The organism is Vibrio cincinnatiensis, from assembly GCF_022113815.1.
In the GTDB taxonomy this organism is placed as follows: Bacteria; Pseudomonadota; Gammaproteobacteria; order Enterobacterales; family Vibrionaceae; genus Vibrio; species Vibrio cincinnatiensis_A.
Genome location: NZ_SGOM01000001.1, coordinates 1 through 57,671, shown reverse-complemented (window position 1 = coordinate 57,671; position 57,671 = coordinate 1). Strand labels below are relative to the sequence as shown.

51 protein-coding genes (1 of these 51 running past the window's edge) are annotated in these 57,671 nt (G+C 43.1%); 36 read left to right on the top strand and 15 right to left on the bottom strand.

Going from position 1 to position 57,671, the window contains the following annotated elements; genetic code table 11:
• Together EXA13_RS00255 and asnB are read left to right on the top strand one after the other, a co-directional pair.
• Nucleotides 1-1,069, top strand: the 3' portion of a protein-coding gene (locus tag EXA13_RS00255) for a cation:proton antiporter family protein (protein WP_238131334.1). The gene continues 512 nt to the left of window position 1, outside the view; only the last 1,069 of its 1,581 coding nucleotides appear in the window; its start codon lies off the left edge, out of view; it ends in the stop codon at nucleotides 1,067-1,069.
• A gap of 215 nt (nucleotides 1,070-1,284) precedes the next feature.
• Nucleotides 1,285-2,949: an asparagine synthase B gene (gene asnB, locus EXA13_RS00250; RefSeq protein WP_238131333.1), complete on the top strand. Its 1,665-nt coding sequence runs from the start codon at nucleotides 1,285-1,287 to the stop codon at nucleotides 2,947-2,949.
• 85 nt (nucleotides 2,950-3,034) lie between these two features.
• On the opposite strand, the gene rfaH is transcribed toward asnB, so the two are convergent.
• Nucleotides 3,035-3,538 (bottom strand): transcription/translation regulatory transformer protein RfaH, encoded by a 504-nt coding sequence (gene rfaH, locus EXA13_RS00245; protein WP_238131332.1) that lies wholly within the window; start codon nucleotides 3,536-3,538, stop codon nucleotides 3,035-3,037.
• 445 nt (nucleotides 3,539-3,983) lie between these two features.
• Between rfaH and dtpA the strand changes: the two genes are divergently transcribed.
• Nucleotides 3,984-5,498 carry a dipeptide/tripeptide permease DtpA gene (gene dtpA, locus EXA13_RS00240; protein WP_269136818.1) on the top strand — a complete coding sequence of 505 codons (1,515 nt, stop codon included), beginning with the start codon at nucleotides 3,984-3,986 and terminating at the stop codon, nucleotides 5,496-5,498.
• 70 nt (nucleotides 5,499-5,568) lie between these two features.
• Here dtpA and hemH read toward each other — a convergent pair whose 3' ends face one another.
• From hemH to htpG, 3 genes are all read right to left on the bottom strand, one after another.
• Nucleotides 5,569-6,534, bottom strand: coding sequence for a ferrochelatase (gene hemH / locus EXA13_RS00235; protein ID WP_238131797.1), 966 nt, complete (start codon nucleotides 6,532-6,534; stop codon nucleotides 5,569-5,571).
• A 98-nt stretch (nucleotides 6,535-6,632) separates the two neighbouring features.
• Nucleotides 6,633-7,277 carry an adenylate kinase gene (gene adk / locus EXA13_RS00230; protein ID WP_238131330.1) on the bottom strand — a complete coding sequence of 215 codons (645 nt, stop codon included), beginning with the start codon at nucleotides 7,275-7,277 and terminating at the stop codon, nucleotides 6,633-6,635.
• 302 nt (nucleotides 7,278-7,579) lie between these two features.
• Nucleotides 7,580-9,487 (bottom strand): molecular chaperone HtpG, encoded by a 1,908-nt coding sequence (htpG, locus tag EXA13_RS00225; RefSeq protein ID WP_238131329.1) that lies wholly within the window; start codon nucleotides 9,485-9,487, stop codon nucleotides 7,580-7,582.
• 399 nt (nucleotides 9,488-9,886) lie between these two features.
• Here htpG and EXA13_RS00220 point away from each other — a divergent pair, with 399 nt between their 5' ends.
• Both EXA13_RS00220 and EXA13_RS00215 read left to right on the top strand, forming a co-directional pair.
• A complete protein-coding gene (locus tag EXA13_RS00220; RefSeq protein ID WP_238131328.1) occupies nucleotides 9,887-10,732 on the top strand; it encodes a winged helix-turn-helix domain-containing protein in 846 nt (281 codons plus the stop codon).
• An 11-nt stretch (nucleotides 10,733-10,743) separates the two neighbouring features.
• On the top strand, nucleotides 10,744-11,265 hold the full coding sequence (locus EXA13_RS00215; RefSeq protein WP_238131327.1) for a regulatory protein ToxS: 522 nt from the start codon (nucleotides 10,744-10,746) through the stop codon (nucleotides 11,263-11,265).
• A gap of 33 nt (nucleotides 11,266-11,298) precedes the next feature.
• Here the strand turns inward: EXA13_RS00215 and yfcE are convergent, their stop codons facing one another.
• Nucleotides 11,299-11,841 carry a phosphodiesterase gene (gene yfcE / locus EXA13_RS00210; protein ID WP_238131326.1) on the bottom strand — a complete coding sequence of 181 codons (543 nt, stop codon included), beginning with the start codon at nucleotides 11,839-11,841 and terminating at the stop codon, nucleotides 11,299-11,301.
• Between the two features lie 176 nt (nucleotides 11,842-12,017).
• Here yfcE and EXA13_RS00205 point away from each other — a divergent pair, with 176 nt between their 5' ends.
• From EXA13_RS00205 to EXA13_RS00185, 5 genes are all read left to right on the top strand, one after another.
• On the top strand, nucleotides 12,018-12,932 hold the full coding sequence (locus EXA13_RS00205; protein WP_238131325.1) for a TIGR01777 family oxidoreductase: 915 nt from the start codon (nucleotides 12,018-12,020) through the stop codon (nucleotides 12,930-12,932).
• Between the two features lie 11 nt (nucleotides 12,933-12,943).
• Nucleotides 12,944-13,771 carry an SDR family oxidoreductase gene (locus EXA13_RS00200; protein ID WP_238131324.1) on the top strand — a complete coding sequence of 276 codons (828 nt, stop codon included), beginning with the start codon at nucleotides 12,944-12,946 and terminating at the stop codon, nucleotides 13,769-13,771.
• Nucleotides 13,772-14,083: 312 nt separating this feature from the next.
• A complete protein-coding gene (locus EXA13_RS00195; RefSeq protein WP_238131323.1) occupies nucleotides 14,084-14,938 on the top strand; it encodes a co-chaperone YbbN in 855 nt (284 codons plus the stop codon).
• 264 nt (nucleotides 14,939-15,202) lie between these two features.
• Nucleotides 15,203-16,132 carry an SPFH domain-containing protein gene (locus EXA13_RS00190; RefSeq protein ID WP_238131322.1) on the top strand — a complete coding sequence of 310 codons (930 nt, stop codon included), beginning with the start codon at nucleotides 15,203-15,205 and terminating at the stop codon, nucleotides 16,130-16,132.
• A complete protein-coding gene (locus EXA13_RS00185) occupies nucleotides 16,129-16,596 on the top strand; it encodes an NfeD family protein (protein WP_238131321.1) in 468 nt (155 codons plus the stop codon). The genes EXA13_RS00190 and EXA13_RS00185 overlap by 4 nt, the downstream gene beginning before the upstream one ends.
• A gap of 175 nt (nucleotides 16,597-16,771) precedes the next feature.
• On the opposite strand, the gene cueR is transcribed toward EXA13_RS00185, so the two are convergent.
• The 5 genes from cueR to zipA form a co-directional block, all read right to left on the bottom strand.
• A complete protein-coding gene (gene cueR / locus EXA13_RS00180) occupies nucleotides 16,772-17,212 on the bottom strand; it encodes a Cu(I)-responsive transcriptional regulator (protein WP_238131320.1) in 441 nt (146 codons plus the stop codon).
• Between the two features lie 10 nt (nucleotides 17,213-17,222).
• Nucleotides 17,223-17,861, bottom strand: coding sequence for a DUF2057 domain-containing protein (locus EXA13_RS00175; RefSeq protein ID WP_238131319.1), 639 nt, complete (start codon nucleotides 17,859-17,861; stop codon nucleotides 17,223-17,225).
• A 69-nt stretch (nucleotides 17,862-17,930) separates the two neighbouring features.
• Nucleotides 17,931-19,013 carry a porin gene (locus EXA13_RS00170; RefSeq protein WP_238131318.1) on the bottom strand — a complete coding sequence of 361 codons (1,083 nt, stop codon included), beginning with the start codon at nucleotides 19,011-19,013 and terminating at the stop codon, nucleotides 17,931-17,933.
• Nucleotides 19,014-19,486: 473 nt separating this feature from the next.
• Entirely contained in the window at nucleotides 19,487-21,496 is a 2,010-nt protein-coding gene (gene ligA, locus EXA13_RS00165; RefSeq protein ID WP_238131317.1) for an NAD-dependent DNA ligase LigA, read from the bottom strand.
• Between the two features lie 62 nt (nucleotides 21,497-21,558).
• Entirely contained in the window at nucleotides 21,559-22,395 is an 837-nt protein-coding gene (gene zipA / locus EXA13_RS00160) for a cell division protein ZipA (protein ID WP_238131316.1), read from the bottom strand.
• 227 nt (nucleotides 22,396-22,622) lie between these two features.
• Here zipA and cysZ point away from each other — a divergent pair, with 227 nt between their 5' ends.
• The 5 genes from cysZ (at nucleotide 22,623) to crr (ending at nucleotide 27,543) form a co-directional block, all read left to right on the top strand.
• Entirely contained in the window at nucleotides 22,623-23,369 is a 747-nt protein-coding gene (cysZ, locus tag EXA13_RS00155; RefSeq protein WP_238131315.1) for a sulfate transporter CysZ, read from the top strand.
• Between the two features lie 141 nt (nucleotides 23,370-23,510).
• The gene (cysK, locus tag EXA13_RS00150) at nucleotides 23,511-24,479 is read left to right on the top strand and encodes a cysteine synthase A (protein ID WP_238131314.1); all 969 of its coding nucleotides are present in this window, start codon (nucleotides 23,511-23,513) and stop codon (nucleotides 24,477-24,479) included.
• A 297-nt stretch (nucleotides 24,480-24,776) separates the two neighbouring features.
• Nucleotides 24,777-25,034, top strand: coding sequence for an HPr family phosphocarrier protein (locus EXA13_RS00145; RefSeq protein WP_004395710.1), 258 nt, complete (start codon nucleotides 24,777-24,779; stop codon nucleotides 25,032-25,034).
• Between the two features lie 147 nt (nucleotides 25,035-25,181).
• The gene (ptsI, locus tag EXA13_RS00140; protein WP_238131313.1) at nucleotides 25,182-26,906 is read left to right on the top strand and encodes a phosphoenolpyruvate-protein phosphotransferase PtsI; all 1,725 of its coding nucleotides are present in this window, start codon (nucleotides 25,182-25,184) and stop codon (nucleotides 26,904-26,906) included.
• A gap of 127 nt (nucleotides 26,907-27,033) precedes the next feature.
• Nucleotides 27,034-27,543 (top strand): PTS glucose transporter subunit IIA, encoded by a 510-nt coding sequence (gene crr / locus EXA13_RS00135; protein ID WP_078926176.1) that lies wholly within the window; start codon nucleotides 27,034-27,036, stop codon nucleotides 27,541-27,543.
• Between the two features lie 64 nt (nucleotides 27,544-27,607).
• Here crr and EXA13_RS00130 read toward each other — a convergent pair whose 3' ends face one another.
• The gene (locus EXA13_RS00130) at nucleotides 27,608-28,765 is read right to left on the bottom strand and encodes a 2-octaprenyl-3-methyl-6-methoxy-1,4-benzoquinol hydroxylase (protein ID WP_238131312.1); all 1,158 of its coding nucleotides are present in this window, start codon (nucleotides 28,763-28,765) and stop codon (nucleotides 27,608-27,610) included.
• Between the two features lie 236 nt (nucleotides 28,766-29,001).
• On the opposite strand from EXA13_RS00130, the gene miaB reads away from it, so the two are divergent.
• From miaB to lnt, 5 genes are all read left to right on the top strand, one after another.
• A complete protein-coding gene (gene miaB / locus EXA13_RS00125; protein ID WP_238131311.1) occupies nucleotides 29,002-30,426 on the top strand; it encodes a tRNA (N6-isopentenyl adenosine(37)-C2)-methylthiotransferase MiaB in 1,425 nt (474 codons plus the stop codon).
• A gap of 152 nt (nucleotides 30,427-30,578) precedes the next feature.
• Nucleotides 30,579-31,679, top strand: a complete 1,101-nt coding sequence (locus EXA13_RS00120) for a PhoH family protein (protein ID WP_238131310.1) — start codon at nucleotides 30,579-30,581, stop codon at nucleotides 31,677-31,679.
• Nucleotides 31,676-32,140 (top strand): rRNA maturation RNase YbeY, encoded by a 465-nt coding sequence (gene ybeY, locus EXA13_RS00115; protein WP_238131309.1) that lies wholly within the window; start codon nucleotides 31,676-31,678, stop codon nucleotides 32,138-32,140. The genes EXA13_RS00120 and ybeY overlap by 4 nt, the downstream gene beginning before the upstream one ends.
• Nucleotides 32,141-32,222: 82 nt before the next feature.
• A complete protein-coding gene (gene corC, locus EXA13_RS00110) occupies nucleotides 32,223-33,122 on the top strand; it encodes a CNNM family magnesium/cobalt transport protein CorC (RefSeq protein WP_238131308.1) in 900 nt (299 codons plus the stop codon).
• A 64-nt stretch (nucleotides 33,123-33,186) separates the two neighbouring features.
• On the top strand, nucleotides 33,187-34,698 hold the full coding sequence (gene lnt / locus EXA13_RS00105) for an apolipoprotein N-acyltransferase (RefSeq protein ID WP_238131307.1): 1,512 nt from the start codon (nucleotides 33,187-33,189) through the stop codon (nucleotides 34,696-34,698).
• Nucleotides 34,699-34,739: 41 nt separating this feature from the next.
• On the opposite strand, the gene EXA13_RS00100 is transcribed toward lnt, so the two are convergent.
• Nucleotides 34,740-35,210: a zinc ribbon-containing protein gene (locus EXA13_RS00100; RefSeq protein ID WP_238131306.1), complete on the bottom strand. Its 471-nt coding sequence runs from the start codon at nucleotides 35,208-35,210 to the stop codon at nucleotides 34,740-34,742.
• 122 nt (nucleotides 35,211-35,332) lie between these two features.
• On the opposite strand from EXA13_RS00100, the gene leuS reads away from it, so the two are divergent.
• The 15 genes from leuS (at nucleotide 35,333) to EXA13_RS00025 (ending at nucleotide 50,620) form a co-directional block, all read left to right on the top strand.
• Nucleotides 35,333-37,909 carry a leucine--tRNA ligase gene (gene leuS / locus EXA13_RS00095; protein ID WP_238131796.1) on the top strand — a complete coding sequence of 859 codons (2,577 nt, stop codon included), beginning with the start codon at nucleotides 35,333-35,335 and terminating at the stop codon, nucleotides 37,907-37,909.
• A gap of 111 nt (nucleotides 37,910-38,020) precedes the next feature.
• Nucleotides 38,021-38,623, top strand: coding sequence for an LPS assembly lipoprotein LptE (gene lptE / locus EXA13_RS00090; RefSeq protein WP_238131305.1), 603 nt, complete (start codon nucleotides 38,021-38,023; stop codon nucleotides 38,621-38,623).
• A 12-nt stretch (nucleotides 38,624-38,635) separates the two neighbouring features.
• On the top strand, nucleotides 38,636-39,661 hold the full coding sequence (gene holA / locus EXA13_RS00085; protein WP_238131304.1) for a DNA polymerase III subunit delta: 1,026 nt from the start codon (nucleotides 38,636-38,638) through the stop codon (nucleotides 39,659-39,661).
• A gap of 61 nt (nucleotides 39,662-39,722) precedes the next feature.
• Entirely contained in the window at nucleotides 39,723-40,040 is a 318-nt protein-coding gene (rsfS, locus tag EXA13_RS00080; RefSeq protein WP_238131303.1) for a ribosome silencing factor, read from the top strand.
• A gap of 2 nt (nucleotides 40,041-40,042) precedes the next feature.
• Nucleotides 40,043-40,513 carry a 23S rRNA (pseudouridine(1915)-N(3))-methyltransferase RlmH gene (gene rlmH / locus EXA13_RS00075; protein ID WP_154115939.1) on the top strand — a complete coding sequence of 157 codons (471 nt, stop codon included), beginning with the start codon at nucleotides 40,043-40,045 and terminating at the stop codon, nucleotides 40,511-40,513.
• Between the two features lie 6 nt (nucleotides 40,514-40,519).
• Nucleotides 40,520-42,406 carry a penicillin-binding protein 2 gene (mrdA, locus tag EXA13_RS00070; RefSeq protein WP_238131302.1) on the top strand — a complete coding sequence of 629 codons (1,887 nt, stop codon included), beginning with the start codon at nucleotides 40,520-40,522 and terminating at the stop codon, nucleotides 42,404-42,406.
• Complete coding sequence (gene rodA / locus EXA13_RS00065; RefSeq protein WP_238131301.1) at nucleotides 42,403-43,524, top strand: rod shape-determining protein RodA; 1,122 nt, start codon at nucleotides 42,403-42,405, stop codon at nucleotides 43,522-43,524. Before mrdA ends, rodA begins: the two co-directional genes overlap by 4 nt.
• 5 nt (nucleotides 43,525-43,529) lie before the next feature.
• Complete coding sequence (locus EXA13_RS00060; RefSeq protein WP_238131300.1) at nucleotides 43,530-44,321, top strand: septal ring lytic transglycosylase RlpA family protein; 792 nt, start codon at nucleotides 43,530-43,532, stop codon at nucleotides 44,319-44,321.
• A gap of 98 nt (nucleotides 44,322-44,419) precedes the next feature.
• Complete coding sequence (locus tag EXA13_RS00055; RefSeq protein WP_238131299.1) at nucleotides 44,420-45,586, top strand: serine hydrolase; 1,167 nt, start codon at nucleotides 44,420-44,422, stop codon at nucleotides 45,584-45,586.
• Between the two features lie 137 nt (nucleotides 45,587-45,723).
• The gene (gene ybeD, locus EXA13_RS00050; protein WP_238131298.1) at nucleotides 45,724-46,002 is read left to right on the top strand and encodes a DUF493 family protein YbeD; all 279 of its coding nucleotides are present in this window, start codon (nucleotides 45,724-45,726) and stop codon (nucleotides 46,000-46,002) included.
• Between the two features lie 195 nt (nucleotides 46,003-46,197).
• The gene (lipB, locus tag EXA13_RS00045) at nucleotides 46,198-46,860 is read left to right on the top strand and encodes a lipoyl(octanoyl) transferase LipB (RefSeq protein WP_238131297.1); all 663 of its coding nucleotides are present in this window, start codon (nucleotides 46,198-46,200) and stop codon (nucleotides 46,858-46,860) included.
• Nucleotides 46,857-47,822, top strand: coding sequence for a lipoyl synthase (lipA, locus tag EXA13_RS00040; RefSeq protein ID WP_238096822.1), 966 nt, complete (start codon nucleotides 46,857-46,859; stop codon nucleotides 47,820-47,822). The genes lipB and lipA overlap by 4 nt, the downstream gene beginning before the upstream one ends.
• 380 nt (nucleotides 47,823-48,202) lie before the next feature.
• A complete protein-coding gene (locus tag EXA13_RS00035) occupies nucleotides 48,203-48,853 on the top strand; it encodes a DUF4198 domain-containing protein (RefSeq protein WP_238131296.1) in 651 nt (216 codons plus the stop codon).
• A 15-nt stretch (nucleotides 48,854-48,868) separates the two neighbouring features.
• Nucleotides 48,869-50,035: a lipase family protein gene (locus tag EXA13_RS00030; RefSeq protein WP_238131295.1), complete on the top strand. Its 1,167-nt coding sequence runs from the start codon at nucleotides 48,869-48,871 to the stop codon at nucleotides 50,033-50,035.
• A 258-nt stretch (nucleotides 50,036-50,293) separates the two neighbouring features.
• On the top strand, nucleotides 50,294-50,620 hold the full coding sequence (locus EXA13_RS00025) for a hypothetical protein (protein ID WP_238131294.1): 327 nt from the start codon (nucleotides 50,294-50,296) through the stop codon (nucleotides 50,618-50,620).
• A gap of 76 nt (nucleotides 50,621-50,696) precedes the next feature.
• Here the strand turns inward: EXA13_RS00025 and glyA are convergent, their stop codons facing one another.
• Nucleotides 50,697-51,947 carry a serine hydroxymethyltransferase gene (glyA, locus tag EXA13_RS00020; protein ID WP_238131293.1) on the bottom strand — a complete coding sequence of 417 codons (1,251 nt, stop codon included), beginning with the start codon at nucleotides 51,945-51,947 and terminating at the stop codon, nucleotides 50,697-50,699.
• A gap of 517 nt (nucleotides 51,948-52,464) precedes the next feature.
• Here glyA and EXA13_RS00015 point away from each other — a divergent pair.
• Complete coding sequence (locus EXA13_RS00015; protein ID WP_238131292.1) at nucleotides 52,465-53,067, top strand: YitT family protein; 603 nt, start codon at nucleotides 52,465-52,467, stop codon at nucleotides 53,065-53,067.
• Nucleotides 53,068-53,140: 73 nt separating this feature from the next.
• Here EXA13_RS00015 and vexH read toward each other — a convergent pair whose 3' ends face one another.
• A complete protein-coding gene (vexH, locus tag EXA13_RS00010) occupies nucleotides 53,141-56,251 on the bottom strand; it encodes a vibriobactin export RND transporter permease subunit VexH (protein WP_238131291.1) in 3,111 nt (1,036 codons plus the stop codon).
• Nucleotides 56,251-57,306 (bottom strand): efflux RND transporter periplasmic adaptor subunit, encoded by a 1,056-nt coding sequence (locus EXA13_RS00005; protein WP_238131290.1) that lies wholly within the window; start codon nucleotides 57,304-57,306, stop codon nucleotides 56,251-56,253. Before EXA13_RS00005 ends, vexH begins: the two co-directional genes overlap by 1 nt.
• Nucleotides 57,307-57,671: the final 365 nt, after the last annotated feature.

Sequence of the window (57,671 nt, the reverse complement as noted above, 5' to 3'; positions counted from 1 at the left end):
CGCGATTGGATTGTTTTCGCTGCCCTTATTACGCCCTCTACTCTTTCGTCTACTAGAAAAAGCCGGCCATGGTGAGTTATTAGTCTTATTAGGAATTTTCCTTGCCCTTGTTGTCGGAGCTGGAGGTTTTCAATTAGTCGGTATGAAACCCGATCTTGGCGCGCTGATCTTAGGTATGCTACTTGCTCAGCACAGTAAAGCTTCCGAACTTTCTAAAGCTCTTTTTAACCTCAAAGAATTATTCTTAGTCTGTTTTTTCTTAAATATTGGGCTGGCAGAAAAACCGACCTTGACAGGCTTCTTACTGGCGATGGTGTTGATGATTCTGCTTCCACTGAAAGGTGCGCTGTATTTTTGGGTACTCAATCGATTTCATTTTCGAGTACGAACCTCGCTACTCGCCTCACTTTCCCTCTTTAACTTTAGTGAATTTGGCCTGATTGTTGGAGGTTTAGCCTTTAAACTGGGATGGTTGCCTGGCGATATTCTCGTTGCTATCGCTGTCTCACTTTCATTCCTCATTGCCGCCCCCCTCAGCCGTAAAGGAAATGAAATTTATCAGCACACGTCATTATGGTTTAAGGACCCACAGCCAGAAACCCTTAACCAACGTGATTCTGTGATTAATCCAGGCGAAGCTCAGGTCATTATTCTTGGCATGGGAAGAATTGGCACGGGCGCGTATGACGAATTTTACGCTCGCTATGGCAATATCTGCCTAGGTGTTGAACTACGTGAAGACGCGGCGAACCAACACCGCAATGAAGGACGTAATGTGATCAGTGGTGACGCGACAGACCCTGATTTTTGGGCTCGAATTCTACACACGGGCAAAGTTAAAATGGTACTTTTAGCCATGCCGCACCACCAAGCTAATCAAATTGCACTCGCTCAGCTCAATAAACGACGCTTCACTGGACAGATAGCAGCAATAGCAGAATATCCCGACCAAATGGAAAACCTGCTTAACGACGGAGCGCATGCGGCCTTTAATATCTACAGCGAAGCAGGAACAGGCTTTGCTCGTCATGTGTGTGACCACTTACACCCCACATTTACACGATATTAATACTCGTCTTTATGGCTAACGAAAGTACACAGGTTAGCCATATGCTCTTTTTCTCACCGAAATATAGATAACATCTAATAAAATCCCACTTTTGTTAGATATTATCTACCACTTCCCTTTAAATTTAAATCTTTCACCAAAGATAGGTTGCCTTTTTTAACCAAAGTGGCAAATTGTATTCATCTGCTTAAAACTCGTCTCATTAAGGAAGTTGTATGTGTTCAATCTTTGGTATTTTAGATATTAAAAGTGACGCGAGTGCATTACGCTCAGTTGCATTAGAAATGTCTAAGAAACTTCGTCACCGTGGCCCGGATTGGTCAGGGATCTACGCATCAGAACGAGCCATTCTTGCTCATGAACGCCTCGCCATTGTGGGCCTTAATAGCGGTGCTCAGCCCCTTTATAGCCCAGATCGTAATGTTATCTTAGCGGTCAACGGGGAAATCTATAACCACAAAGAAATTCGAGCTCGCTACCAAGATACTTATGATTTTCAAACCGATTCTGACTGCGAAGTCATTCTTGCGCTGTATCAAGACAAAGGCGCTGAACTACTAGAAGAACTCAATGGTATTTTTGCGTTTGCTTTGTATGACCAAGAAAAAGATGTCTTCCTTATTGGCCGGGATCATATCGGGATTATTCCACTCTACCAAGGTCATGATGAACATGGAAACTACTATGTCGCTTCCGAAATGAAAGCCTTAGTACCTGTTTGTAAATCTATCAGTGAATTTCCTCCTGGTAGCTACTTTAGCTCAACCGACTCTGAACCACGCCGTTATTACGTTCGAGATTGGAATGAATACAGTGCAGTTAAAGATAACGTAAGCAGTAAAGAAGAGCTAACTCAAGCTTTAGAAGCGGCGGTTAAACGCCAATTAATGACGGATGTACCTTATGGTGTTCTCCTTTCTGGTGGACTTGATTCTTCCATCACTTCGGCTATAGCTAAACGCTTTGCTGCAATGCGTATTGAAGACGATGAACAGTCTGAAGCTTGGTGGCCACAACTACACTCTTTTGCTATTGGGTTAGAAGGTGCGCCGGATTTGAAAGCCGCACGTGAAGTTGCAGAAAAAATTGGTACTGTTCACCATGAAATGACTTACACCATTCAAGAAGGTCTAGATGCAATTCGTGATGTGATTTACCACATCGAGACATATGATGTGACCACCATCCGAGCCTCTACCCCTATGTTTTTACTTGGTCGTAAAATTAAAGCGATGGGAATTAAAATGGTGCTTTCTGGCGAAGGGGCAGATGAAATATTTGGTGGTTACCTTTACTTCCATAAAGCTCCTAATGCTCAAGAATTTCATGAAGAGACGGTGCGTAAGTTACTTGCATTAAACCTCTTTGACTGTGCGCGAGCCAATAAATCTCTCGCAGCTTGGGGCGTTGAAGGGCGAGTTCCCTTCTTAGATAAAGAGTTTATTGATGTTGCAATGAGACTCAATCCTGCAGACAAAATGTGTGGGAACGGTAAAATGGAAAAGCACATTTTACGTGAATGTTTCCAACATTATCTTCCTGATTCTATTGCTTGGCGTCAGAAAGAGCAGTTCTCTGATGGCGTTGGCTACAACTGGATTGATACATTAAAAGCAACAGCAGAAGCAAAAATCAGCGATCAGCAGATGGCAACAGCAAAATTCCGTTTCCCTTACAATACCCCGACCACGAAAGAAGGATATGTTTATCGAGAGATTTTTGAAGAGCTATTTCCTTTGGAGTCGGCTGCTCACTGTGTGCCAGGTGGCCCTTCCGTTGCCTGTTCATCAGCAAAAGCCGTAGAATGGGATGAGTCATTTAAAAACTGTATTGACCCTTCAGGCCGCGCAGTCAAAACGGTACATAACGAAGCTTACTAAAGTGGTCATCAGTGAGTGAAAAATAAAGGCGCATTGTGCGCCTTTATTCTATAAGTAACACTCTTATTATATTGATATTTAACGATTAGTGAGACTTAAGCTCTAAGTGTTTATTCTCAATACTGATCATCACAGGTTGGTTAATCATTTTTACCAGCATGATTGAACGAGTATCACCATCAGGTTCTTGGTAGATCGCTTTAATGCCACAAAACTGCCCGCTTTTCACTTCAATTTCTTGTCCTGTACGTGGCATCTCTTGCTGACAATACTCTTTCGCTAATCGGTCTAATTGCTTAAGTTCATCCACCAGTTCATTGGGTAACACTTTCGGTTCAGGGCCAAAGCGAATAAAATCCACGACCCCTCTTGTTGAACGTACCGTGGTAAATGTCGGCCCTTGTTCATAATCAAAACGCACAAAAATATAAGAGGGAAACAAAGGCTCTGTCACCATCTTCCTTTTACTACGGATAATTTTTTCCACTTCAATTTGTGGGTAATAGCACTCGACATCTTGATTTTCAAGGTGCCCTTTTGCTCTTGCTTGTTCGCCTCGCTTACAGTAGACCAAGTACCAGCATTTCATTTTCTAGCCAACCTATTTTATTTTTATATACCTAAACCTTTTCATCAAAGCACACACAGTTAGAAAAAGGGCTTGGGTATACAATTAATTAACAAAACACAGCCAGCAAGTATCACACGAATCAATGTATAACGAAATACATCCATATCAAAAATACAATCAAATATGAAATGTTAGTTTTCGCTTTAACCACACAATAGAAATCATCTAAAAAAGTTATTTATTTCATAAAGATAAGCAAGTTAGTATTAAAAACCAGCAAATGTTCACATTGCAGACATATACACTTAGCGGTATACGTATTGCTCCATTGCACACACTGGTGCATGGCTTTTCCTAAATCGTCGAACGACGAATTAGAGTAAAAATAAATAATACATGAATAACGTCTCCCCTTGCAGTCCATTTATTTACTCTCTGCCGTAAGAGAAATACCCGCAAGTTATTGAGCGATCACAACAGGAAACCCCGTATGTCATCTGACTTGAATATATTCAAGCAACCTAAATCTTTCTATCTGATTTTTTCTATTGAATTCTGGGAGCGCTTTGGCTTCTATGGGATGCAAGCCATTTTAACTGTTTATATGGTTAAAATCTTAGGCATGAATGAATCCTCCTCATTTGTTCTATTTGGTGCTTTTTCTGCACTGGTTTTTGGGTTTGTCGCCGCTGGAGGCTGGATTGGCGATAAAATTATCGGGACCAAGCGGGCCATTACTCTTGGTGCCATCATTTTAATGGTCGGCTATCTTCTTTTAGGCCTTTCAACCACCAAAGCACATTTAGGTGGTGAAACGCTCATCTATATTGCTATGGGATTTATTACCGTTGGAAACGGATTATTTAAAGCCAACCCATCAAGCCTATTATCTAAAGCATACGAAGATAATGATCCTCGCCTTGATGGGGCTTTTACCATGTACTATATGGCTATTAACCTTGGTTCATTCTTCTCAATGATTCTAACGCCAATGGTCGCAGAACGAGCGGGGTATGGGATGGCTTTCGGTGTCAGTGCTATCGGGTTAGCCATTACAGTGATTAACTTTATGCTGTGCCAAAATATGCTTAAAAAAGTGGGTTCACCAGCGGACCTCCAACCAGTAAAAAAAGGTCGTTTAAGTTTAGTGGTTATCGGTTCATTGATAGCCAGTTTGGTTTGTAGTTACCTATTGCAGAACTTATTCTTCGCCCACCTCATTTTGGTGATTGCAGGCCTAACGATTGTAACCTTCTATTTTAAAGAAGTATTTTCAATGACAGGCATCGAGCGGCAGAAAATGTTAGTGGCTTTTGTGCTTATGCTACAGGGTATTGTTTTCTTTACCCTTTACTTCCAAATGCCAACATCGCTTAACTTCTTTGCCATCCATAATGTAAATCCAAATTTATTGGGTTTTCGTTTTGAGCCTGAACAATTTCAAGCTCTCAACCCTTTTTGGATTATGATAGCCAGCCCCATATTGGCAATCTTGTATGGCAAACTCGGCGAACGTTTTGCTATGCCTTTTAAATTTGCAATTGGCATGGGCTTATGTGCCCTCTCTTTTCTGGTTTTATCGTGGGGAACAGGATTTGCTAATAACCAAGGAATCATCAGTGCAAACTGGCTCGTTCTAAGTTATGCATTCCAATCTATTGGCGAGTTATTAGTGTCTGGGCTTGGTTTAGCGATGGTTGCCCAATTGGTTCCACAGAGAATGATGGGGTTTGCAATGGGTATGTGGTTTTTAACCTCAGCAACAGCAGCTGTTGTTGCTGGCTGGGTGGCCAGCTTAACTTCCGTTCCTGAGCACGTTACGACAGCGCATGAATCTCTTGCTATTTATGGTGACGTATTTGGAAAGATTGGCTATATCACGGCCGGAATTACGGTTATCACATTCTTAATTGCTCCGATGCTGACAAAAATTTGCCAAGGCAATATCGACGTGAGTCTCGAACCTGCTGAAGCTTAATTTTATTGGCTAGGATCTTCAAAAGCCTCGTTGAGGAGGCTTTTGAACTTTTCACTCATATGCCTCATGTCTAACGGCAATGTGCATTAACTAGCTCGGTCATCATAGCAATATGAGCGTCAGAATCGTTCAAACAAGGCACATAGTGAAACGCCTCACCACCAGCTTCAAGAAAAACCTGCTGATTCTCCCCTGCAATTTCTTCCAATGTTTCCAAACAATCCACTGAGAAAGCCGGGCAAATAATATCGAGTCGTTTTACTCCCTGTTTAGGAAGTTGCGCCATGGTTTGATCAGTATAAGGTTGCAACCACTCTTCTTTTCCAAATTGTGATTGATAGGTCATCATAATTTGGTCGCTGGTTAATCCGAGTTCCTGGGCCAACAAGCGTGTCGTTTGCGTACACTGCACAGGATAAATATCCCCGTTATCCGCATAACGTTTAGGAATGCCATGATAAGAGCAAACCAATTTATCACCTCGCCCATTTCGATCCCACGACTCACGAACTTGATCAGCTAAAGCTCGAATGTAGAGAGGATGATCATGATATTCTTGAATAAATATCAACTCTGGTATAACGGCTTGTTGTTTCATTACCTGAGCTAAGCCATCAAAAACAGCCGCAGTGGTGGTTGCTGAATACTGAGGGTAAAGCGGAAGAACAATAATCGATGTTACGCCTTGCTCATAAAGGGCTTCAATACCTCGTTGTAAGCTAGGCTCACCATAAGTCATCGCCAACTCCACAGGTAACGAAAGTTGCTGTTGTAGCTTTGCTTGCTGCCGTTTTGAATAGACCATTAGTGGCGAACCCTCATCCATCCAAATAGACTGATAAAGTTTAGCCACTTTCGGTGAACGACTGGGAAGAATGATTCCATGCAATAATGGACACCACAACCAACGGGTTAAGTCGACAACGCGTTTATCGTGTAAAAATTGGCTTAAGAATTGTTTGACGGCTTTTGGGGTGGGGGCTTGTGGTGTCCCTAGATTTGCAAGCAAAACCCCCCATTGTTTACGGTTGTGCATCACGTCCATTCATATATACCTTTTTAATCACGATAGAAAGAGTAAAAAAAGGCGACCCTAAAGGTCGCCTAACTCATTTATATTGGAAAGTCTGCCAATCATGCAAGTGCTTTTTCAATATCGGCACTGACTTGAGCAACTTGCTTCGTTCCATCAAATTTCAGATATTGAGTATTGCCTGCTGCCGCTTCTTTACCATAGTATTCGATCAGCGGAGCCGTTTGTTCGTGATAAACACCTAAACGAGCACGTACAGTCTCTTCTTTGTCATCATCGCGCACCACTAAATCTTCACCAGTAACATCATCTTTACCAGCCACTTTTGGTGGGTTGTACACAACATGATAAGTACGACCAGAAGCAAGATGAGCGCGACGCCCAGCCATACGCTCAACAATCACATCGTCGGCAACATCAAACTCGATCACATAATCAACTGCAATCCCCATGGCTTTTAAGCCATCAGCTTGAGGAATAGTACGAGGGAAACCGTCAAGCAAAAAACCTTTCTCACAATCTGACTGAGCAATTCGCTCTTTGATCAGGCCTAAAATGATTTCATCAGACACTAGTTGACCAGCATCAATCACAGACTTCGCTTGTTGACCAAGTTCAGTCCCCGCTTTGATAGCAGCACGTAACATATCACCAGTGGAGATTTGTGGAATACCATATTTCTCCATGATGAATTGAGCCTGTGTGCCTTTACCAGCGCCTGGAGCACCTAGAAGAATGATGCGCATGTTTAATCCTCTTTAAGAAAATAATTTTATACCGAAGCTCACAATACTTTCACTGAAAAACGATAAGTTTCGGTATAAGGAGATAAAATTGAATTTGCTTAAGCAAATGGGAGTGAGAAACCTATTTGGCAAACTCACCTATTCAAGCGGATAATTCTACCATAAAAAATGGCTAACAACGGAACCTAAGACTAAAGAATACTTATTGAACCCATTCTTTTGGCTCAAAACTTTGCAAGAAGCTAAGTTCCAAATATAAATAGTGCGCAAGCCCACCTAGCATAGGCTTGCGCTTAAACTGACTATTCTACCTTAGTCAATAACTGATTGATGGCTGTCACAAATTGGGTCGGATCTTCCATAGAACCACGCTCAGCCAACATCGCTTGCCCAAGTAAAACTTCCACCCATCGACCGAAAGCCTGCTCATCCGCTTCGTCCGCCATCTGTTTTACCATCGCATGTTCTGGGTTAATTTCGAAGATATACTTCACTTCAGGCACAGCTTGCCCTGCAGCCGCAAGCAACTTCGCCATTTGTGTCCCCATTTCACCATCATCCGTCACCACTACCGCGGGCGTTGATGCTAATTTAAAGGTAGTGCGAACCTCTTTAACTCTCGCCCCCAAATACGTTTTCACTCGCTCAACGACTGACTGAAACTCTTGCTCAGTCTCTTTGTGCTTCTCTTTTTCTGTCTCATCATCAAATTGGCTTAAGTCTAAACCCGCTTTGGTGATCGATTGGAAGGACTTACCATCAAAATCGGTCAAATAATTCATCAACCATTCATCAATGCGATCAGACATCAATAAGACTTCGATCCCTTTCGACTTAAATTGCTCCAAGTGTGGGCTATTTTTCGCCGCAAGATAGCTATCAGCCGTTAGATAGTAGATAACCTCTTGCCCTTCTTTCATCCGTTCCACATAAGAAGCAAGGCTGATCGTTTGTTCTGAACTATCAACATGAGTCGAAGCGAAACGTAACAACCCCGCAACCTTTTCACGATTAGCAAAATCTTCTGCCGGGCCTTCTTTCATCACTAAACCAAACTCTTTCCAGAAGGTTTGGTATTTATCGCTATCATTGTTTGCCAAACGCTCTAACATCGTCAGCACGCGCTTAGTACATGCATTACGCAAAGACTGAGTAACTTTATTATCTTGCAAAATCTCACGAGAGACATTGAGCGGCAAATCATTTGAGTCGATTAAACCACGTACAAAACGTAAGTATGAAGGCATAAATTGTTCTGCATCATCCATAATAAAGACACGCTGAACATACAGTTTCAAGCCATGTTTATGATCTCGGTTGTACATATCCCAAGGAGCTTTCGCTGGAATATATAACAAGCTGGTATAATCATTTTTCCCTTCCACCTTGTTATGGCTCCAAGCCAGTGGATCAGCAAAATCATGAGAAACATGCTTGTAAAACTCTTTATATTCTTCGTCACTGACATCGGATTTAGCACGCGTCCATAATGCTTGTGCTTTGTTAATCTGTTCCCACTTAGACGCACCCGTTTCTTTCCCTTCATCATCACGCTCAGGTGTTTGAATATATACAGGAATACCAATGTGGTCTGAGTATTTTGAGATAACCTCACGCAAACGCCACTCCGACAAGAACTCTTTGCCCTCATCACGTAAGTGCAGCACGATATCCGTCCCTCGGGTCGCTTTATCTACCGTCTCGACGGTATACTCCCCTTCACCTTGTGAATGCCACTGAACCGCTTGATCTGCTGATAATCCAGCAGATCGGCTGCGTACTGTTACAGCATCGGCCACAATAAATGCAGAATAAAAACCAACCCCAAATTGGCCAATGAGCTGGGAGTCTTTAGACTGGTCTTGAGAAAGTTTTGAGAAAAATTCAGCCGTACCTGATTTTGCGATCGTACCGAGGTGTTCTATCACTTCATCTCGACTCATTCCGATACCATTATCAGAAACCGTCAAGGTGTTCGCCTCTTTATCAAAAGAGAGCTTAACACCTAAATCTGCATCACCTTGATACAAATCTGGATTTGATAAAGCTTGAAAGCGCAGCTTATCCGCCGCATCAGAAGCATTAGAAATCAGCTCTCGCAGAAAGATCTCTTTATTTGAATACAAAGAGTGAATCATTAGATGAAGTAGTTGTTTTACTTCAGATTGAAAGCCACGAGTTTCTTTGTTGTGGGTTGCAGTATCGCTCATTTTCGCTCCGTAACATCATATCAAACCCTATCAATAAAACTGAAAAGGGTAGGAAGAACATCGATTTGCTATTAACATGTGGTTCATGAATGTAAATTCAAGGTCAAAAACCATAAAAACACTGTTTTTTGTGTTTTTTTTGATTATGCTCTTCTAGGTTTCTCAATCTAAAGACCGTACAATCTGTGCTGCTACGTGATCCACGTACATCAAACAGAACCAAAAACATCAAAAATTAGAGTGATTCTAAACTGTTTTTCAGTCGTGAATTCGCTATAGGGATATTACTGATTCGCTGTTCGACCTCCATTTACAGTTCCAAGAGACCCTAATACTAAGTAGGTAAAACCAAACAAGAATCCTTGTTGTCTGGGAATACCCATTAAAAAAGAAGATCTCATGAGTAAATTCGACACAAAATTCATTCTTGCCAATCGGTTTACTTTCGACCCGATGAGCAACTTATTAATTGATACGGACGCGGGAGATGAAGAGATCCGCCTCGGTAGTAATGAAAGTCGTATCCTATTTATGCTTGTTCAACGTCCAAATGACGTTATCACTCGTAATGAACTGCATAATTATGTATGGCGGGAACAAGGCTTTGAAGTCGATGATTCGAGCTTAACTCAGGCGATTTCAACTCTGAGAAAAATGTTAAAAGATTCAACGAAAGCCCCTCAATTTATTAAGACGGTCCCTAAACGTGGTTATCAGTTAATCGCCAATGTTGAATCTATCGAGTCAGAAGACAGCAAAGAAACTTCTGGAGAGGTGGCCCCATTAGACGAGCCAACCACAACATCCATTTTCGTCTCAGAACCTGAGCCAGTTCATGAAAACAGCGATGTTGAATCCAAAACAGACACAACGAAGTACCACTTTGATATCGCAGCAAAAATTCTACTCGTTTGTGCACTTATTTTACCTTTAATGGCTTTTTTATTGACAGTGCCTCCTGCATCAAAATTTCGCCGTTTAGCCGTTATGGATCAAGTTGCCATCAGTACACCGATTAATCATCCGGATCTTTCGTCTTGGCTGCCTTTAATTGAAACATGTGTAAAAAAATACCGCGCGGTTCGCGGTGAAGAAATCTTTCTCAACCTAAAAGAAGTTATCGCAACGGGAGGAGAGAGTAATCAACTGATGTTAAATTACATCCATACGCCACGCTTTTCAGGTGAGAACATCACGTTAAGAATTTTTGCCAATGCGAATAACACTGAAAAAGTGTGCCAGTGAGGAATAAATTTATGATGAAGAAAATCGCTGCACTGCTCCTTTTAATTTCCGCTATCGGCAGCCTATGGCTCTACCAACAGAGCGAAATTAAACTTGAGAAAATTCTCTGTTCTCGTGAATGGCAGTCGAAAATGGTGACCTTAATCGAACGTAAGTTGGCCAATGACTCCGTAGGCCCGTTACACCGAGTAGATGTCCTTTCGAATGTGAAATATTTACCCAATGGTAGCTACTTACGAGTATCCATGGTTAAACTCTATTCTACAGAACAAACCGTCGCAGAAAATATCATCAACATTTCCGAATCGGGTGAATGGAGCATCAGCGGCAATTATCTGCTTATCTCCCCCATTGAGTTTAAAGATGCCTCCTCTGCTTACACTAAAGACTTTACCCCTGAGCAATTACAACTTATTACTCAATTATTTAAGGTGGATGCACAGCAAAGCCGACGGATTGATGTTGTTAATGATAAAACTTTGCTATTAACCAGCCTAAATCACGGCTCAACCGTCTTGTTTGGTAATGGATAATTATGAAGGGCACTCGTCACGTGCCCTTCGTTTTTAGAGCAAACGCGTTTGTGCTAATACCTTTTTATCAAAACTATAAACCGTTAACCAATCGCCTTCTAACATGCCATAGCTTGCCACGCCATCATTACGAGGAAAAGTTACCGAACCGGGGTTGAAATGGTAAATTCCCGCTTGTAACTCGGCGATAGCAATATGCGTATGGCCTTGAATACAAACGTCGCCGCTTTTTAGTACTGAACTCTGAAATTTAAGGTGCCCATGGGTTAGCAATAACCGACGTCCAGATTCTAATAACACCCAAGCACAATCACTCATCATAGGAAAAGTGAACAGCATTTGATCAACTTCACTGTCACAATTTCCTCTTACCGCAATAATTTGTTGCGCATATTGATTCAAACATTCAGCCACTGCGGGTGGGTTATATCCAGTTGGGATCGGATTTCTCGGCCCGTGGTTAAGTAAATCTCCCAGTAGAATAAGCGTCTCTGCGCCTGACTCGTGAAACGCTTGAATGGTTTTCTCCGTTGCAGGTAATGAACCATGAAGATCTGATGCAATAAATAATTTCATCTGCTACCTCTAATCTATAACCCAACCATTGTACGAGCTTAAGCCGTGAGCGTCATCACCATGACTCACATCATCAACATCATGAAACAAGGATAAAACTTGAACCCCTTAAGGGATACACATAAGCTGAGTATCCCTTAGTGCAAATAGCGCGAACAACCATGCAAGGAGGCTTTATGAAAATACTCATAACCGGTGCCACAGGGCTTATTGGACGGGAGTTAACCAAGCAGTTAATGACGCACGATTTGGTCATCTTAAGCCGAGATATTCATCGAGCAAAACAGCAGTTGGCTCATGTCCATGATCAAAGACTCTCTTTTATAGAGACGCTTGACTCACTAAGTAACTTGGATGGTTATCATGCAGTCATCAATTTAGCAGGTGAACCCATTGCAGATAAACGCTGGACTCAATCACAAAAGCAATCTATCTGCCAAAGCCGTTGGTCTATTACTGAGAAATTGGTCGCGCTGATTCATGCTAGCACGTCTCCGCCCTCCGTTTTTATTAGTGGATCTGCTGTGGGTTACTACGGTAACCAACAAGATCATCCTTTTGATGAAAGTCGCCAAGTACACTCAACACAATTTCCGCATTATGTCTGCGCAAAGTGGGAACAGATAGCACGAAGAGCTGAATCTGAAAGAACGCGGGTTTGTCTGCTAAGAACAGGTATTGTCCTCTCTACAGAGGGTGGCGCATTGACAAAAATGCTTCCCCCCTACCGTTACGGGTTAGGAGGACCGATAGGTCAAGGTGAACAATATATGCCATGGATCCATATGTGTGACATGGTTAGGGCGATCACTTATTTGCTAGAAACGGAGCATGCTCAAGGCCCTTTTAACCTGTGCGCCCCTCATCCGGTCAAAAATCGAGAATTTAGTCGCTGTTTAGCCTCAACACTCAAGCGTCCACACCTCTTATTCACCCCGAAATGGGCGATTCGACTACTAATGGGAGAAGCCAGTATTTTGCTGTTTGACAGCATCCGAGCTAAACCCAAAAAACTAACTGAATTAGGTTTTCAGTTCACTTATTCACGAATTGAACCTGCATTAAAGCAACTTCTTCAACACCACCACTAGTTGGATAAATCATGACCCGTTCCATTCTTATTACTGGCTGTTCATCCGGTATTGGCTACATGGCTGCACTCGAACTCCACCAACGAGGCTATCATGTTATTGCTTCTTGCCGCGATAGCAGCGATGTCCAGCGTTTACAACAACTTGGACTCACCTGTATTCAATTAGATTTAGCGGATACAAACAGCATAAAATCAGCCGTCAAGATGGCGTTAAGCCTCTCTAACCATCAACTGTATGCCTTATTCAATAACGGAGCTTATGGCCAGCCCGGCGCGCTGGAAGACTTACCCACCGAAGCATTAAGAGCACAATTTGAAAGTAACTTTTTTGGGTGGCACACATTAACAACATTGTTATTACCTCATTTTCGTCAACAAGGTTATGGACGAATTATTCAAAATAGTTCCATCTTAGGTTTTGCGGCAATGAAATATCGAGGGGCTTATAATGCATCAAAATTTGCCATTGAAGGTTGGACAGATACATTGCGTTTAGAACTAGCCGATTCCAATATTCATATCAGTTTGCTTGAACCCGGCCCGATTAACACTCAATTTAGAGCCAATGCCTTACATGCGTTCACCCATTGGATAGACATCGATGCCTCGTTTCATCATCTCGCTTATCAAAAACAGCTATCTCGTCTTGCCCAGGAAGAATCGAACCATCCATTTGCTCTTCCAGCTCAAGCCTGCCTGCCACCTTTGCTTCATGCTTTAGAATCGAAACGGCCAAAACTGCGCTATCGAATCACATTCCCAACCAAACTCTTTTCCGTTCTCAAGCGAATCATGCCCGGGAGAGTACTGGATAAATTGCTCAATAAATCAGCGTAAATGGCGTTTTGTCATTAATCCGTCATATTTTTTCGCCATAGTAGTCGCCACATTCACTACGGCATTGAGTATAGACCAATGACATTAAATCAATGGAATTGGCTCGGTGTCACTTTAGTTTTGACACTGCTAATTCTTTTTTAATCCTTCGCTTATGAGCGACTGAGAACACACAAAAACACGATTGATGCGTTTTTGTGTGTTCCATAACCGCAAATTGAAAACGATAAACAACTATCTTAAACAACACCTTGAGATTTATCGTTATCTCCCCCATTCTTTGTCTATATTCATAGATAATAAGGAATAACCATGCACTCACCTCATAGTATCGATGTTAATCAACACAACTTTCGTGACGTATTAGCAGACTCGGTGAACCAGCCTATTTTATTTTATTTCTGGGCTCCAATGAGCGATGAAAGTGCCCAACTTATCCCTCAATTACAGCAACTGGCCCTGCAATATGACGGCGCATTCCAGCTAGCCACCTTAAACTGTCAAGAAGAGCAGCAAATTGCTGCCCAATTCGGTATTCAAGCGCTCCCTACCATCGCTTTATTTATCAACGGGCAACCCGTTGATGGATTGGGTGGGCCACAACCGATTGAGGCAATCAAAGAGATGTTAACCCGCCACTTACCGAGCCAAGAAGAACGTACGGTACAACAAGCACTACAAATGGTCAGTGAGCAACAATATGCTCAAGCTTTACCGCTACTGATGGGGCTCGATGAGCAATGGAGAAACAAGGGAGACGTTAAACTGGCTTTAGCAGACTGTTTACTGGCGAGTCGACGATTTGATGAAGCAAAAGAGATGTTATCCGCCATCCCTCTGGAATATCAAGATGGTTATTACAAACGCTTAATTGCCCAAATAGAATTGTATGAGCAAGCCGCCGATAGCCCAGAAATCCAAGCACTTGAAAGCGCTCTAATAGAAAACCCATCTGATGCCCAAATGGCAAATGAACTGGCCAGCCAATATCACCAAGTTCAGCGAGATGAAGAAGCCCTTGCGCTATTATGGCGTTTTCTACAAAGTGACCTCAACACACTAGAGGGTGACATGAAAAAAACGTTTATGGATATTTTAAATGCTCTGGGTCAAGGTAACCCTATTGCTAGCCGCTACCGTCGTCAGTTGTATTCTTTACTTTATTAATAGCCATTTAATTTATCGTGCCACCCCATGAGCATCAGTACGAATGTGAATGGGGTAAATCGGCGTTATCCATGCCACCATAGATTGAAGCCAAAAGAAATGGCGCCAAGTTAATAGATAAAATCATTAACGAGATAGCCTAATTTCATACCACAGCCTCCACTTTTAAATAAGTTACCTTGCCTGCCTCCCTACTCTACTGCACAATCGTGCCATTCATACCTCATTATTCTGATTATTCATATCAATCCACAAGGATACGTCATGGCTATTGACTCTCTTATTACAATTGGCGTGTTTGTCGCCGTTGCTATCAGTTTTATTATGTCGGCGGTTAAAACCGTCCCTCAAGGCAAACATTGGACAGTAGAACGCTTTGGTCGTTATACCCACACATTAAAACCCGGATTAAATATCATCATTCCATTTGTTGACCGAATCGGACAAAAAATCAATATGATGGAAAGAGTCCTCGACATCCCCGCCCAAGAGGTGATCAGTAAAGATAACGCAAGTGTTGTTATTGATGCGGTCTGTTTTGTGCAAGTCATTGATGCTGCCCGTGCCGCGTATGAAGTCACTGATTTAGAGCATGCTATCCGCAACTTGACCCTGACCAATATGCGAACGGTACTTGGCTCAATGGAACTGGATGAAATGCTAAGTCAGCGAGATATGATTAATACCAAATTATTATCCATCATTGACCAAGCAACAAACCCATGGGGAATAAAGATCACTCGTATTGAGATAAAAGATGTTCAACCACCAGCGGACCTCACTGCTGCAATGAATGCACAAATGAAAGCAGAACGAAATAAACGTGCAGAAGTATTAGAAGCTGAAGGCGTTCGTCAAGCACAAATCTTACGTGCAGAAGGACAAAAACAGTCTGAAATTTTAAAGGCTGAGGGTGAAAAACAAGCGGCAATTCTACAAGCTGAAGCCCGTGAACGAGCAGCAGAAGCGGAGGCTAAAGCAACCGCTATGGTATCGGAAGCCATCGCACAGGGAGATATGCAAGCCGTCAACTACTTTATTGCCCAAGGGTATACCGAAGCATTAAAATCGATTGGTCAGGCAGAAAACGGGAAAATCATCATGTTGCCACTGGAGGCCACGGGATTAATGGGTTCTATCGCTGGTATTGCAGAGATGTTTCAACATTCAACAGATAAAGGAAATCAAGCTTGATTGATTGGTTAACACAATTCAACCATTGGCACTGGTTGGCCTTAGGTTTGGCATTACTCGCTGTGGAGCTACTGGGCACTGCAGGCTACTTTCTTTGGTTAGGTCTATCCGGCTTATTGGTAGGCATATTGATGTTATTTATCCCCATCGGTTGGCAGCTGCAGTGGATGACGTTTGCGAGTTTCACGTTACTCACCACTTGGTTATGGTGGCGTCGTCAGTTTAAAACAGACCAAATTGGCGACAGTCAGCGATCTTTAAATCAAAAAGAGAAACAGCTTATTGGTCAACGAATAAAAATAACCGATGATGTAAAAGCCAATGTCGTCACACGAATACATCTTGCAGATAGTACATGGTCAGCAATAAGTGAAGAAGATATTCGGGCTGGTAGTATCGTCGAAGTTATTGATCTTGATGGCATTACTCTTAAAATTAAGCACTACCAACCTGTAGAGAAATAGCCTCGATCCCTCTACATAACCTGAAGTGCTCAATCAGAACATTAGCTTAACCTTTACCGCCATGGGCCAGTCTAGATCTCAGCCTCATTGAGCGACAACCAATACGGTGATAGCTTCACAAGTAAGCAATAAGTAAGAAGAACCGGCCCCCCTTGTTCTTCTTACTTATCCATTGTTAATTTGAATCTACATCCACTTTTTTCATACAACATGATTTTTGAGAGGAAGGATAATGGTACAGATTATCTAAAATAGGGCATTCGGAGCCACTGTCACCAGGACACTCTCGAATCCACGATTGTAATTGTGATTTTATCTGTTCAAGTTGCTCAATTTTGCTTTCAATATCTTGTACTTTACGCTGAGTTTTTTGCTTAATTTCTGCACTGGTTCGGTCTTCTTTTTGTGCAAGTTGTAATAAAGAGGCGCACTCTTCTAAGCTAAATCCAACCTGCCTAGCGCTAGCAATTAAACGCAATGGTGCCAAATGATGTTCCGAATAATATCGGTAACCATTACTGCCTCGTTCAGGAGCAGCAATCAACCCTTTGGATTCATAAAATCGGATCGATTTGGCACTTAATCCTGTTACTTTTGCAACATCACGAATTTGCATATTATTCCTATTACTGGCTTATCGCCCAAGATAGAAAAGCTTTACGCTGTGCTTCATCCAGTTCAAGATAAACCTGTTGGATCATCTCAAGTTTATCTATCTCAAGGCTAGCCCCTGTAGCGCCCTTTTCAACACGAGAAGCGGCCACAGGACGAGTCAATGCGGATCGATGAATAGCCGCTTTACTTTCTGTGCGGTTAAATTGAGTCAGTTCTTTACGATAGTCCCCCATTAAACCAAAGGAGCGGCCAGGAATAAAGTCTTGTTCTATCTCCAATGCCCCTTGTCTTAATTCGATGTCTAAAGCCGGATGGCGGTCAAACTCTAGTGCATTGCCTTCATTGCGGATAATCATGGTGGGAGCAAGGTTTAACTTACCCTCATGACCAGAAATTTTCACAACCATCAAAGGTGATTTGTATTTGTTTTTTTTCCCTGACATAGGTATCACTCGCTCCGCTCGAACCAATAGCTGATGCTCTCCCGGCTCTAATGTCAGCTCTGAACGGTGCCCAAAAGTAAATCCTTCCGATTCACCATTGACAGCCAACAATTGAATATCACGATCAAAGGTCACGTCAATATTGGCATAACTGCCTACCGAAATAGACAGTAACGATGCCAGCAAGCTAATAGGTAATAATTTCATAGTCTATCCTTCAAAATAAAATGGCGAGCCTAAGCTCGCCATACTCTATAACAAAAATTCACGCTTTGCTTAGAAGTAATACTCTACACCCACTGAGTACTCATCAAAATCCGCTGATTTCCAGCGTGCGCCTTCATAATCCGAACCAAAATCTAAAGTACGTGCACGAGCATACAGCACCGCTGATGGGTCAACAAAGTATAGCGCTTGTACAGATAACACATCGTCATCCGAACCTTTTAGCTTATCGCCACCCACTTTAAGTTCTTCATTCTTCGCATAACCGACTTTGAACTGCCAATCACCCGTTGTATAAGCAACACCCGCAGAGTAAGCATTTTGCTTCTCTTTATCGCCAGCAGAAGGTTTCGCTTCCATCATCTTATACTGAGCGTAGAAAGAAAGGCCATTATCAAACCAACCTTGCACGCCAAATAGGTAAGCATCGTTATCCCACTCAGTCTCTTCTTTGGCTACGTCACGGTTGCCTTCATAGGCTAAATCAAATTGGAAAACTGAAAGTTTGTAGTGTGCCGCTGCGCCCATCCAGTAATCTTTACCGTCACCTTTTTGTGCGCCATCTTTACCAGCTACGCCATAAGCTAAGTTCAGAGATAGTTTGTCAGCAAAAGCTGGCGTATCCCAGCGAATAGTGTTGGAAGCACGGTCTTGGTGTTTAGTACCACCGATCGCACCACCCCAGTCAAACACGTCACCCAAGCCTGGGTTAGAAGCCGGCCAGTCAACCAATTCATAGAGTGGTGACAGAACGCGACCTAGACGAACCATACCGTAGCTGTCATGCTTAAAGCCAACGAAGGTATCACGAGCCCCCCATTCAGAACCTGGGTCAGAGAAAGATGGGTCAACATAACCCGCTTCGATTTGCCAAATAAAAGTAGATTCAATATTTTTGAAATCTTTCTCGCCACGGAAACCAATGCGAGATTCGTTGTTAAACTGAGTACCACCTAAATCATCATCTTTTGCTTTATCACCTGAATCATAATCACGATAAGCCGCTTGCAGTGCGATTACTCCATAAACTTCATAGTTTGCGGATTCTGCTGCCGAAACGCTAAATGCTGCACCAGAAGAAAGCAGAGTAGCAACGGTCGCACCCAATAAAGTACGTTTAAACATTTTGTCCATGGAAAACTCCTAAAAATAGAGATAGCTGTTTTGTTTTTCTCCCCAAAGTTGGCCGCCGAAGGGAGAAAACTTTTCCTTGTATGAGAACCCCATTAAGAGCCTCATCGCTGTCTGTCTACACGCTTGTGTATCCATGCCTTAAGACTAACTATCACGGATAAAACATCAATCAGAACTTAATTTTTAACTAAAAAAATATGACCCAAGGCAAACTTTAGGCCAGTAAGTGATCAAGATCTAATTATTCAAATGAGCACTTAACAAACAAATAAAGTACTTTAAAATCAAATAATTATAAGTTATTAAAATCATTTAATTGAAGTCACTCGCATTGATATACAAAATAAGGTGACAAAAAAATCCGAGCATTTCTTTTTATTGAAGATAAATCGCCTATAACCAATCAAGTTATTTTCAACAAATAAAAAACCTCAGCCTATAGACTGAGGTTTTTTATAACGATGAAATACTCTTTATCGGATCAAATTAATTAAATCTTGTTCTCCTAAGATCTCAATCCCTAACTCTTGAGCTTTGGCCAATTTTGAACCTGCAGCTTCACCAGCAAACAAAATATCCGTATTTTTAGAAACGCTTCCAGTCACTTTGGCCCCCAACGACTGTAGTGCCGTTTTCGCTTCACTTCGTGAAAGTTGTGATAACGATCCTGTCAGTACTACTATTTTTCCAGCCAATGGCTGTGGTTCTTCATCACTTTTTGGCTCGATGACTGGCCAACTAATTCCTAAAGCCAATAACTCTTTAACCACCTGTTGGTTACTCTCTTGACTAAAAAACGCTTGAATGTGACTAGCGACCACCATTCCAACATCTTGCACCTCAATGAGTTGCTCGGTAGATGCCTCCATGACAGCATCTAAAGTACAAAAATGCTGAGCGAGATTCATTGCTGTAGCTTCCCCCACTTCACGAATGCCGAGCGAATATAAAAAGCGGGGCAATGTGGTTTGTTTCGATTTTTCTAAAGCTTGAGTAATATTCTGCGCTGATTTAGGCCCCATTCTTTCCAGAACGGTCAACTCGCCTGCTCTGAGTTTAAACAGATCAGCTGGAGTCAATACCATTTCACGATCAACCAATTGTTCTATTACTTTATCTCCGAGCCCATCAACATCCATGGCTTTACGCGAGACAAAGTGCTTGAGCGATTCTTTGCGCTGAGCTTGGCACACCAACCCACCAGTACAACGAGCAACGGCTTCACCAATCACACGTTCAATATCGGAGTGACAAACCGGACACTGCGAGGGAAAAGATATTGATCTCGCTTCATCACTTCTTAGCTCGGGCACAACCGCGACGATTTGTGGAATTACGTCCCCTGCACGGCGAATAATCACCGTATCGCCGATCATGACGCCTAATCGCTCAATTTCATCGGCATTATGCAAAGTGGCATTACTCACAGTAACCCCTCCGACAAATATCGGTTCAAGTTTAGCGACTGGAGTAATGGCCCCTGTTCGCCCAACTTGAAACTCAACATCATTGAGCCGAGTCATTTCCTCTTGAGCAGGAAATTTATAGGCAATCGCCCAACGAGGAGCTCGAGCCACAAAACCCAACCGTTCTTGCAAATGAACATCATCGATTTTGATCACCACCCCATCAATTTCATAAGGTAATGCACCACGTCGCTCAACGATATTTTGGTAGTATTCTTTTACTTGCGCTAAATTTTCAACCCGTTTTGCCTCAGGACTAATGGGTAATCCCCACTGTTTTAATTGTAAAAAACGCTCATAATGGCTATCCGCTAACGTTCCACCCTCTACCACCCCGACACTATATGCATAAAAGGCTAATGGTCTCTTAGCGGTAATGCGAGAATCCAACTGTCGTAAGCTTCCTGCCGCCGCATTACGTGGGTTAACAAAAACTTTTTCCCCTTTCTTCAGCGCTTGTGCATTCATTTGCTCAAAACCGGCCTTCGGCATAAAAACTTCTCCACGCACCTCAATCCGTGTCGGCCAACCAGTGCCGCGCAATTTCAAAGGGATAGATTTAATGGTCCGAACATTTTCCGTTATGTTTTCGCCTGTTGCACCATCGCCACGAGTTGCGGCTTGTACAAGCACACCATCAACATAGAGCAAACTGACCGCCAACCCATCTAATTTCGGTTCACAGCAAAATTGTGCTTGCTTTGCTGCAGCAACACGTTCGCTCATACGACGGTAAAAACTGTCTAGCTCATCCTCTTCAAATGCGTTGTCGAGTGATAGCATAGGCAACTCATGAACCACCGGCTCAAAACCTGATAGTGGCGCACCACCCACACGTTGGCTAGGCGAATCGGCTGTGATCCATTGGGGGTTCAGTGCTTCAAGCTCTAATAGCTCTCGCATGAGCCTATCGTACTCAGCATCCGGAATGGTCGGGGCATCTTCTACGTAATAACGTATGGCATGCTCATGCAGGGTTTGACGTAATTCTTGTAATCTTTGCTCTACGTGTTGCATCGTTATTCTCTCGAATCATGAAAAAAGGCTCCGAGCTGGAGCCTTTATTAACTATCAATCAGTTAAGCTTGTTTGGCTTTAAACTCTTGGATCTGTTTACGGTATGCAGACAGGCGATCAGGTGTCATTAAGTTTCTTGCATCATCCAAGACATTCGCCCCAAGATCGTCTGCTATTTGCTGAGCCGTTTTTAGCATTAACTTAAAGTTTTGCTCTGGATCACCAAAGCAAGGAAGTGTCATAAAAAAGGAAATGCCTTTTGTCGTAAACAGTGCAGGATCATCATGTTTTAGTGTTCCTGGCTGCATCATATTGGCGACACTAAATAACACTTTCCCCGTTCCGGATAAATCCGAATGACGATGATAAATATCCATTTCTCCGTACAACAGCCCATTTTGTTGCAGGCTATCAAAAAGCTTAGTCCCAATAAATGGCTCTGTGCCAGCACAATGCACGTTCAATACCATCACTTGCAAAGCTTCTTCTGTTGACTCAGGTTCAGATACAGCACCTACCGATGGCGTATCATTTGAAGAGTTCACCTCTGACGGCTCAGACACCGTATTCATCGACATCACTGAGGAAGGCTGAACATCAACGTCATCAGAAAGGTGAACGGGGGTAACCGAAACGTCGGGTTCATAATCAGCAATCAAAGGATCGATCTCATGGTTTGATAGCCCAAAATCGGGTTCTTTACGCTCTTTACGAACCACCTCATCCAACGAAGCCTCTGATGACGACGCATCGTCATGGCGCTCAACCGCTATACGACCAAGAGGCTTATCACCAAACTTAGACTTTCCTTCCTTTTTACTGGTCCAAAGACCATGAAATAGTAAAGCGGCTATCGCTAGCGCGCCGACAATAATGAGTACGAATCGCAATTCCTGCATTTTAAACTCTCAGTTTCTCGGTGTTGATGTTCTGAGCTCTAACGCCTATGACGCACGTTTACCAAGGTAGATTATCGGTTTATTCGGCTACTTTACCAAAACTTACCCCTGTTTTAGAACAACTTAATGTTAGAAGTTACGTCTATGAGCAAATTTTTATTCGCATCACACTCCGTTACAATGGAGAGATGAGTTAATATCATCTTTCGCTTATTTGGGGATCTACTATGCCTATCACATCACAACATTCGGGTTTTGGCTATTTTATTGAAGGCATCAAACTCGCATTTTCACCGGGTATTCGACGCTTTGTTCTATTGCCACTATTTGCCAACTTACTGCTTGTTGGTGGGGCTATGTATTACTTATTTACCCACTTAGACAGCTGGATAAATCAATGGATCGACGCGCTTCCTGATTTTTTATCTTGGCTAAGTTATCTACTTTGGCCACTACTAACGTTGACTATTTTAGGCACGTTTTCCTATTTTTTTAGCACATTAGCCAATTTTATTGCCGCCCCTTTAAATGGATTACTCGCCGAAAAAGTTGAACAAAAAATCACGGGGCAAACGGTCAGTGAACAGAGTATTTGGGGCCTAATCAAAGATACCCCACGTATTTTACTTAGAGAATGCCGAAAAATGGCCTACATTATTCCAAAAGCCATTGGGTTATTTCTGTTACTGCTGATCCCAGCATTAGGGCAAACCGTGGGGCCCATATTATGGTTTATATTTACGGCATGGATGTTGTCTATCCAATATTGTGACTACCCCTTTGACAACCACAAAGTTGACTTCAATGCGATGCGACACAGTTTGAAACAAAAACAAAGCAAAGCGTATGGATTTGGAATGATCATCTCAATTCTTACCGCTATTCCTGTGCTGAATCTCTTCATTATGCCTGTTGCCGTCTGTGGTGCGACCTCAATGTGGGTAAATGAATTTAAAAATGAATATAGACCGTAATCACTCGGTAAATTTAAATCCTTAATAAGTTATAACTTTTTAGTCCTTTTACCTTCTTTAGCCACACCCTATTCTTGAACGGTATCGACTAATTATCTCCACGCATCCAATGCTAAATCTGCGTAATGAAGGAATATCACCATGAGCAAAATTTACGAAGACAACTCCCTAACTATTGGTAACACACCGCTTGTTCGTTTAAATAAAGTAAGCAAAGGCAAGGTATTAGCAAAAATTGAAGCCCGTAACCCAAGCTTTAGTGTGAAATGCCGAATTGGTGCAAACATGATTTGGGAAGCAGAAAAACAAGGTAAACTAAAAGCAGGGATAGAACTGGTTGAACCAACCAGTGGTAATACAGGGATTGCCCTCGCCTTTGTTGCCGCTGCTCGTGGTTATAAATTGACATTAACCATGCCTGAATCCATGAGCCTTGAACGCCGCAAACTACTCAAAGCATTGGGAGCAAAACTTGAGCTGACAGAAGCCGCTAAAGGAATGAAAGGAGCCATTGCTAAAGCCGAAGAAATTGTGGCCAGTAATCCAGAAAAATATCTGCTACTTCAACAGTTCGATAACCCAGCGAACCCAGAGATTCATGAAAAAACCACTGGGCCTGAAATCTGGGATGCTACAGATGGCCAAATCGATGTATTTATTGCCGGAGTCGGTACTGGCGGCACTCTCACCGGCACTAGCCGCTATATTAAAGGTGAAAAAGGCAAAGCTATTGTCTCCGTTGCTGTCGAGCCAGCGGAATCTCCCGTCATCACCCAAGCTTTAGCCGGAGAAGAAATCAAACCGGCACCACACAAAATTCAAGGTATCGGAGCCGGTTTTATTCCTGGCAACCTCGATTTAGATCTCATTGACCGAGTCGAAACGGTAACATCCGATGAAGCAATTGAAATGGCTCGTCGCCTGATGGAAGAAGAAGGCATCCTCGCGGGCATTTCTTCGGGGGCTGCGGTAGTTGCCGCCAATCGACTTGCAGAACTTCCTGAATTTGAAGGGAAAACCATTGTTACTGTGCTACCTAGTTCAGGTGAGCGTTATCTCAGCACCGCTCTATTTTCAGGCATTTTTACTGAAAAAGAAAACCAACAGTAATATGTGGTGAAATCAAATTTTCGTTTAAAAAAGCCCCGTTCAGGGGCTTTTTTGTTGATCCTTGCCCCACCTTTGGTAATATCGGGGTGTTTTATTTCTAGCTTCAAAATAAAGAAGCCAACTAGATTAAAGTCAATGGTTTTTGTCTGCTTTGAGCAACAAAAGCGATTGATTGTTTTAGACGAGGATAAGCTCTGACACGAAAATGCCGTTACTGCGCTAGCAGAAATTGGCGGTAAAGGTTAAGCTTATGCAAGTTAACAACTTACAAAAACTAAATTAATTGGGGTATAAAACATGTACGAGAAGCAAGTAGAAATCACTGCAGAAAACGGTCTTCACACTCGTCCAGCAGCACAATTTGTAAAAGAAGCAAAAGCTTTTGATGCAGACATCACCGTAACTTCAAACGGTAAAAGCGCGAGTGCAAAAAGCCTATTTAAACTTCAAACACTAGGCCTAGTAAAAGGCACTGTTGTTTCTATTTCTGCAGAAGGTCCTCAAGCTAAAGAAGCCGTTGACCACCTAGTTGCGCTAATGGACCAACTTCACTAATAGGCCTTTCCTATTTAAAAAATCAAAGCCATTTTGTTTCTAACAAAATGGCTTTATTGGAAATATGTCCGAGAATAGGCTACATATTATCGTTAGCACTAACGTCCATTTTCTCCCGTTTACAGTTGACCAATTTAAGGTAAGGCTATGATTTCAGGCATCCTAGCATCTCCTGGTATTGCTATAGGTAAAGCATTACTACTTCAAGAAGATGAAATAGTCCTAAACACAAACACCATTTCAGACGCTCAAGTTGATTCAGAGATTCAACGTTTCTATGACGCTCGCAAAAAATCTGCGGCTCAGCTTGAAGTCATCAAACAGAAAGCGCTGGAAACTTTTGGTGAAGAAAAAGAAGCCATCTTTGAAGGCCACATCATGTTGCTTGAAGATGAAGAACTAGAAGAAGAAATTTTAGCGCTCATCAAAAACGACAAACTTTCTGCTGATAATGCAATTTATACCGTCATTGAAGAACAAGCGACTGCGCTTGAATCTCTTGATGACGAATACCTAAAAGAACGCGCAACAGATATCCGCGATATCGGTTCTCGCTTTGTAAAAAATGCGCTTGGCATTCATATCGTTTCTATCAGTGATATTAATGAAGAAGTCATTCTGGTTGCTTACGACCTAACACCATCTGAAACAGCACAAATTAACCTTGACTATGTACTGGGTTTTGCCTGTGATATCGGCGGTCGTACTTCTCATACTTCTATCATGGCTCGTTCTTTAGAATTACCTGCCGTTGTGGGTACCAACAATATTACCAAACAAGTCAAGAACGGCGACATGTTGGTTTTGGATGCGATCAACAACCAAATTTTTGTTAACCCAACGGAAGCCGAGCTTGAGCAAGCAAAACAAGTTCAACAAGCTTTCTTAGCAGAAAAAGAAGAACTGGCGAAACTTAAAGATTTGCCAGCTGAAACCCTTGATGGCCATCGTGTTGAAGTATGCGGTAACATTGGCACAGTGAAAGACTGTGACGGTATTATCCGTAACGGTGGTGAAGGTGTCGGCCTTTACCGTACCGAATTCCTATTTATGGACCGTGATGCTCTGCCTACGGAAGAAGAACAGTACCAAGCTTATAAAGAAGTTGCAGAAGCGATGGATGGGCAGTCTGTTATTATCCGTACTATGGACATTGGCGGTGATAAAGACCTCCCCTACATGGACCTGCCAAAAGAAATGAACCCATTCTTAGGCTGGCGTGCAGTACGTATCAGTTTAGATCGTCGTGAAATCTTACGTGACCAATTACGCGGTGTTTTACGCGCATCTGCACATGGTAAACTGCGTATCATGTTCCCAATGATCATTTCTGTTGAAGAAATTCGTGCCCTAAAAGAAGCGATTGAAGAATACAAAGCAGAACTTCGTAGCGAAGGACTCGCCTTTGATGAAAATATCGAAATTGGCGTAATGGTAGAAACCCCAGCCGCTGCTGCGATTGCTCATCACTTAGCAAAAGAAGTCTCTTTCTTCTCTATCGGTACGAACGATCTCACCCAGTACACCCTTGCGGTTGACCGTGGTAATGAAATGATTTCTCACCTGTACAATCCACTGTCACCAGCGGTATTGACGGTTATCAAACAAGTAATTGATGCCTCTCATGCTGAAGGTAAATGGACCGGTATGTGCGGTGAGCTTGCTGGTGATGAACGAGCAACACTGTTATTGTTAGGTATGGGCTTAGACGAGTTCTCTATGAGTGGTATTTCTATTCCTAAAGTGAAGAAAGTCATTCGTAACTCAAACTTTGCTGAAGTGAAAGCAATGGCACAAGAAGCGTTATCTCTACCAACAGCGGCAGAAATTGAAGCTTGCGTTGAAAAATTCATCGCCGAGAAGTGCCAATAAGAATAATACCCCTACAATAGGTGACTATGAGCAAACTCCTTGAAGGATATAAAAATAGTCGTCTATTGTTTGGGATTGGTATACTATACTTCAACAAAATAAATCTAAACGTTAGGAGCATGACACAATGGGTCTGTTTGACAAACTTAAAAAGCTAGTCTCTGACGACAGCGCTGACGCGGGTGCAATTGATATTATCGCACCTCTCTCTGGTGAAATTGTAAACATTGAAGATGTGCCAGATGTCGTGTTTGCCGAGAAAATCGTTGGTGATGGTATTGCAATTAAACCAGCGGGTAACAAAATGGTTGCCCCTGTTAATGGTACTATCGGTAAAATCTTCGAAACTAACCACGCATTTTCTATCGAATCTGATGATGGCGTTGAGCTGTTTGTTCACTTCGGTATTGATACTGTTGAACTAAAAGGCGAAGGTTTCAAACGTATCGCTGAAGAAGGTCAATCAGTAAAAGTGGGTGACACGATTATTGAATTTGATCTTGCTCTACTTGAAGAAAAAGCAAAATCTACATTGACTCCAGTTGTTATTTCTAACATGGATGAAATTAAAGAGCTAAGCAAGTTATCTGGTTCTGTAACCGTAGGTGAAACGCCTGTTCTTCGTGTAACGAAGTAATTCAGACTATTTTACGCATTAAAACGCTGCCCACTCGGCAGCGTTTTTTATTGTCCTGTACACACTAAAGCCCAAGCGCATAACGTAAAACCTGCGCTTTAATTGGCCCCGCATGTTCCGCCCCTTTTAATAACATATTACGCATCCACTTTAAGGGAACCAAATCATTGCTGAAGGCTTTATAAAAAACATCCATCCCGGTTTGCATTAGTAAATTATCAGGACGACGTTTTCGTTCATAATGCTGAAACTGTTTCAACGTTAATTCATTGCTCTCTTTCGTCACCGCTAATAACATCGCTACGTCTTTAAAGCCTAAATTCACGCCCTGCCCAGCTAATGGATTAATGGTATGTGCCGCATCTCCGATAAGCACACAACCATTTTGAACATAACTCTGCGCATGACGGCGGGTCAAAGGGAATGATCCTCGCTGAATCACATCAATATCCCCCAGTTCTGGAGGAAAGTGGTTCAGTATCTCTTCACGTAACTGTTCAGGGCTCAAGTTCATTAACTGCTTAATTCGCCTCGGTGAATCATACCAAACCAATGACGCTTGCTGACCTTGCAGTGGTAAAAACGAACGAGGGCCAGAGGGGAAAAACTGCTGCCACGTGATATCTTGCTGCGGTTTTGCCGTCTGAACATTAATCAACATACAGTGTTGGCGATAATCCCAAGCAGTAATACCAATGTGAGCAAGTGAACGCACCTGAGAATTCGCACCATCAGCACCAAGAATCCATTCCCCAGCCAATGTCGTGCCAGACTGTAGTGTGACTTGGTGAGCTCCCGTTGATTGAAATTGGATCGTACTCAGTTTATCTGGGCAAAAAAGGACTAACTCTGGGTATTGGCTAAACTGCTCCCAAATGGCCAATTGGATCAGCCGATTTTCAACCATAAAGCCCAACTGTGCTAAACCTAAACTTTCACTAGTAAAGCGGGTACGGCATTCAGGATGCTCCCACGTTTCTAATCGGCGATAAGGACAAACGCGTTTCTGCTTCACCCCTTCCCATGCCCCAAGTTCTTCGAGTAGTGTCACCGAAGTCTGTGAAATGGCAGAAATTCGAACATCCATAACCTGATCTGGTGAAAAAACCGCTGGGGCCTCCCCTTCAACAAGAGCCACCCTCCGCCCCTGTTTGGCAAGGCCTAATGCCGCGGCTGCTCCGACCATTCCTCCACCAATGACAATCACATCAAACTGGTTCATCTTCGTCACTTTAGGTTAATTTCACTTGCAAACTATTGTACGTATTGAGGCTTTTTTTGCGAATATATTTCACCAAAAAAACCTTGTTCTCTGTAAGGAAAAACCAAGCAATAACAATGGTTGGCAGAGATTTTTGTCTATCACTAGTCAGTCACAAACGAAAGCAGTACAATACGCCGCTACCGCCGAGATGGCGGATTCCTATTTCAACGAATTATTGAACGAGCGAAAGTGAGATGAGTAAGAAACTGCTAATAAAAACCTGGGGCTGCCAGATGAACGAATACGATTCATCCAAAATGGCCGATCTGCTTAATGCAGCAAATGGCTATGAGCTGACGGAAGAGCCAGAGGAAGCAGACGTCCTACTATTGAATACCTGTTCAATCCGTGAAAAAGCTCAAGAAAAAGTCTTTCATCAACTGGGACGCTGGAAAACATTAAAAGATAAAAAACCTGGTGTAGTGATCGGCGTTGGTGGTTGTGTGGCTACCCAAGAAGGGGATCACATCCGTGAACGTGCACCATTCGTGGATGTTATTTTTGGCCCACAAACCCTGCACCGTTTGCCTGAAATGATCAGACAATCTCAATCTACCGACGCTCCGGTAATGGACATTTCTTTCCCTGAGATTGAAAAATTTGACAGCCTACCAGAACCTCGCGCAGAAGGACCAACGGCCTTTGTTTCTATCATGGAAGGGTGTTCTAAATACTGTACTTACTGCGTTGTACCTTATACTCGTGGTGAAGAAGTCAGCCGCCCAATGGACGACGTCCTGTACGAAATTGCTCAGTTAGCAGAACAAGGTGTTCGTGAAGTTAACCTGCTCGGGCAAAATGTGAATGCCTATCGTGGCCCAATGCACGATGGAACCATTTGTTCATTTGCCGAGCTACTTCGTTTAGTTGCCTCTATTGATGGTATTGACCGTATTCGTTTCACGACTAGCCACCCACTAGAGTTTACTGACGACATCATTGCCGTGTATGAAGACACCCCTGAACTGGTAAGCTTCCTGCATCTTCCCGTACAAAGTGGTAGTGATCGCATCTTAACCATGATGAAACGCCCACATACTGCGATTGAATATAAATCGATCATTCGCAAATTACGTAAAGCACGCCCTGAGATTCAAATCAGCTCAGACTTTATTGTGGGCTTCCCCGGAGAATCCGATAAAGATTTCCAAGACACCATGAAGCTGATTCGTGACGTTGATTTTGATATGAGCTTTAGCTTTATTTTTTCTCCACGACCTGGGACTCCGGCCGCTGACTATCCGTGCGACCTTTCTGAAGAGACCAAAAAAGCGCGCCTTTACGAATTACAGCAACAGATCAACAGCCAAGCCATGCGCTACTCTCGCCTAATGATGGGAACGGAGCAACGTATTTTGGTGGAAGGCCCATCGAAGAAAAACCTGATGGAACTACGTGGCCGTACTGAGAATAACCGAGTGGTTAACTTCGAAGGCCCCGCCGAACTTATCGGTCAGTTTGTTGATGTGAATATTGTCGATGTTTTCCCGAACTCATTACGTGGAGAACTCGTACGCACTGAACAAGAAATGAACCTTCGCGTCCTAATTTCGCCCTCACAAATGATGGCGAAAACTCGCCGCGAAGATGAGCTAGGCGTGGCGACTTTCACCCCATAAACGTTTATGTACTGCATAGCGCTCGGAGAAAGGAATACTCACGCTTGGTTATAGAATTCAGCACCGCTGATTCTTCCACCAAACAAGGACATAGTGTCATTGGGGGCCCGGTCATAATCGGGGCCCCACAAGTGACTGATTGAGAGGCCAATTTGAGCAATAAAGTCGTAACCTTAGAAATTAATCTTGAACCTTCTGATAACCGTCGTCTCGCCAGTTTATGCGGGCCATTCGACGATAACATCAAACATTTAGAGCGTCGATTAGGGGTGGAAATTAACCACCGCAACCACCTATTTACTATTGTCGGCAAAGCGCATACCGCCTCAGCGGCCTTAGATATTCTCAAAACCCTTTATGTGGATACCGCACCGGTTCGTGGCCAAATCCCTGATATTGAGCCAGAACAGTTGCACCTTGCTATCAAAGAAGCAGGCGTTTTAGAGCAAACGCAAGAATCGGCCATGCCCCATGGTAAAGAAGTCTTTATCAAAACGAAAAAGGGGGTGATCAAGCCACGCACGCCGAATCAAGCACAATATTTGGTCAATATGGTAACCCACGATATCAGCTTTGGTATCGGCCCAGCCGGAACCGGTAAAACGTATTTAGCCGTTGCCGCGGCAGTAGATGCACTGGAGCGACAAGAAATCCGCCGCATTCTACTCACCCGTCCTGCCGTTGAAGCGGGGGAAAAATTAGGTTTCTTACCAGGGGATCTCAGCCAAAAGGTTGATCCTTACTTACGTCCGCTGTATGACGCTCTGTTTGAAATGTTAGGGTTTGAACGAGTCGAAAAACTCATTGAGAGAAATGTAATTGAAGTAGCGCCCTTAGCTTACATGCGCGGACGGACACTCAATGATGCCTTTATCATCCTTGATGAAAGCCAGAATACGACTGTGGAACAGATGAAGATGTTCCTCACTCGGATCGGTTTTAACTCTCGCGCAGTCATCACTGGCGATGTGACCCAAATTGACTTACCTCGAGGTGCTCGTTCTGGCCTACGTCATGCCATTGAAGTACTCAGCGAGGTGGATGAAATTAGCTTTAACTTTTTCCAGTCAGACGATGTGGTTCGCCATCCGGTTGTTGCCCGCATTGTTAATGCCTATGAAAAATGGGAAGCGCAAGATCAAAAAGACCGTAAAGCTTATGAACAACGCCGACGTGAAGAACGAGAAGCTAAGGTAGAAGAGCCTAATCCTGCGGCTCCGCCATCAACCCCTGAGGAATCAAATCAATCATGAGTATTGAACTGGATTTACAAATTGCCGTTACAAACGAGCAAGGTTTGCCAAGTTTTGATGATTTTTCACACTGGCTCACCACGGCCATTACCCCATTTCAAAGCCAAGCGGAAGTCACGATTCGCGTGGTTGATCAAGGTGAAAGTCATCAGCTAAATTTAGACTATCGCGGTAAAGATAAGCCAACCAATGTACTCTCTTTCCCTTTTGAAGCTCCGCCTGAAGTGGAGCTGGATCTATTAGGTGATCTGGTCATTTGCCAACAAGTGGTCGAACAAGAAGCTCTTGAGCAAGAAAAACCGTTAATGGCTCACTGGGCGCATATGGTTGTACATGGCAGCCTTCATCTGCTAGGTTATGACCATATCGATGATCAAGAGGCTGACGAAATGGAAGCGCTTGAAACCGAAATCATGCAAAAAATGGGGTTTGATGACCCTTATTTAGCGGAGAAAAACTAAGTGTTCGGTGAAATAAATACCTTTACCGATTCACTTTATGTGAGCTATCACACATCTGATAGCATAATGAATAAGAGACACAATGAACGACGATAATTCGCCCCATTCTACTGAAGGAAAAAAAGAAAAATCTGAAGGTCCGAGTAGAAAGTCCTTCTTTGAACGCCTAGGTCAACTCTTTCAGGGTGAGCCCAAAGATCGCCAAGAGTTAGTGGATGTGATCCGAGACTCTGAAGTGAATGACCTTATCGACCATGACACCCGAGATATGCTTGAAGGGGTAATGGAGATAGCAGAGATGCGAGTGCGGGATATTATGATCCCTCGTTCACAAATGGTCACCGTTGAACGTAACGATAACCTCGACTCTCTGGTCGCTTTAATCACGGATGCACAGCACTCTCGCTATCCTGTGATTAGCGAAGACAAAGACCATGTCGAAGGCATTCTACTGGCAAAGGACTTACTCAAATACTTAGGCTCAAACAGTGCCCCGTTTGATATCGAAGAAGTCATTCGACCTGCGGTGGTGGTTCCGGAAAGTAAACGCGTTGATCGCTTACTCAAAGAGTTCCGCGAAGAACGTTACCATATGGCGATTGTCGTCGATGAATTTGGAGGCGTCTCAGGCCTCGTCACCATTGAAGATATTTTGGAAGAAATCGTCGGTGATATTGAAGACGAATTTGATGATGAAGAGCAACTCGACATTCGTAAGTTGAGCAAACACACTTATGCGGTAAAAGCGCTCACCACCATTGAATCGTTTAATGATACCTTTGGTACTGAATTTAGCGATGAAGAAGTCGATACTGTCGGGGGGTTAGTCATGACCGCATTCGGCCACTTGCCTTCTCGTGGTGAAGTAATTGAAATTGGCCATTACAGCTTTAAGGTAACCGCGGCAGATAGCCGACGAGTGGTTCAGTTACAAGTGACGATTCCTGATTTTGAAACACTTCCAGAAACTCAGGAAGAGTAAATCAATGCCTACCTTGCTCAGCCAAACCTCTGGCTGAGCACATTATTTTAGAAAGTTACCGTTGATGAAAAACTTTATTCCTCGCCTAATACGGCCACTTCTGGCCTTATGTGTAGGCGCAGCCACCACCCTAGCTTTTGCCCCTTATCAACTATGGCCATTGGCCATTCTCAGCCCATTTTTATTGTTACTGTTGATTAATCACCGCTCAACTAAACAGGCAGCGCTGATCGGTTATTGCTGGGGAGTGGGGCAATTTGGCTTTGGAATCAGTTGGGTACATGTCAGTATCGATACCTTTGGCGGATTGCCGAAAATCGCCAGTTTCTCACTCATGCTGCTTTTGGTGGGATATTTATCTTTCTATAGCGCCCTCTTCACTTGGGCACTCAATCGCTTCTTCCCTCGCTCTCATTGGCCCAAGTTTTTGCTCGCAGCTCCCGTACTTTGGTTATTCTGTGATTGGCTCCGAGGCTGGGTGATGACGGGTTTTCCTTGGTTATGGTTAGGCTATAGCCAAATAGATAGCCCATTGGCTTCTTTTGCTCCTATCGGCGGTGTCGAACTTATCACGTTGATAGTGCTTATGTGTGCAAGCGCACTCAGCTATGTATGCCTGACGCGCGCATGGCGTTTTTTGCTGATCCCTATCGCTCTCTTTTCCAGTGCGCTTACCCTCAAAGAACAAACTTGGGTCACTCCTGAACCAGAAAGAACCACTACGGTTGCCATTATTCAAGGCAATATTCAGCAGTCTCTCAAATGGCACCCCAACCAACGTTGGCCAACCATTATGAAATACACCGACCTTAGCCGAGAAAATTGGGATGCAGATATTATCATCTGGCCAGAAGCTGCGGTTCCCGCTTTTGAGTTAGAACTAGGTTCATATCTCAGCAATTTAGATTCAGCGGCTCGAATGAATAATAGCGCGGTTATTACGGGGATTTTGAACTACAACGAGCAAGGACAATACTTTAATAGTGTTTTGGCGCTAGGCAATACCCCATATGGTGACTACCGCTACGATGTAGAGCACCGTTACCATAAGCACCACTTATTGCCATTTGGTGAGTTTGTACCATTAGAAAAGTGGCTCAGACCCTTAGCCCCATTATTTAACTTACCCATGTCATCTTTTAGCCGCGGAGGATATGTTCAGCCAAATATCTTCGCAGCCGGTCATGCCTTTGCACCAGCGCTATGCTATGAAATTATTTTTAATGAACAGCTGAGAGCAAACGTGACTGAACAAACGGATTTCTTACTCACGTTATCCAATGATGCTTGGTTTGGACGTTCAAATGGGCCTCTGCAGCATATGGAAATTGCTCGAATGCGAGCCTTAGAACTGGGTAAACCATTGATTCGTTCAACCAACAATGGCATCACAGCGATTACTGATCAATACGGCAACATCACTCATCAACTTCCGCAGTTTGAAACGGGTGTTCTCAGAGCAGAAATCACCCCAACTCAAGGACAAACACCGTATCATCAGTGGGGAAGCTGGCCACTCTATGTATGGTGTGGACTAAGCTTAGTAATAAGTTTAGTCGCAACTCGTCGACACTAGACTAAATTCTCCCCCTCGAACCATTTGCTCGAGGGGTTGACTTATGGCTGCAAAGGTTGGCGACTAAATAGGGTATTCCCGCAATGTGTACAAGGTACAATTTCTGTTGGATGGTTATATTCCACCTTATGAGCACAGTTTTCACAAACTAAAACACCTAAGCCAATCATGTCTCCTGCACGGTATAAGCCTTGATGTTCTAAATCCTGAAATAATTCCACCCACTCTACCTTGGTTTTATCAGTGATTTCCAATAACCCTTGCCACAGCGTATTGGCAATCATCAAATAAAACGGCCCTTTCTTACTTTGTTCGTACTCTTCTGAAAATGCTTTTAAGTCGGCTTTAACATACGCTGAAATTAATGCTAACTCATCTTTGGTTAAATCATTGGCGGCGGCCACAACCTTACCCGATGTTTCTATAATATGGTCTACTTCCTCTGGACTTTGTTTGAGGGTTTCTATCACTTCTTCCAATAACGCCTCATAGCCTGCTTTCTCTTTTCGCATAAGTCACCTCTATCAAAACCGATTGGCTATTGTTGTGCTGTGCTGCTTTAGGTATTCTATGTCGATCTATTAGTACCTGTTCGAACAGAACTCACAAATTCCAAGATAACCGGATGTCATCGATGCAAGAGCAATATAACCCGCAAGATATTGAACAGAAAGTTCAACAGCACTGGGACAACAATAAAACCTTTGTTGTAAGTGAAGACCCAAATAAAGAAAAATTCTACTGTCTTTCTATGTTTCCTTATCCCAGTGGTCGACTGCACATGGGACATGTGCGTAACTACACTATCGGTGATGTGATCTCCCGCTTCCAACGTCTACAAGGTAAAAACGTCATGCAGCCGATCGGTTGGGATGCGTTTGGCCTACCAGCAGAAAATGCGGCCGTTAAAAATAAAACCGCACCAGCACCTTGGACGTATGAAAATATCCAGTACATGAAAAACCAACTCAAATTACTGGGTTTTGGTTACGACTGGAGCCGCGAATTTGCGACCTGCCGACCTGAATATTACCGCTGGGAACAAGAGTTTTTCACAAAGCTGTATGAAAAAGGCTTAGTGTATAAGAAAACCTCCTCCGTTAACTGGTGTCCTAATGATCAGACCGTTCTTGCTAACGAACAAGTAGAAGACGGATGCTGCTGGCGCTGTGATACACCGGTTGAGCAAAAAGAAATTCCACAATGGTTTATTAAGATTACTGCGTATGCGCAAGAGCTATTGGATGACCTCGATAACTTAGATGGTTGGCCAGATATGGTAAAAACCATGCAGCGTAACTGGATCGGCCGCTCAGAAGGGGTTGAACTTAAATTCCAAGTGAAAGATCACGAGCAGGACTTAGAAGTGTATACCACTCGTCCTGATACTTTAATGGGTGTTACTTATGTGGGCATCGCAGCTGGCCACCCTCTAGCGGTCCAAGCTGCGGCAAACAACCCACAACTGGCTGCATTTATCGACGAATGTAAAAATACCAAAGTTGCAGAAGCTGAATTGGCAACAATGGAGAAAAAAGGCATGGCCACGGGTTTAACCGCGATCCATCCTTTAAATGGCCGTGAAGTGCCTATCTATGTGGCTAACTTCGTATTAATGCATTACGGCACCGGAGCCGTCATGGCGGTTCCTGCCCATGACCAACGCGATTATGAATTTGCAACTAAATATGATTTAGACATTGTTCCTGTTATTAAACCTGCCGATGGTAGCAAGCTCGATATTAGCCAAGAAGCCTATACCGAAAAAGGCATTTTATTTGATTCCGGTGAATTTGATGGTCTGGACTTTCAAGCTGCATTTGATGCCATTTCAGCTAAATTAGCCGCTGAAGGTAAAGGAACAAAAACCGTAAATTTCCGTCTACGTGACTGGGGCGTTTCTCGCCAACGTTATTGGGGGGCACCTATCCCAATGGTAACAACCGAAGACGGTCACGTTCACCCAGTTCCAGCCGATCAACTACCAGTGATTCTGCCTGAAGATGTCACGATGGATGGTGTGACTAGCCCAATTAAAGCTGATAAAACCTGGGCTGAAACCACCTTTAACGGTGAACCTGCTCTGCGTGAAACAGATACCTTTGATACCTTTATGGAATCATCTTGGTACTATGCGCGTTACTGTTCACCACAAGCTGATGATATTCTTGATCCAGAAAAAGCCAACTATTGGTTACCAGTTGATCAATACATCGGTGGGATTGAACATGCTTGTATGCATCTCCTATACTCTCGCTTCTTCCACAAACTGCTACGTGATGCAGGTTATGTCACTTCTGATGAACCATTCAAACAGCTACTGTGCCAAGGTATGGTACTGGCTGATGCCTTCTACTACACCAATGAGAAAGGCACCAAAGAATGGGTTGCCCCTACCGAAGTGAAAGTGGAACGTGATGGGAAAGGGCGCATTGTTTCAGCGATAGATACCCAAGGCCACCAAGTTGAGCACTCTGGTATGATCAAAATGTCGAAGTCAAAAAACAACGGCATCGACCCACAAGAAATGGTGGATAAATATGGCGCAGATACAGTACGTCTATTTATGATGTTCGCCTCACCTGCTGATATGACACTAGAGTGGCAAGAATCTGGCGTTGAAGGGGCGAACCGCTTCCTAAGACGTGTTTGGAAACTAGTTGCTGAGCATACCGCTAAAGGGACCGCGGTTGCTGTAAACCCTACTGCTTTAAATACTGACCAAAAAGCGCTACGTCGTGATGTTCATAAAACCATCGCCAAAGTAACGGATGATATTGCTCGACGTCAAACCTTCAACACAGCCATCGCCGCTGTGATGGAGTTGATGAACAAACTGACAAAAGCCCCACAAGAGTCAGAACAAGATCGTGCGATTCTAGATGAAGCAACTAAAGCGATCACAGTAATGCTTTACCCTATCGCCCCACACATCTGCTTTGAAATGTGGCAAGCATTGGGTGAAACAGACATTGACCATGCCGCTTGGCCAACCTACGATGAAGCCGCATTGGTTGAAGATGAAAAGCTGATTGTTTTACAAGTTAACGGTAAGCTCCGTGGAAAACTGACCGTAGCCGCCGATGCCAGCAAAGATCAAGTGGAAGCCTTAGGCTTACAAGATGAGAACGTTAAGAAGTTTACTGACGGCTTAACTATCCGCAAAGTCATCTATGTACCAGGCAAACTACTGAACATTGTTGCGAACTAACTGACTTAATTATGGTCTGTAAACAGGGCATACTTGCCCTGTTTACTTATCTCAGCCTATCCCTAAGGGTAAGTTAAGATAAGTAAACTCACTCATGAGAACCATCGACCCATGCGTTTTAAATTTTCGTCAATATCAACCTTACCATTGCTTCTTTTAATCACCGTACTCCTGTCAGGCTGTGGCTTTCAGTTACGTGGGGATTATGATGTTCCAGACACACTCAACACCATGTCTTTAACCAGTTATGATCAATACAGCACCTTTACTCGCATTGTTAAAGGCCAACTGCGTATGAATGAAATTGAACTGGTTACACCTTCGGCCGATATCCCTAATTTACATTTGCTTAATGAAGGCACCAGTGAACGGACCTTGTCGCTTTACCAAAACACCCGTGCAGCGGAAAAAGAGCTCACCTTTCGAGCTTCGTATCAAGTCACAATTCCTGAGCTAGGCGTCAAAACATTTTCAACGAGCGTAACACGCAGTTATTTAGACAACCCACTGACTGCATTGGCTAAATCGGTCGAAAGAGAAATGATTGTTGATGAAATGCGCAAATTGGCCGCCAGTCAAATTATCCGCCAAATGGCTCGACTTAAAATTGCCATTCAAAGCGGCAACCTTGACGATACTGACATTCACCCCTCTTCCGAAGTCCCTGAAACGGTAAGAGAATTGGATAATTCAAGTGCGATTACGACCCAATAATCGAGTGTTAGCATGAGAGTGTTCGCAGATAAACTCCCCGAAACCTTAAGCCGTAACCTAGCCCCACTCTACTTGGTGCTCGGTAATGAGCCCTTGCTTCTTCAAGAATCACGGATAGCGATTGAACAGAAAGCTAAGGAACAAGGGTTTGAAGAAAAACACCAATTTACTGCAGACAGTAGCCTTGATTGGAATGAAGTCTACGATCGCTGCCAATCGATGAGCCTTTTCTCCAGCCGACAATTGATTGAAATTGATATTCCTGACAGTGGTATCAATGCTGCAATGGGAAAAACACTCAGCACATTGGCACAAAGCCTCAATCAAGATGTGCTATTAGTGATTGTCGGCAATAAACTGACTAAAGCTCAAGAAAGTAGCAGTTGGTTTAAAACCCTTAGTAGCCAAGGTTGTTGGGTCAACTGCCTAACACCTGACTTATCTCGCTTACCTCAGTTTGTGATGGCTCGCTGTAAAACTTTGGGATTACAGCCGGATGCAGAAGCGATACAGATGCTGGCACAGTGGCATGAAGGAAACCTATTTGCCTTAGCACAAAGTTTAGAAAAGCTGACGCTACTCTACCCTGATGGTCGCTTAACCTTAGTTCGCTTAGAGGAATCGCTCAGTCGACATAATCATTTTACCGCCTTCCACTGGGTTGATGCCTTATTAGAAGGGAAGGCAAATCGAGCTCAGCGAATTCTTCGCCAATTAGCATCCGAAGATGTTGAAGCCATTATTTTAATTCGAACCATTCAAAAAGAATTATTTCAATTGCTGCATATGCGTCAAACAATGAACACACAGCCTATGAATCGAGTTTTTGAACAATATCGAGTATGGCAAAATAAACGCCCCCTCTATTCTGCAGCGTTACAACGTTTGTCCATTCATCACTTACGGCATATGCTGCAATTACTGGCACAAACAGAGCAACGAGCAAAAACTCAGTACAGCCAACCTATTTGGCCATTATTGCAACAACTCAGTTTAGTATTCTGTTTACCCGAAGCAAACTTACCTTTACCGAACTAAAACCGTGGTATACTGCTGCGCTTTTTAATCACCCAATGATCAAGATTCAGAGGATACTCCCTTGTTACGCGAAGAATTAACCCATTTTCTTGCTGATAAAGCTGACGATATGAAGGCTGTTGATATTATTACTCTCGATGTACAAGGTAAATCGAGCATTACCGATTACATGATTATTTGTACTGGAACCTCAAAACGTCACGTCGCCTCAATTGCTGATCACGTGGCTAGTGAAGTCAAAAAAATCGGCGTAGAACCACTGGGTATGGACGGAGAAAATGAAGGTGAATGGGTCGTCCTTGACATGGGTTCAACCATGTTACATGTTATGCAAGAAGAACCTCGTGCTTTATACCAACTAGAAAAACTTTGGGGTTAATAGTGAAACTTCAATTAATTGCGGTCGGTACAAAAATGCCCAAATGGGTTGAGGAAGGATTTCAAGAATATCGCCGTCGTTTTCCTCATGATATGCCGCTAGAATTAATAGAAATTTCCGCGGGTAAACGAGGAAAAAATGCTGATATTGCTCGTATCTTACAAAAAGAAGGAGAAGCAATGTTAGCCGCCGTTCCTAAAGGTAACCGAATTATCACCCTAGATATTCCCGGTAAACGTTGGGATACCGAACAGTTAGCCGAACAACTCGAAAGCTGGAAATTAGATGGGCGCGATGTTTCCATTCTTATTGGCGGGCCCGAAGGTTTAGCCCCCGCCTGTAAAGCGGCAGCGGATCAAAGCTGGTCACTTTCCCCATTAACCTTACCTCATCCGCTAGTTCGGGTTGTGATGGCCGAAAGCCTTTATCGGGCATGGAGTATCACCGCGAATCATCCTTACCACCGAGAGTAAAGATTGATGAGACGTAAGCGCAGCCCCATTAGAGATTATCAAGCTGAAGCTCGATTATTCCGTCATCGAGCGATCGTCGCTTTTATCGGCATTATGATCGCCATCGGGATCTTGATCACCAACCTGTACAACATTCAGGTTAAGCAATATCAAGACTATAAAACACGCTCTAATGATAACCGTATTAAAGTGGTACCCATTGCCCCAAACCGCGGTTTGATTTATGACCGCAATGGTAACTTACTCGCAGAAAACCGCCCTGTTTTTAACTTGGAAATAATTCCAGAACAAGTCAAAGACATGGAGGATACACTGGCTCGCTTACAAGACATTCTTACCATCCCGGAAGATCGGATCGCCGCTTTTGAAAAAGATCGCAAACGCACACGCCGATTTAATGCCATTCCTCTTCTAACCCAATTAACGCAAGAAGAAGTGGCTAAGTTTTCCGTTCAACAGCATAAGTTTCCCGGAGTATCCGTAAGCGCTAACCTCAAGCGCTTCTACCCATACGGAGATGTACTCACTCATGTCATTGGTTATGTATCACGCATCAATGACCGAGACTTAGAAAGGTTGGAACGGGAAGATAAAGCGGCCAATTATCAGGCGACCCGAGACATTGGTAAGCTTGGTATTGAACGTTATTACGAAGATTTACTGCATGGAATGGCTGGCTATCAAGAAGTTGAGGTGAATAGCCGTGGTCGAGTAATCCGAACACTAAAATATGTCCCCCCCACGCCGGGCAAAGACATTGTTCTTAACCTTGATATCAAATTACAGCTATTCGTACATAAACTGTTAGATGGGCGACGAGGCTCAGCTATCGTGCTTGATCCTAAAGATAACGGTGTCTTAGCAATGGTCTCTAGCCCAAGTTATGATCCCAATGCTTTTGTACACGGTATCTCCTCTCAAGATTACAGCCGCTTGCTAAATGACATTAATCGCCCACTCGTCAACCGAGCAACCATCGGTATTTATCCCCCGGGTTCAACGGTCAAACCCTTTATTGCTGTCGCTGCTTTACACGATAAAATTATTACACCAAACACCACGCGTAATGATCCAGGATACTGGCGCATCCCCAACTCCAATACACGGCCATTTCGAGACTGGTTACGTTGGGGCCATGGCCGAGTGGATATCATCAAAGCCTTGGAAGAGTCTGTCGATACCTTTTTCTATCAAATTGCCTACGATATGGGGATTGATAGTTTATCGCACTGGATGATGCGCTTTGGTTTTGGCGATTACACAGGAATTGATATTTACGAAGAAAGCAAAGCCAACATGCCAACTCGTGAGTGGAAAATGGCTCGCCATAGAACGCCTTGGTATCAAGGTGATACCATTCCTGTCGGTATTGGACAAGGTTATTGGACTGCAACCCCGATGCAACTCGCTAAAGCAACTTCCGTATTGGCCAATAAAGGTAAAGTGATTGCGCCTCATCTGCTGCGGTCCACCATCAATAACGGTGATCCATTTTCTACTCAACAAGAATCGGAGTATGTCACTTACCCACCGATTAATGAAGTCTCTGAAAAATACTGGAACATGGCGATCGAAGGGATGTATTTAGTTAACCATGGAAAACGCGGAACCGCCCGTCGAGCCTTCCAAGGGTTAAAATACAAAAGTGCCGGAAAATCAGGGACAGCTCAAGTCTTTGGTTTAGCAGAGGGACAAGAATACAATGCAGAGGAGTTGTCGGAACATCTGCGCGACCATGCATTATTTACAGGCTTCGCTCCAACCGATAACCCAGAATTGGTGGTTACTATTGTGCTGGAAAATGCGGGAGGTGGATCAACCAATGGTGCACCACCTGTTAGACGAATTTTTGACCATGTCATATTAGCCGAACACGAGGGTAACGCAAAATGAAGATGGATCCTGCCACAGGACGAAATCGTGCTTTTTTTGAACGTTTGCATATCGATCTCCCGCTCTTGCTTGGCTTATTAGTTTTGATGTTATTTGGCCTTGTCGTCATGTACAGCGCTAGTGGCCAAAGCCTAGAGATGATGGATCGCCAAGCCATGCGTATGGTGATGGCACTATTGGTAATGTTTGGCCTTGCCCAGCTCTCTCCTCGTAGCTATGAACGGCTGGCTCCGTTTCTTTTTTTCTGCGGAGCTCTCTTGCTACTCGGTGTGCTATTTTTTGGTGAAACCTCCAAAGGGGCACAACGTTGGCTAAACTTTGGTTTTGTACGCTTTCAGCCTTCTGAACTGCTTAAATTAGCCGTTCCACTGATGGTAGCTCGCTATATAGGTAACCGTCCGATTCCTGCAGATTTGAGGACCTTAACTACCTCCTTATTCATGGTATTTTTCCCCACCATTTTAATTGCTAAACAACCCGACTTAGGTACCTCCATTTTAATTGCCGCCTCTGGCATTTTTGTCATTTTCTTAGCCGGAATCAGTTGGAAAATCATTGCCGCTGCCGCCGTTGGGGTTGGCGCATTTGTTCCGGTATTGTGGTTTTTCTTTATGCATGAATACCAAAAAACCCGAGTCCGAACGTTATTTGACCCTGAATCCGATCCACTGGGTGCTGGCTATCATATTATCCAAAGTAAAATTGCAATTGGCTCTGGGGGGATTTCGGGCAAAGGTTGGCTACATGGTACTCAATCAAACCTTGAATTCTTACCTGAACGTCATACCGACTTTATTTTCGCCGTAATTGCTGAAGAGTGGGGAATGATCGGAATTTTGGCACTGCTCTCTGTCTATTTATTTATCATTGGCCGAGGCTTGTACCTTGCCAGTAACGCACAAACCGCTTTTGGGCGAATGATGGCAGGAAGTATCGTTCTGAGCTTCTTTGTTTATGTATTTGTCAATATTGGCATGGTCAGCGGGATCTTACCTGTGGTTGGCGTTCCTCTCCCTTTAATCAGTTATGGCGGTACATCAATGGTGACACTGATGGCCGGATTCGGTATTTTGATGTCTATCCATACCCACCGAAAAGCATTTTCGAAGGCAAATTAATTCTAATGAAGTCACTCACTCTTTTTTTAACTATAGGCACACTCGCCTTCCTTGCCGGTTGTAGTAATAATCAACCAAGCGGGCGTTATTCCATCAATGATGATATCGCCCCGAATACGCCACTTTCGGTAGAACATATTGAAGATGCAACACCACAATATGAACCTTACAGTTTAGGTGGGAATCGTGATTACACATTACGAGGTAACAATTATCAAATTATTCATGACACTCAAGGGTTTACCGAAAAAGGACAAGCTTCTTGGTATGGTAAAAAATTTCATGGACATTTAACCTCCAACGGTGAAATTTATGACATGTACTCCATGAGTGCTGCGCATAAAACACTCCCACTGCCTTCTTATGTCAAAGTCACGAACTTAGATAATGGCAAAAGTACCATCGTTCGAGTCAATGACCGCGGCCCCTTCCATGAAGGGCGTATCATTGATTTAAGCTACGCAGCAGCCTATAAATTAGGAGTGTTACAAACCGGAACCGCTAATGTAGAAATTGCCGTTGTCAATACGCAAAAACCCACTTTAGCACCACTAAAGTCTCAGCAAACTCAGTACATTATTCAAGTTGCCGCTTCTCAACATGAGCAAAGAGTGCGAACTTTAGCGGAAGAAATAGGTCAAAGCTTGACGGTGCCAAGTTTTGTGGAGAGTGAAAATCAACACTACCGAATATTTTTAGGCCCGTTTACTGACTATGCCTTGACGCAAGAAACCTTAGAACGAGTAAAATCGCTCGGTTATCAAACCGCCTTTATTCGAAAAAATCTCGCTAAATAGTCACCGTAAAACACGCAGATCATGGCCACTCAGGCCTGATTTGCATGGCGGTTTCTGTTAGGATACTGAACAACTAACCAATCAGTTTTGCATTCACTATGAAAAAAAATACTTTACACATTATTTTAGCGTCTTCCATTGCGCTTTCTGCAACCTCCGTTTTTGCCTCACCGGTCGTTATTCCTGATGCTCCACAAATTGCAGCTAAAGGCTATGTTCTGATGGATTACCATTCAGGAAAAGTACTGGCAGAAAAAGAGATGAATACTAAGTTATCTCCCGCAAGCTTAACCAAAATGATGACCAGTTATGTTATTGGACAAGAGCTGAAGCGAGGCAATATTTCACTGAATGATGATGTTGTGATTAGCCGTAATGCTTGGGCAAAAAACTATCCAGATTCATCCAAAATGTTCATTGAAGTTGGCACAACGGTTAAGGTTAGTGATCTGAACAAAGGGATTATTATCCAATCGGGTAATGATGCTTGTGTCGCTATGGCCGAACACATTGCTGGTTCAGAAGATGCCTTTGTTGATTTAATGAATGCTTGGGCTACCTCACTGAGCATGGGTAACACTCATTTTGCTAATGTTCATGGATTAGATAACGATAACCTCTATTCAACACCTTATGATATGGCGTTATTAGGCCAAGCCCTAATTCGAGACGTGCCTGATGAGTACGCGCTCTATTCCGAGCAGAAATTTACCTACAATGGCATAACTCAGTACAACCGCAACGGTTTGTTGTGGGATAAAAGCATGAATGTTGATGGCATTAAAACGGGTCATACTTCAAATGCAGGATACAGCTTAGTGAGCTCAGCAACGGAAGGAAAAATGCGTTTAATTGCTGTTGTTATGGGCACTAAAGACATCAACGCTCGTAAATCAGAAAGTAAGAAGTTACTGAGTTATGGTTTCCGTTTCTTTGAAACCGTTGCTCCACATAAAGCAGGTGAAACTTTTGTTAACGAAACCATCTGGATGGGTGACAAATCCACGGTATCACTGGGTGTAAACGAAGATACGTATGTCACCCTTCCTCGTGGACAAGCAAAAGATTTAACCGCTAGCTTTGTCCTTGAAAAAGAGCTAAAAGCCCCCATTAATAAAGGTGATGTCGTAGGTACGCTTTACTACCAATTACAAGGTAATGATGTCGCTCAATACCCATTAATGGCATTAGAAGATGTCAAAGAAGGAGGCTTGTTTAGCCGTCTTTGGGACTACATCGTATTATTGTTCAAAGGACTCTTTTAGTTTCGACATGAATGAGGAATGGACGGCGCTTGAGTTAGCTGGCGTCCATTCGTCTTGTTTGGGCAACTTGAGTTCTTTTTTGATTAACGCTACTATTCGCCACCGCTTAATTTGATGCCAAACTTGGAGTCTCCACTATGATGACAATAAACTCTGATGCAAAACTGAAAGATCTGCTAGAGTTCCCTTGCTCCTTTACATATAAAGTAATGGGTCATGCGAAACCTGAGCTACCAGAGCTTGTCTTGGAAGTGATTCAACGCCATGCTCCAGGTGATTACAGCCCTCGAATCAAACCCAGTGGCAAAGGAAATTATCATTCGGTTTCTATCACCATTACCGCCACCTCTATCGAGCAGGTCGAGACACTCTATCAAGAGTTAGGCGATATTGAGATCGTGCGTATGGTACTGTAAAAGATCGCCATCAATTATTTTTAGATAAAATCAATTATTTTTTAAAGCAGCCGTAGGCTGCTTTTTATTTATTTATCAGAAAGTTAAAATAAATGTATAAAAATTGTGGTTAAAAAAGCCCAGCGCATGAGTAGTTCAAATAGCCTAAGACGTTTATAATCGAAAAACTTTATATATCACGAATGGGCAATGACTATGGACACTCAGCTTGTTATCAGACAATTAGGTCGACAAGATTACTTACCTGTTTGGCAAGCGATGCACCATTTCACCAATCAACGAGACGAAACGACCAGTGATGAAATTTGGTTCGTTGAACATAACCCCGTGTTTACTCAAGGCCAAGCAGGAAAACCTGAGCACCTTCTCAATCCTGGTGATATTCCTATTGTACAAAGTGATCGCGGAGGCCAAGTCACCTATCATGGGCCCGGCCAACTCGTGGCATATATCCTTATCAATCTAAGACGCAAAAATCTAGGCGTGCGAGATCTGGTCAGCCATATTGAACAGTTAATCATCGATACACTAAAGGCCTATCATATTCACTCCACTGCTCGACCAGATGCACCTGGAGTTTATGTAGCAGAGAAAAAAATCTGTTCTCTCGGTTTACGTATTCGTCGAGGCTGTTCATTTCATGGTTTGGCCCTTAATGTCAATATGGACCTCTCCCCTTTCCTCCGCATTAATCCTTGTGGTTATCAAGGGATGGAAATGACTCAAGTTTCCGACTTAGGAGGCCCTCATCGCCTTGAAGATGTTGAACAAAAGATGATCCAAGAGCTTGTCCGTTTATTCGGTTATCAACAAGTCGAATTCAGCACAGAAGCACCTTTAACAGGTAAAACAGCATGAGCAAACCAATTCAAATGGAAAAAGGCGTTAAATATCGTGACGCCGATAAAATGGCCTTAATTCCGGTTAAGACAATGCCAACAGAACAGCAAGAAGTCTTACGTAAACCCGCGTGGATGAAGATAAAATTACCCGCTGACAGTCAGCGTATTCAAGATATAAAGGCTGCAATGCGTAAAAATAATCTCCACTCAGTGTGTGAAGAAGCTTCTTGCCCAAACCTCGCAGAATGCTTCAATCACGGCACAGCCACCTTTATGATTCTTGGCGCGATTTGTACTCGTCGTTGCCCCTTCTGCGATGTTGCCCATGGCCGCCCTATCGCACCCGATAGCGAAGAACCCCAAAAACTGGCCCAAACCATCCATGATATGAAACTCAAATATGTGGTAATCACCTCGGTTGATCGTGATGATTTACGTGATGGAGGAGCCCAACATTTTGCCGATTGTAACCGGGAGATCAGAGCACTCAACCCCGGCATTCGAATAGAAACATTAGTGCCCGATTTTCGGGGTCGCATGGATATCGCTTTGGATAAACTCAATGATAACCCACCCGATGTTTTTAACCATAACCTTGAAACCGCACCTCGTTTGTATCGTAAAGCTCGCCCCGGAGCAAACTACAAGTGGTCACTTGAACTGTTGAAACAATTTAAAGAAAGGCACCCTGAAGTCCCCACAAAATCAGGCTTAATGATGGGGCTTGGGGAAACCAAAGAAGAGATCATTGAAGTACTCAAAGACTTGCGCGCACACGGTGTCACCATGTTAACGCTAGGCCAATATCTAGCACCCAGTCGCCACCATTTACCCGTTGAACGCTACGTACCGCCCGAAGAGTTTGATGAGTTAAAAGAAATCGCCCTTGAGCTTGGCTTTACCCATGCTGCTTGCGGGCCATTTGTACGCTCTTCCTACCATGCTGATTTGCAAGCTAAAGGCATGGAAGTTAAATAAATCACCTAATCAGTCAATAGATAAAGTCGCTTCAAAGAAGGAGCGACTTTATTACTCAAACGAACGCTCAGTTTCACTCTTTTTTATTTTTATTAACACTAATCTTTTATTCAAAAATCGTTTATAGCATCATGCTGCTTTACTGGACATGATGCTATAAACGATATATTTCAACAGGTTCATACTCGGCAAAGCCTCGATTCTATCATTGAGTTATTGAGTAAATTTCAGTGATCTCTGTTCAAAGATTCTCTTTTTCTTTCTTATTGAGATTTTACACACCAAATTATTGTGTGGAGAATACCTCCGTTTCTACCTTTCATCGGTTTGGAATACTTAGCGGATGAATGCTCAAAGCTAAACAGCAGATGGACAAGTTTATGACAATCTCTTCTATTTTTAAGCTGAAATACGTACTGCCCATCCTGTTATTGATTTTTTTTGTTCAGGAGAGCGATGCCAGTATGTTTGGATTTTTTAAAAAACTTAATAAGGAAAATAAGGGAACTGTAGAAGTATTCCCAGCCGTATCTGGTCAACTGACTTATAATAATCAGCCCCTCAAAAACGTTAGGGTAAAACGTTCATATAATTATATCGATGTTATGAAAAAAGACAAAGATGATTATACTACCACGGATGAAGATGGTTATTTTTCCTTTCCTGAAATAATAATGAACAATGCGCCCACATACAATTTGGCCGGTGTTATTATAATCTGGCAAGCGATTGTAATTGATGACAGTGACTATCCGGAATTTAGTGATTCTTATTTATGGTATACAAATTCAAGGGGTATAAAACATGTTTATTACTTCAAAGAAATGCTATCACAACTTAATTGTGAGTTAACCAATTCAGAAAGCATGCTTCAAGTTATTCATGCCGGATTTCCAAGTGGCGTTGTATCTTTCAATGTTTATAGCGTTTGCCGTTGGCCAGAGAGAGAAAAAATAGAAAAACAAAAACAGAAAGATCTTGAATTGTATGATGAACTCAAACCAGCCGAACACTATGGTGATTATCTATAAATAAGGAATGTTATAATGGCAACATTAAGCCCTAAACTTGCTTCTGAATTAGCTTTTGGCGTATATGCTATTAGGGAGAGCGGAAATATAAAAAGAGCCGAGTATGGTAGTGTTTCTAAACATATATCGCTTCAAGAACGATTAGTTGGTAAAACGGGAGGCTATATTTTTAATAAGCAAACAGGATTTGCCATATTAGGCCTTGGTAAGGGTGTTTACTCCGGAGACGCTGTGATTGCTATCCGTGGAACAAACACAACATCTGGGCATGATTGGTCTACCAATGCTCAAATCGGCCTTCGTGGAACGGTAAACGGTCAAACAGCCCATGCAGGGTTTATTCGTACTTTTCATTCCCTGCGCCCTCAGTTAGAGAAATTTCTTAACGATTGGCATAAAAGTGTAAAAGGACGCGGAACCGTTCATTGTGTTGGTCATAGTCTAGGTGGCGCATTAGCAACGTTAACCGCCGATTGGATAGCAGGAGGCAAGCTTGCTAGTCAAGTTAACCTTTATACCTTCGGTGCTCCTCGAGTTGGGCTGCAGGGTTTTGCTTTAGCCAATACCCATAGAGTTAACCATATTTACCGCTGCACTCATGGCGCAGATCCAGTGCCAAAAATTCCTTTATGGCCTTTTATGCACTCCCCCTATAAAGGGATTGAATATCGGTTAGACAGTAGTCAAGGAATGAATCAATACGCTCATGGTATGGATCCATTTGCTGGGGCTATCCCCGGTTATTTAGCAAGCGCAAAAAAAGGCCAATGGGGCGATTTGCGCCAAGCCGCCAGCGAATACCTACACCCTGTTCGCTTAGATTACGATAAACGCAATCAAGCCAGCTACAGCGATTACTGGATGCAAAAATTAAGTGCGGCCTTGATTACCCTACTAAAAGATACGAAATATTACTCTGCCATTGCATTACAAGGGGCAATATGTGCGGGAGCAACCTTTTATGACCTTATCGCTCAAACCCTTGAAAAAATTGCAGCAGCGGGAGAGAAGGCAGCGGCGCAAGTCAAAGGATTATTAGGGCATATGCTGGTTTTTGCTGGTTCGGCCGTCACCATAGTGAAAGACCTCACTTATGCTACGATTCGAGCTATTTTCACCAAAATGCTTAACCGATTATACCGAGATGTAAGAGAAGCGCTTAAGTCGACGTTTCGTGACTAGTGGTATAGCAAGAACGACTCGGCAATATCATGTATTTGTGGGGAATCCCGTAAGAGAGATTGTAAAAATTCCCTATAATTTATCACATAGATACGAGATATTACGGCAGCATAACGATATCAAGCGGTCAATGATGCACAAACCGAAAACAGTCAGCATTTTTTCGGCTTTTTTTATTAAACAAGGTTAATAGATCGGTAAAAATGCTTATACTTGGATAGACAGAACATCGCTATCAAGAAAATAAGGATCATTCTAATGAATAAAGTCGGCTTTCTTGCTTTATTAGCCGTAGCAGTGACTGCTGGATGTAGTTCGAATACCCAGCAAGATAATTTTCGTGAAGCCTCTTTTGAGCTATGCAATACCGAAGTCAACATCTATTCAGTCAGTGACGATGGTCGAGTACGCATTGTCTGCGCCGATGGCTCCAAGTTTGCTCTACAAAGTGAACAAACATTAAACACCATGCGAGATATCAACATTGATTATTGTGATGGTGAAGGGTTGGGTAAATTTAGTGAAAGCAACAAATACTATCTTTTCCAATGTAAGTCAGGAACCTTGCTGAGCATTTCGAAATAACACCCGTAAGCTGTCAATCAGATAAGCAAATAAGGCCCGCAAAATGCGGGCCTTATCCTTATTATCCAATCAATGGTTATGCGTAAACAGGTAGGCGTTTACAAATTGCCAATACTTTCTGTTTCGTCGCTTCAATGACGGCTTGATCGTTGATGTTATCTAATACATCACACATCCAGTTAGCCAAATCTTTCGCATCTTGCTCCGTAAAGCCACGACGAGTAATCGCTGGGCTACCAACACGGATACCAGACGTAACAAATGGGCTACGAGGATCGTTGGGTACCGAGTTTTTATTGACGGTAATATTCGCAGCACCTAGCGCAGCATCAGCATCTTTACCGGTAATATCTTTATCGATAAGATCGACCAAAAATAGGTGGTTTTCAGTACCATTGGATACAATTTTATAACCACGAGCTTGGAACTGGCTCACCATTGCTTTTGCATTCTGCACGACTCGTGCTTGATAAGCTTTAAATTCAGGTTCCATGGCTTCTTTGAATGCCACCGCTTTGCCCGCGATAACATGCATCAGAGGGCCACCTTGACCACCAGGGAACACGGCTGAATTCAGTTTTTTATACAACTCTTCACCTGCGTTTGACAAAATCAAACCACCGCGAGGGCCGGCCAAAGTTTTGTGCGTCGTAGTTGTCACTACATGTGCATGGGGTACTGGAGTCGGATAAACACCAGCGGCAACCAAACCTGCAACGTGAGCCATATCAACAAATAGATACGCATCGATCTTATCAGCAATTTCACGCATCCGTTTCCAATCAACGATTTGTGAGTATGCAGAAAAACCACCGATGATCATTTTAGGCTTATGCTCAAGCGCAAGAGCTTCCATTTCGTCATAATTAATCTGGCCACTCTCATCAATACCATAAGGAATGATGTTGTAAAGCTTGCCAGAAAAGTTAACCGGAGAACCGTGCGTTAAATGACCACCATGTGCTAGGCTCATCCCCAGAACCGTGTCGCCTGGGTTTAGTAGTGCCATATAAACGGCACTGTTTGCCTGAGATCCAGAGTGCGGTTGTACGTTTGCATATTCACAGCCAAACAACTGACAAGCTCGGTCTATCGCTAATGCTTCTGCTTTATCAACGTATTCACAGCCACCATAATAGCGTTTACCAGGGTAACCTTCTGCATATTTGTTGGTTAATTGAGAACCTTGCGCTTCCATAACCCGTGGGCTAGTGTAGTTTTCTGAAGCAATAAGCTCGATGTGTTCTTCTTGGCGAAGTGTTTCTTCTTGGATTGCTGCGAATAGCTCCGCATCGTAATCAGCGATATTCATATCACGCTTAAGCATCTGTATCTCCTGACTCAGATTTATCTGAAATTAGCTAAAAACCACACAATGACCCAACGCAAACGTTTTCGTCACCCTAATGGCGCGCATTCTACCTAATTTGTTCTTTAGCATAAAGCCCAAATTACACAAAATATCATGCAGTTTTTTCATAATGGTTGGCAAGTTTTTTCATCTTCACAACTTAGAAAAAGAAAAGCGCTTATCGATGTGTCAATTTTACGCTTTACACTCTGTAAAGCGCCAGTGACATAGGTGTACCTTAATTTTGTAAAGCTTGCTACCGAAAATAATGAGTTTTCATTAGTATACCCAATAAGTTGCCTGAATTGATTCATTTAGGCGGTTATCGTATTTTCACCAGTCAGCATTTGTTGATTCATCCTTTTTGGCGTATCGCCACACGACTCAACGTCGCCACAAGCTAGTGCATGAACCCTCACATAAAAAAGGGGGTAGACATAACCAGCAGCGATATTTATATGAAGTCAGTAAGATAAGTAGTGTATTAATAACAATGGAAAAACATACTCATAAAGAAGATATTATCGCCATGCTCACGGGCACCTTTTTAGTTGCTCAGGGCGTTTTTTTTCTTCAAGCTGGCCAACTGATTACGGGGGGAACTACCGGGCTTGCTTTACTTTTGACCCATTTTTTACCTTGGTCATTCGGCTGGCTCTACTTTATTGCTAATAGTCCATTTTATCTGTTGGCTTGGCAGCGTTTTGGACACCGCTTTGCTTTTAATAGCATTATGTCAGGTGCGCTGGTGTCCATTTTTACCGATCACTTATCACTGTTTATCTCACTTAATACCGTCAATTCCTTCTATTGTGCTTTAGCTGGTGGATTATTGATGGGGCTGGGAATGCTGATCCTATTTCGTCATCGTTCAAGTTTGGGAGGGTTTAATGTGCTTTGTCTGTATATTCAAGATCGATTTGCCATTTCGGTTGGTAAAACACAAATGGCGATTGATGGCATCATCTTAGTTGCCTCATTGTTACTGGTTTCTCCTGTCACAATCCTACTGTCCGTTTTTGGCGCATTTATCTTAAATATAGTATTAACTATGAACCATAAACCAACTCGCTATAAAGTAACCTATCAACCTTGAGCTTTAAAATCCTTACAGCTAAACAGAATGAAGCCCACAATGAATTATGGGCTTCATTCTTTTCGTCCATTTGTTAATGGCTGACTCTTCCTTTTACGTCATGGCTCAGTGCTTTATTGAGCTCAGCTTCTACATGACCTGGGGAGCGAGTTGCTTGAGACAATAAGCGATACATTGCCGGCACCACAAATAAGGTGACGAATGAAGCGAACCCCATACCAAAGAAAATGACCGTTCCTACCGACACTCGGCTTTCATAGCCCGCACCGGTAGAAAGAATCAATGGAATAGAACCAGCTAAGGTCGTAAATGCCGTCATTAAAATGGGCCTTAACCGGCGCGCGGACGCATCAACAATCGCCTGTTCAAACTCATAGCCACGATCCCGCAATTGGTTGGCGAACTCAACAATTAAAATGCCATTTTTGGTCACCATACCTATCAGCATGATCATGCCGATCTGACTATAGATATTCATGCCCTGATCCATCACAAGCAGACCGAGAAAACCGCCAAATACCCCCATTGGAACAGTAAACATAACCACCAATGGGTTGATAAAGCTTTCAAACTGAGCAGCTAAAACCAGATATGCCACCAAAAGAGCCAATGCAAAAACAACCGCAACACTGGACTGATTCTCTTTGAAGTCTTTCGACTCCCCAGAGTAACTCACCGTAATATCGCTAGGTAACATTTCTATTGCTTTTTGATCTAAAAAGTCCAACGCTTGCCCCAAAGTGTATCCTTCAACTAAGTTCGCAGTGATGGTGATCGACTTTTGCTTGTTGTAGTGAGAAAGGCGAATGGGGGAAGCAATTTCTTCAATATGCGTGATCGTATCGAGTGTGACCAATTCTCCCGATGAAGTTCTCATGTAGATTTGGCTAAGATCGGCCACATTATTAAAGCTATTTTCATCACCACGTAAGTAGACATCATATTCTTCGCCCCGCTCAACGAATGTGGTAACTTTTTTCCCACCCAACATGACTTCCAATGTGTCCGATAATTCTTGAACACTGATCCCCAATTCTGCAGCCCTCTGCCGATCAACTGACACCACCAATTCGGGCGTTTTTTCTGAATAGTTGGTATCAACACCAGTCATCATGGCTGAGTTCATCGCCTCTTGTTGCAAAATCTCGCTCCATGTTTGCAACTCAGCATAATCGGCCCCACCCAATACAAATTGAACAGGTTCGTTAGAGCCACCACCAAATCCTGGCATAAAAGGAAACACGCGCACATCAGGAATACCAGCTAATGCTTGACGCACTTGCCCCAGAGCTTGTTGCGCTGTCACCGCTCGCTCATTCCAATCATCTAGAATCATGATAACAAAGCCAGTTTGATCCCCTGCATTACCACCAAAGGCTGGAGATTGAATACTGAATGACTTCAAGAACCCTTGCCCTAATAGTGGTAATAAACGCGACTCAACCAAATCCATGTTCGCTGCCATTCGGTTATAACTGGTTGCATCCGCACCGCGGACAAAAGCCAGAATAACGCCTCGGTCCTCTGAAGGAGTTAGCTGCGCGGGAACAAGACTATTTAAAGAATAACTGCCTCCAATACAGGCAAGGATCACCACAGGTGCAATCCACTTCCAACGCAGCGCTCCTCTAAGAGCAAAACGGTAACCAGACTCTAACCGATTAAATAAACGATCCACCAATGAAGTAAAACGAGTGGGCTGAGTATTACTTTTTAAAATTTTACTGCCTAATACCGGGGTGAGTGTTAATGCGATTAATGATGAAAAAATCACCGCCATCGATAACAAAACGGAAAACTCTGTAAACAATAGCCCCACCATTCCATCCATAAATGAAATGGGCAAGAAGACCATCACCAACACTAACGTAGTAGCAATCACAGCAAAACCCACTTCTCGAGTACCTTTATAGGCCGCCAGTAGCGGTTTTTCACCTTGCTCAATATGGTGATAGATGTTTTCCATCACCACGATTGCATCATCAACCACTAAACCAATCGACAAAATTAGCGCCATTAAAGTGATAAGGTTGATGGAAAAACCAAAATAATAGGCAGCAATAAAGGATGAAATCAGAGATACTGGTACGGTAACAGCGGGAATCAAGGTTGCCCTAGCCTGTCCAATAAAAATGTACAGTACCAATACAACTAACCCACCAGTGATAAATAAGGTGCTGTAAACTTCATCAATAGAGCGTTCAATAAAAACGGTGGAGTCATAGTCAATCGCCAGCCGAGTTCCATCCGGTAAAAATTGCTGGATGCGATCAACTTCTTGATGGACGCGCTGAGCGACTTCAAGCGGGTTAGCATCTGACTGCGGTACGATCCCCATACTCACGTTCACCACGCCATCACTTTTAAAGGTGGAGTTTTCGTTTTCAGCACCAATAAAGACATCCGCAACATCTTGTAAATAAATGGGGGAACGATCGCTGGCTTGCTTTATCACTAAATATTGAAAATCTTCCGGTGTTTGATAACTTCTCGCGGTACGAACCGACATCACCGTTGAATCATTCCGAACCTCCCCACCGGGGCTTTCTATATTTTCACGCCGTAATGCACTGGAAATATCGGTTGTTGTGATGCCTCGTCCTGCCATTTGCTCGGGCTTAAGGCGTACATACATCACTTTATACAAGCCTCCAGAAACATCCACCGAGCTAACGCCACTGATCAAACTAAAACGGTCAACCAAGACTCGATCGATATAATCCGTTAACTGAGTTCGATCCATCGAGGAAGAGCTTAAATTGATATAGACTGAAGCTTGACCTGAGCCATTATTTTTAAACACCAGTGGATCATCCGCTTCTTCCGGCAAAGAGCGTTGCGCTCTGGCAACTGCATCACGAATATCACTGACCCCAGTATTTAAATCGTAACCTAAATCAAAAGTTACCGTAATACGTGACATCCCATTACGCGTCACAGAGCTAATTTCATCAATACCGCTAATTCCGGCCAGTTGATCTTCCAGTATCGAGGTAATTTGGCTTTCAATAATGGTTGCAGAAGCACCCGAATATCGAGTTGATATTGAAACCACTGGGTTTTCAATATCCGGCATTTCTCGAACGGCCAGTTTAGAGAAAGAAACAAAACCAAACACACACAACAGTAGACTCAAAACAACAGCGGCAACAGGGCGTTTAACAGAAAGGTCAGATAACAACATTACTGCTCACCTCTAACGATAGGATACCCCTCTGGGGTGACTTCCATCACCGATAACCCATCCCGCATATTAACAATCCCTTGGACAACAATACGCTGCCCAATCGACAAACCTTTTTCTATTACCACTTGATTTTCGATCCGTGCCCCTAGAAAAACTTCGGTTCGGGTTACCCTTTGATCATCCCCAAGAACGTAAACATAACGTTTCGTGCCTGAATACTCTAAGGCTTGCACTGGAATAATTGGCGCACTGATGGCAGGGAAATGTATCCGGGCAGAAAGCAGCATTCCCGGTTTTAGTTTTCCATCTTTATTATCAAAATGAATTCGAACAGGCAGGTTCAGTGTTTCTTGATTGATTCGTGAGTTCATCGCAACCAAAGTGCCATTAAAGGTTTGCTCAGGCCAAGCTGGGGTTTGACCAAATACGGTCATGCCCAGCGATAAACTGGACAAATAACGTTCAGGAATTGCCAAATCTAGGCGCATGAGCGATAAATTGTCTAAGGTCATCAATTCACTACCAACATTAACCAATTGGCCTTGGCTAAAATCAATAAACCCAATAGTGCCATCAAAAGGTGCAACAAGATGTAAATCCGCCAATTGTGCTTTGGCGGCATCGAATCGAGCTTGAGCAATATCAACACTGGCTTTTTGCGCATCCAACTCCGTTTGCGTAATGGCATTACGCTTAACCAAGCGTTCAAATTCTGCTAGCTTACGTTGTTCATCGGCCAAATAAGCCTGAGCTTCTGTCACTGCCGCTTGCGCTTTATTGTCATTTAACTTGACCAATAACTGGCCTTTTTTAACCGTTTGGTTCGTTTTTACGGCAATAAGTTCTACTTTTCCCGACACTTCAGAAGCAATATTGACCGATTGTTCAGCCTGAAGTTTGCCAACTAAAGATAAGCTTTGTGATACTTGGTGAGTTTGTACGGCTTCAATCACAACAGGGACGGCTTTGACCTCATTTGAAGCCAAAGTAGAAAAAGCCCACACAGCCGTGAATACACATAGAGAACGAACAAGAAATGGTGTTTTTTTCATAGTTAAAGTCAAACGATAAGAAACTCTGCCTATTGTAACCTGTTATCTTCTCAATAAACGTCAAGTAACGTAAAGATCACAGAGAAAATCGTACTCAGCGCCGTAGCTTAGCAGCATCATACGACAATACCTGACAACTTCTGCCCAAAAAGCCAGCATTCAGATCAAAATAACAAAAAAAGGGTTTACAGTAAGAGCGAGTTTGATAATATGCGCTCCGCAGCTAATTGATGTGTTGGGAAAACATTGATTAACTTACGAAGTCATCATTGATTCTTCGTTAAACCTCTTGGAGGGGTTCCCGAGTGGCTAAAGGGAGCAGACTGTAAATCTGCCGGCTCCGCCTTCGATGGTTCGAATCCGTC

Coding starts and splice junctions, on each gene's coding strand:
- asnB (WP_238131333.1), top strand. CDS start 1,285: ATGTGTTCAATCTTTGGTATTTTAGATATTAAAAGTGACGCGAGTGCA.
- rfaH (WP_238131332.1), bottom strand. CDS start 3,538: ATGAAATGCTGGTACTTGGTCTACTGTAAGCGAGGCGAACAAGCAAGA.
- hemH (WP_238131797.1), bottom strand. CDS start 6,534: ATGCACAACCGTAAACAATGGGGGGTTTTGCTTGCAAATCTAGGGACA.
- adk (WP_238131330.1), bottom strand. CDS start 7,277: ATGCGCATCATTCTTCTAGGTGCTCCAGGCGCTGGTAAAGGCACACAG.
- htpG (WP_238131329.1), bottom strand. CDS start 9,487: ATGAGCGATACTGCAACCCACAACAAAGAAACTCGTGGCTTTCAATCT.
- EXA13_RS00220 (WP_238131328.1), top strand. CDS start 9,887: ATGAGTAAATTCGACACAAAATTCATTCTTGCCAATCGGTTTACTTTC.
- EXA13_RS00215 (WP_238131327.1), top strand. CDS start 10,744: ATGATGAAGAAAATCGCTGCACTGCTCCTTTTAATTTCCGCTATCGGC.
- yfcE (WP_238131326.1), bottom strand. CDS start 11,841: ATGAAATTATTTATTGCATCAGATCTTCATGGTTCATTACCTGCAACG.
- EXA13_RS00205 (WP_238131325.1), top strand. CDS start 12,018: ATGAAAATACTCATAACCGGTGCCACAGGGCTTATTGGACGGGAGTTA.
- EXA13_RS00200 (WP_238131324.1), top strand. CDS start 12,944: ATGACCCGTTCCATTCTTATTACTGGCTGTTCATCCGGTATTGGCTAC.
- EXA13_RS00195 (WP_238131323.1), top strand. CDS start 14,084: ATGCACTCACCTCATAGTATCGATGTTAATCAACACAACTTTCGTGAC.
- EXA13_RS00190 (WP_238131322.1), top strand. CDS start 15,203: ATGGCTATTGACTCTCTTATTACAATTGGCGTGTTTGTCGCCGTTGCT.
- cueR (WP_238131320.1), bottom strand. CDS start 17,212: ATGCAAATTCGTGATGTTGCAAAAGTAACAGGATTAAGTGCCAAATCG.
- EXA13_RS00175 (WP_238131319.1), bottom strand. CDS start 17,861: ATGAAATTATTACCTATTAGCTTGCTGGCATCGTTACTGTCTATTTCG.
- EXA13_RS00170 (WP_238131318.1), bottom strand. CDS start 19,013: ATGGACAAAATGTTTAAACGTACTTTATTGGGTGCGACCGTTGCTACT.
- ligA (WP_238131317.1), bottom strand. CDS start 21,496: ATGCAACACGTAGAGCAAAGATTACAAGAATTACGTCAAACCCTGCAT.
- zipA (WP_238131316.1), bottom strand. CDS start 22,395: ATGCAGGAATTGCGATTCGTACTCATTATTGTCGGCGCGCTAGCGATA.
- cysZ (WP_238131315.1), top strand. CDS start 22,623: ATGCCTATCACATCACAACATTCGGGTTTTGGCTATTTTATTGAAGGC.
- cysK (WP_238131314.1), top strand. CDS start 23,511: ATGAGCAAAATTTACGAAGACAACTCCCTAACTATTGGTAACACACCG.
- EXA13_RS00145 (WP_004395710.1), top strand. CDS start 24,777: ATGTACGAGAAGCAAGTAGAAATCACTGCAGAAAACGGTCTTCACACT.
- ptsI (WP_238131313.1), top strand. CDS start 25,182: ATGATTTCAGGCATCCTAGCATCTCCTGGTATTGCTATAGGTAAAGCA.
- crr (WP_078926176.1), top strand. CDS start 27,034: ATGGGTCTGTTTGACAAACTTAAAAAGCTAGTCTCTGACGACAGCGCT.
- EXA13_RS00130 (WP_238131312.1), bottom strand. CDS start 28,765: ATGAACCAGTTTGATGTGATTGTCATTGGTGGAGGAATGGTCGGAGCA.
- miaB (WP_238131311.1), top strand. CDS start 29,002: ATGAGTAAGAAACTGCTAATAAAAACCTGGGGCTGCCAGATGAACGAA.
- ybeY (WP_238131309.1), top strand. CDS start 31,676: ATGAGTATTGAACTGGATTTACAAATTGCCGTTACAAACGAGCAAGGT.
- corC (WP_238131308.1), top strand. CDS start 32,223: ATGAACGACGATAATTCGCCCCATTCTACTGAAGGAAAAAAAGAAAAA.
- lnt (WP_238131307.1), top strand. CDS start 33,187: ATGAAAAACTTTATTCCTCGCCTAATACGGCCACTTCTGGCCTTATGT.
- EXA13_RS00100 (WP_238131306.1), bottom strand. CDS start 35,210: ATGCGAAAAGAGAAAGCAGGCTATGAGGCGTTATTGGAAGAAGTGATA.
- leuS (WP_238131796.1), top strand. CDS start 35,333: ATGCAAGAGCAATATAACCCGCAAGATATTGAACAGAAAGTTCAACAG.
- lptE (WP_238131305.1), top strand. CDS start 38,021: ATGCGTTTTAAATTTTCGTCAATATCAACCTTACCATTGCTTCTTTTA.
- holA (WP_238131304.1), top strand. CDS start 38,636: ATGAGAGTGTTCGCAGATAAACTCCCCGAAACCTTAAGCCGTAACCTA.
- mrdA (WP_238131302.1), top strand. CDS start 40,520: ATGAGACGTAAGCGCAGCCCCATTAGAGATTATCAAGCTGAAGCTCGA.
- rodA (WP_238131301.1), top strand. CDS start 42,403: ATGAAGATGGATCCTGCCACAGGACGAAATCGTGCTTTTTTTGAACGT.
- EXA13_RS00060 (WP_238131300.1), top strand. CDS start 43,530: ATGAAGTCACTCACTCTTTTTTTAACTATAGGCACACTCGCCTTCCTT.
- EXA13_RS00055 (WP_238131299.1), top strand. CDS start 44,420: ATGAAAAAAAATACTTTACACATTATTTTAGCGTCTTCCATTGCGCTT.
- ybeD (WP_238131298.1), top strand. CDS start 45,724: ATGATGACAATAAACTCTGATGCAAAACTGAAAGATCTGCTAGAGTTC.
- lipB (WP_238131297.1), top strand. CDS start 46,198: ATGGACACTCAGCTTGTTATCAGACAATTAGGTCGACAAGATTACTTA.
- lipA (WP_238096822.1), top strand. CDS start 46,857: ATGAGCAAACCAATTCAAATGGAAAAAGGCGTTAAATATCGTGACGCC.
- EXA13_RS00035 (WP_238131296.1), top strand. CDS start 48,203: ATGACAATCTCTTCTATTTTTAAGCTGAAATACGTACTGCCCATCCTG.
- EXA13_RS00030 (WP_238131295.1), top strand. CDS start 48,869: ATGGCAACATTAAGCCCTAAACTTGCTTCTGAATTAGCTTTTGGCGTA.
- EXA13_RS00025 (WP_238131294.1), top strand. CDS start 50,294: ATGAATAAAGTCGGCTTTCTTGCTTTATTAGCCGTAGCAGTGACTGCT.
- glyA (WP_238131293.1), bottom strand. CDS start 51,947: ATGCTTAAGCGTGATATGAATATCGCTGATTACGATGCGGAGCTATTC.
- EXA13_RS00015 (WP_238131292.1), top strand. CDS start 52,465: ATGGAAAAACATACTCATAAAGAAGATATTATCGCCATGCTCACGGGC.
- vexH (WP_238131291.1), bottom strand. CDS start 56,251: ATGTTGTTATCTGACCTTTCTGTTAAACGCCCTGTTGCCGCTGTTGTT.
- EXA13_RS00005 (WP_238131290.1), bottom strand. CDS start 57,306: ATGAAAAAAACACCATTTCTTGTTCGTTCTCTATGTGTATTCACGGCT.